The organism is Corynebacterium sp. HMSC08C04, from assembly GCF_001807495.1.
Classification (GTDB): Bacteria; Actinomycetota; Actinomycetes; order Mycobacteriales; family Mycobacteriaceae; genus Corynebacterium; species Corynebacterium simulans.
In genome coordinates, this window is sequence record NZ_KV789205.1 from 115,038 (window position 1) to 172,708 (window position 57,671).

The 57,671-nt window shown below is 59.2% G+C and carries 50 protein-coding genes and 1 pseudogene (2 of these 51 cut by a window edge); 40 read left to right on the forward strand and 11 right to left on the reverse strand.

From position 1 onward, the window contains the following. Nucleotides 1–632, reverse strand: partial view of a metal-dependent transcriptional regulator gene (locus HMPREF3169_RS05490; RefSeq protein WP_070455895.1) — the 5' portion only. It extends 49 nt beyond the left edge of the window; the window shows 632 of its 681 coding nt (coding positions 1–632); its start codon is at nucleotides 630–632; its stop codon lies beyond the left edge, outside the window. Nucleotides 633–769: 137 nt separating this feature from the next. Here HMPREF3169_RS05490 and HMPREF3169_RS05495 point away from each other — a divergent pair, with 137 nt between their 5' ends. Both HMPREF3169_RS05495 and HMPREF3169_RS05500 read left to right on the forward strand, forming a co-directional pair. Then, entirely contained in the window at nucleotides 770–1,369 is a 600-nt protein-coding gene (locus HMPREF3169_RS05495) for an ATP-dependent Clp protease proteolytic subunit (protein WP_070455896.1), read from the forward strand. 21 nt (nucleotides 1,370–1,390) lie between these two features. Further along, nucleotides 1,391–2,014, forward strand: a complete 624-nt coding sequence (locus HMPREF3169_RS05500) for an ATP-dependent Clp protease proteolytic subunit (RefSeq protein ID WP_070455897.1) — start codon at nucleotides 1,391–1,393, stop codon at nucleotides 2,012–2,014. Between the two features lie 106 nt (nucleotides 2,015–2,120). Here HMPREF3169_RS05500 and HMPREF3169_RS05505 read toward each other — a convergent pair whose 3' ends face one another. Genes HMPREF3169_RS05505 through HMPREF3169_RS05515 form a run of 3 tightly spaced genes read right to left on the reverse strand, consistent with a single transcriptional unit; the run spans nucleotide 2,121 to nucleotide 3,985 of the window. Then, nucleotides 2,121–2,798: a hypothetical protein gene (locus tag HMPREF3169_RS05505; protein WP_061924156.1), complete on the reverse strand. Its 678-nt coding sequence runs from the start codon at nucleotides 2,796–2,798 to the stop codon at nucleotides 2,121–2,123. A 12-nt stretch (nucleotides 2,799–2,810) separates the two neighbouring features. Then, entirely contained in the window at nucleotides 2,811–3,629 is an 819-nt protein-coding gene (locus tag HMPREF3169_RS05510; RefSeq protein WP_061924153.1) for an ATP-binding cassette domain-containing protein, read from the reverse strand. Between the two features lie 2 nt (nucleotides 3,630–3,631). After that, nucleotides 3,632–3,985 (reverse strand): GntR family transcriptional regulator, encoded by a 354-nt coding sequence (locus HMPREF3169_RS05515; RefSeq protein ID WP_061924149.1) that lies wholly within the window; start codon nucleotides 3,983–3,985, stop codon nucleotides 3,632–3,634. A gap of 285 nt (nucleotides 3,986–4,270) precedes the next feature. On the opposite strand from HMPREF3169_RS05515, the gene HMPREF3169_RS05520 reads away from it, so the two are divergent. Beyond that, entirely contained in the window at nucleotides 4,271–5,770 is a 1,500-nt protein-coding gene (locus HMPREF3169_RS05520) for a peptide MFS transporter (RefSeq protein ID WP_070455898.1), read from the forward strand. A 304-nt stretch (nucleotides 5,771–6,074) separates the two neighbouring features. Then, entirely contained in the window at nucleotides 6,075–7,370 is a 1,296-nt protein-coding gene (gene clpX, locus HMPREF3169_RS05525) for an ATP-dependent Clp protease ATP-binding subunit ClpX (protein WP_061924143.1), read from the forward strand. Between the two features lie 67 nt (nucleotides 7,371–7,437). Here the strand turns inward: clpX and HMPREF3169_RS05530 are convergent, their stop codons facing one another. Beyond that, nucleotides 7,438–8,208, reverse strand: coding sequence for a TetR/AcrR family transcriptional regulator (locus HMPREF3169_RS05530; RefSeq protein WP_082787679.1), 771 nt, complete (start codon nucleotides 8,206–8,208; stop codon nucleotides 7,438–7,440). 271 nt (nucleotides 8,209–8,479) lie between these two features. On the opposite strand from HMPREF3169_RS05530, the gene HMPREF3169_RS05535 reads away from it, so the two are divergent. The 6 genes from HMPREF3169_RS05535 to ndk all read left to right on the forward strand — a co-directional run bounded on the left by HMPREF3169_RS05535 (nucleotide 8,480) and on the right by ndk (nucleotide 15,280). Then, entirely contained in the window at nucleotides 8,480–9,442 is a 963-nt protein-coding gene (locus tag HMPREF3169_RS05535) for a malate dehydrogenase (RefSeq protein WP_062037813.1), read from the forward strand. Between the two features lie 153 nt (nucleotides 9,443–9,595). Beyond that, the gene (locus HMPREF3169_RS05540) at nucleotides 9,596–12,376 is read left to right on the forward strand and encodes a valine--tRNA ligase (RefSeq protein ID WP_070455899.1); all 2,781 of its coding nucleotides are present in this window, start codon (nucleotides 9,596–9,598) and stop codon (nucleotides 12,374–12,376) included. Next, a complete protein-coding gene (locus HMPREF3169_RS05545; protein WP_061924129.1) occupies nucleotides 12,376–13,911 on the forward strand; it encodes a bifunctional tetrahydrofolate synthase/dihydrofolate synthase in 1,536 nt (511 codons plus the stop codon). The genes HMPREF3169_RS05540 and HMPREF3169_RS05545 overlap by 1 nt, the downstream gene beginning before the upstream one ends. After that, nucleotides 13,908–14,372: a DUF4233 domain-containing protein gene (locus HMPREF3169_RS05550; protein ID WP_061924127.1), complete on the forward strand. Its 465-nt coding sequence runs from the start codon at nucleotides 13,908–13,910 to the stop codon at nucleotides 14,370–14,372. Before HMPREF3169_RS05545 ends, HMPREF3169_RS05550 begins: the two co-directional genes overlap by 4 nt. A 131-nt stretch (nucleotides 14,373–14,503) precedes the next feature. After that, entirely contained in the window at nucleotides 14,504–14,830 is a 327-nt protein-coding gene (locus HMPREF3169_RS05555) for a hypothetical protein (RefSeq protein WP_070455900.1), read from the forward strand. A 39-nt stretch (nucleotides 14,831–14,869) separates the two neighbouring features. Continuing rightward, nucleotides 14,870–15,280 (forward strand): nucleoside-diphosphate kinase, encoded by a 411-nt coding sequence (ndk, locus tag HMPREF3169_RS05560; protein WP_070455949.1) that lies wholly within the window; start codon nucleotides 14,870–14,872, stop codon nucleotides 15,278–15,280. Nucleotides 15,281–15,490: 210 nt separating this feature from the next. Here the strand turns inward: ndk and HMPREF3169_RS05565 are convergent, their stop codons facing one another. Further along, a complete protein-coding gene (locus tag HMPREF3169_RS05565) occupies nucleotides 15,491–16,288 on the reverse strand; it encodes a hypothetical protein (RefSeq protein WP_083286072.1) in 798 nt (265 codons plus the stop codon). A 226-nt stretch (nucleotides 16,289–16,514) separates the two neighbouring features. On the opposite strand from HMPREF3169_RS05565, the gene HMPREF3169_RS05570 reads away from it, so the two are divergent. The 26 genes from HMPREF3169_RS05570 (at nucleotide 16,515) to HMPREF3169_RS05695 (ending at nucleotide 48,123) form a co-directional block, all read left to right on the forward strand. After that, nucleotides 16,515–19,688 carry a translation initiation factor IF-2 N-terminal domain-containing protein gene (locus HMPREF3169_RS05570; RefSeq protein WP_070455901.1) on the forward strand — a complete coding sequence of 1,058 codons (3,174 nt, stop codon included), beginning with the start codon at nucleotides 16,515–16,517 and terminating at the stop codon, nucleotides 19,686–19,688. A 225-nt stretch (nucleotides 19,689–19,913) separates the two neighbouring features. Beyond that, on the forward strand, nucleotides 19,914–20,219 hold the full coding sequence (gene rplU / locus HMPREF3169_RS05575) for a 50S ribosomal protein L21 (protein ID WP_061924117.1): 306 nt from the start codon (nucleotides 19,914–19,916) through the stop codon (nucleotides 20,217–20,219). A 42-nt stretch (nucleotides 20,220–20,261) separates the two neighbouring features. After that, a complete protein-coding gene (gene rpmA / locus HMPREF3169_RS05580; protein ID WP_005531747.1) occupies nucleotides 20,262–20,540 on the forward strand; it encodes a 50S ribosomal protein L27 in 279 nt (92 codons plus the stop codon). Between the two features lie 373 nt (nucleotides 20,541–20,913). Next, nucleotides 20,914–22,431: a SpaH/EbpB family LPXTG-anchored major pilin gene (locus tag HMPREF3169_RS05585; protein WP_062037833.1), complete on the forward strand. Its 1,518-nt coding sequence runs from the start codon at nucleotides 20,914–20,916 to the stop codon at nucleotides 22,429–22,431. 9 nt (nucleotides 22,432–22,440) lie between these two features. Then, on the forward strand, nucleotides 22,441–23,277 hold the full coding sequence (locus HMPREF3169_RS05590) for a class C sortase (protein ID WP_070455902.1): 837 nt from the start codon (nucleotides 22,441–22,443) through the stop codon (nucleotides 23,275–23,277). A gap of 12 nt (nucleotides 23,278–23,289) precedes the next feature. Beyond that, nucleotides 23,290–24,630, forward strand: a complete 1,341-nt coding sequence (locus tag HMPREF3169_RS05595) for an isopeptide-forming domain-containing fimbrial protein (protein WP_148132104.1) — start codon at nucleotides 23,290–23,292, stop codon at nucleotides 24,628–24,630. Between the two features lie 59 nt (nucleotides 24,631–24,689). Then, a complete protein-coding gene (locus HMPREF3169_RS05600; RefSeq protein ID WP_070455904.1) occupies nucleotides 24,690–30,638 on the forward strand; it encodes a DUF5979 domain-containing protein in 5,949 nt (1,982 codons plus the stop codon). Further along, entirely contained in the window at nucleotides 30,625–31,536 is a 912-nt protein-coding gene (locus HMPREF3169_RS05605; protein ID WP_070455905.1) for a class C sortase, read from the forward strand. The genes HMPREF3169_RS05600 and HMPREF3169_RS05605 overlap by 14 nt, the downstream gene beginning before the upstream one ends. Nucleotides 31,537–31,577: 41 nt before the next feature. Next, nucleotides 31,578–33,101, forward strand: coding sequence for a GTPase ObgE (gene obgE / locus HMPREF3169_RS05610; RefSeq protein ID WP_061924098.1), 1,524 nt, complete (start codon nucleotides 31,578–31,580; stop codon nucleotides 33,099–33,101). Between the two features lie 14 nt (nucleotides 33,102–33,115). Beyond that, entirely contained in the window at nucleotides 33,116–34,336 is a 1,221-nt protein-coding gene (gene proB / locus HMPREF3169_RS05615; RefSeq protein WP_062037845.1) for a glutamate 5-kinase, read from the forward strand. Between the two features lie 33 nt (nucleotides 34,337–34,369). Then, complete coding sequence (locus tag HMPREF3169_RS05620; RefSeq protein WP_070455906.1) at nucleotides 34,370–35,275, forward strand: D-isomer specific 2-hydroxyacid dehydrogenase family protein; 906 nt, start codon at nucleotides 34,370–34,372, stop codon at nucleotides 35,273–35,275. Nucleotides 35,276–35,286: 11 nt separating this feature from the next. Then, the gene (locus HMPREF3169_RS05625; RefSeq protein ID WP_062037851.1) at nucleotides 35,287–35,793 is read left to right on the forward strand and encodes a DUF1707 SHOCT-like domain-containing protein; all 507 of its coding nucleotides are present in this window, start codon (nucleotides 35,287–35,289) and stop codon (nucleotides 35,791–35,793) included. Nucleotides 35,794–36,039: 246 nt separating this feature from the next. Further along, complete coding sequence (locus HMPREF3169_RS05630) at nucleotides 36,040–37,251, forward strand: ABC transporter substrate-binding protein (protein WP_070455907.1); 1,212 nt, start codon at nucleotides 36,040–36,042, stop codon at nucleotides 37,249–37,251. Between the two features lie 3 nt (nucleotides 37,252–37,254). Beyond that, the gene (locus HMPREF3169_RS05635) at nucleotides 37,255–38,355 is read left to right on the forward strand and encodes a FecCD family ABC transporter permease (protein ID WP_083286075.1); all 1,101 of its coding nucleotides are present in this window, start codon (nucleotides 37,255–37,257) and stop codon (nucleotides 38,353–38,355) included. Next, the gene (locus HMPREF3169_RS05640) at nucleotides 38,349–39,101 is read left to right on the forward strand and encodes an ABC transporter ATP-binding protein (protein WP_070455908.1); all 753 of its coding nucleotides are present in this window, start codon (nucleotides 38,349–38,351) and stop codon (nucleotides 39,099–39,101) included. Before HMPREF3169_RS05635 ends, HMPREF3169_RS05640 begins: the two co-directional genes overlap by 7 nt. After that, nucleotides 39,079–40,359: a glutamate-5-semialdehyde dehydrogenase gene (locus HMPREF3169_RS05645; protein ID WP_070455909.1), complete on the forward strand. Its 1,281-nt coding sequence runs from the start codon at nucleotides 39,079–39,081 to the stop codon at nucleotides 40,357–40,359. Before HMPREF3169_RS05640 ends, HMPREF3169_RS05645 begins: the two co-directional genes overlap by 23 nt. A gap of 3 nt (nucleotides 40,360–40,362) precedes the next feature. Continuing rightward, a complete protein-coding gene (locus tag HMPREF3169_RS05650) occupies nucleotides 40,363–41,325 on the forward strand; it encodes a hypothetical protein (protein ID WP_070433012.1) in 963 nt (320 codons plus the stop codon). Next, the gene (gene nadD / locus HMPREF3169_RS05655; RefSeq protein ID WP_070433013.1) at nucleotides 41,318–41,935 is read left to right on the forward strand and encodes a nicotinate-nucleotide adenylyltransferase; all 618 of its coding nucleotides are present in this window, start codon (nucleotides 41,318–41,320) and stop codon (nucleotides 41,933–41,935) included. Before HMPREF3169_RS05650 ends, nadD begins: the two co-directional genes overlap by 8 nt. 109 nt (nucleotides 41,936–42,044) lie before the next feature. Continuing rightward, complete coding sequence (rsfS, locus tag HMPREF3169_RS05660) at nucleotides 42,045–42,515, forward strand: ribosome silencing factor (RefSeq protein ID WP_061924072.1); 471 nt, start codon at nucleotides 42,045–42,047, stop codon at nucleotides 42,513–42,515. A 3-nt stretch (nucleotides 42,516–42,518) separates the two neighbouring features. Further along, on the forward strand, nucleotides 42,519–43,193 hold the full coding sequence (locus tag HMPREF3169_RS05665) for a histidine phosphatase family protein (protein ID WP_070433014.1): 675 nt from the start codon (nucleotides 42,519–42,521) through the stop codon (nucleotides 43,191–43,193). Beyond that, a complete protein-coding gene (locus HMPREF3169_RS05670; RefSeq protein ID WP_070455910.1) occupies nucleotides 43,193–44,044 on the forward strand; it encodes a DegV family protein in 852 nt (283 codons plus the stop codon). Before HMPREF3169_RS05665 ends, HMPREF3169_RS05670 begins: the two co-directional genes overlap by 1 nt. A 26-nt stretch (nucleotides 44,045–44,070) precedes the next feature. Continuing rightward, on the forward strand, nucleotides 44,071–44,703 hold the full coding sequence (locus HMPREF3169_RS05675) for a ComEA family DNA-binding protein (protein ID WP_070433016.1): 633 nt from the start codon (nucleotides 44,071–44,073) through the stop codon (nucleotides 44,701–44,703). Continuing rightward, nucleotides 44,700–46,151 (forward strand): ComEC/Rec2 family competence protein, encoded by a 1,452-nt coding sequence (locus HMPREF3169_RS05680; RefSeq protein ID WP_070455911.1) that lies wholly within the window; start codon nucleotides 44,700–44,702, stop codon nucleotides 46,149–46,151. The genes HMPREF3169_RS05675 and HMPREF3169_RS05680 overlap by 4 nt, the downstream gene beginning before the upstream one ends. A 10-nt stretch (nucleotides 46,152–46,161) precedes the next feature. Beyond that, nucleotides 46,162–47,109, forward strand: coding sequence for a DNA polymerase III subunit delta (holA, locus tag HMPREF3169_RS05685; protein ID WP_179294328.1), 948 nt, complete (start codon nucleotides 46,162–46,164; stop codon nucleotides 47,107–47,109). Between the two features lie 10 nt (nucleotides 47,110–47,119). Further along, the gene (locus tag HMPREF3169_RS05690; RefSeq protein WP_061924057.1) at nucleotides 47,120–47,488 is read left to right on the forward strand and encodes an ankyrin repeat domain-containing protein; all 369 of its coding nucleotides are present in this window, start codon (nucleotides 47,120–47,122) and stop codon (nucleotides 47,486–47,488) included. Then, nucleotides 47,485–48,123: a LysE family translocator gene (locus HMPREF3169_RS05695; protein WP_061924054.1), complete on the forward strand. Its 639-nt coding sequence runs from the start codon at nucleotides 47,485–47,487 to the stop codon at nucleotides 48,121–48,123. The genes HMPREF3169_RS05690 and HMPREF3169_RS05695 overlap by 4 nt, the downstream gene beginning before the upstream one ends. Here HMPREF3169_RS05695 and HMPREF3169_RS05700 read toward each other — a convergent pair. The 4 genes from HMPREF3169_RS05700 to HMPREF3169_RS05715 form a co-directional block, all read right to left on the reverse strand. Next, the gene (locus HMPREF3169_RS05700; RefSeq protein ID WP_070455912.1) at nucleotides 48,110–49,348 is read right to left on the reverse strand and encodes a type II restriction enzyme; all 1,239 of its coding nucleotides are present in this window, start codon (nucleotides 49,346–49,348) and stop codon (nucleotides 48,110–48,112) included. The genes HMPREF3169_RS05695 and HMPREF3169_RS05700 overlap by 14 nt on opposite strands. Next, nucleotides 49,335–50,177 (reverse strand): DNA adenine methylase, encoded by an 843-nt coding sequence (locus HMPREF3169_RS05705; protein WP_201040739.1) that lies wholly within the window; start codon nucleotides 50,175–50,177, stop codon nucleotides 49,335–49,337. The genes HMPREF3169_RS05700 and HMPREF3169_RS05705 overlap by 14 nt, the downstream gene beginning before the upstream one ends. Before the next feature lie 123 nt (nucleotides 50,178–50,300). Then, the gene (rpsT, locus tag HMPREF3169_RS05710) at nucleotides 50,301–50,564 is read right to left on the reverse strand and encodes a 30S ribosomal protein S20 (RefSeq protein ID WP_070455913.1); all 264 of its coding nucleotides are present in this window, start codon (nucleotides 50,562–50,564) and stop codon (nucleotides 50,301–50,303) included. A gap of 185 nt (nucleotides 50,565–50,749) precedes the next feature. Then, nucleotides 50,750–51,289, reverse strand: coding sequence for a type II toxin-antitoxin system PemK/MazF family toxin (locus tag HMPREF3169_RS05715; RefSeq protein ID WP_062037877.1), 540 nt, complete (start codon nucleotides 51,287–51,289; stop codon nucleotides 50,750–50,752). 18 nt (nucleotides 51,290–51,307) lie between these two features. Here HMPREF3169_RS05715 and lepA point away from each other — a divergent pair, with 18 nt between their 5' ends. The 3 genes from lepA to HMPREF3169_RS05730 all read left to right on the forward strand — a co-directional run bounded on the left by lepA (nucleotide 51,308) and on the right by HMPREF3169_RS05730 (nucleotide 55,830). Continuing rightward, entirely contained in the window at nucleotides 51,308–53,158 is a 1,851-nt protein-coding gene (gene lepA / locus HMPREF3169_RS05720) for a translation elongation factor 4 (RefSeq protein WP_070455914.1), read from the forward strand. 156 nt (nucleotides 53,159–53,314) lie between these two features. Continuing rightward, the gene (locus HMPREF3169_RS05725; protein WP_061924035.1) at nucleotides 53,315–54,430 is read left to right on the forward strand and encodes an HNH endonuclease signature motif containing protein; all 1,116 of its coding nucleotides are present in this window, start codon (nucleotides 53,315–53,317) and stop codon (nucleotides 54,428–54,430) included. A gap of 53 nt (nucleotides 54,431–54,483) precedes the next feature. Beyond that, nucleotides 54,484–55,830, forward strand: a complete 1,347-nt coding sequence (locus HMPREF3169_RS05730; protein WP_061924032.1) for a M20 metallopeptidase family protein — start codon at nucleotides 54,484–54,486, stop codon at nucleotides 55,828–55,830. Between the two features lie 122 nt (nucleotides 55,831–55,952). Here HMPREF3169_RS05730 and HMPREF3169_RS13585 read toward each other — a convergent pair. Beyond that, nucleotides 55,953–56,558 (reverse strand): annotated as a pseudogene (locus HMPREF3169_RS13585) (lysostaphin resistance A-like protein); the annotation flags it as partial. Nucleotides 56,559–56,623: 65 nt separating this feature from the next. On the opposite strand from HMPREF3169_RS13585, the gene HMPREF3169_RS05735 reads away from it, so the two are divergent. Further along, on the forward strand, nucleotides 56,624–57,671 hold the 5' portion of the coding sequence (locus tag HMPREF3169_RS05735; RefSeq protein ID WP_070455915.1) for a sensor histidine kinase. 56 nt of this gene lie beyond the right edge of the window; 1,048 of the gene's 1,104 nt are visible here — the first part of the coding sequence; it begins with the start codon at nucleotides 56,624–56,626; its stop codon lies beyond the right edge, outside the window.

Consider the following 57,671-nt stretch of genomic DNA (forward strand, 5'->3'; position numbering starts at 1 on the left):
AGCAGTACCCACGGAGCGCTACCAAATACTCGCACTTCGAGTGATTCTGAAAAGGGGGCTCCTTCGCGCGTGTCTAGAACGGCACCCGTGACGATGCCGTGTTCTTTCAGGAAAGCTAGTAGTTGTGGGTCGGAATCGGAGATTCGTTCAACGATCACCTGAGTTTGTGCTCCGCTGTCAGAGAGCCGGTGTGCACGAGGAATCGTGATGTTCCCATCAACTGTGGGAATAGGATCGCCGTGTGGATCCCTACTGGGAAAATTGAGGAACTTGTCCACGCGCTCTATCAGCATGTCCGACACTGCGTGTTCGAGGTTTTCTGCTTCGTCATGGACTTCGTCCCATGTATAGTCCAATGCCTGTACCAAGAAAGATTCAAGCAATCGGTGACGGCGCACCATATCCAATGCATACTGTCTACCCCGATCGGTGAGCTCCACTGCTCCGTAAGGTGTGTGTGATACCAACCCTTGCTTGGTCATTTTGCGCACTGCATCGGAGACTGAGGAGAGTTTGAGCCCTAAATGTGCTGAAATAAGCGTGGCGGTTACGGGCTCAGATGACCATTCCTTTAGCCCCCAGATGGCTTTCAAATAATTCTGTGTGCTAGTCGAAAGCTCGGAAACAGACATGGGGAAATCTTAACCCAGCACCTTAGTGTGTGCTGACGTAGCGCTCCCAACGCTCATAGCGAACAGAGGCCAAATTTGAGAAGAATGTCGGTAAGGTGGGGCCAGTTAAAAATTCTTCAATTGAAGGAGCATCATTAATGTCTGAGAAGATTTCAATGAACTCATCCACTACTGGTATGAGCCTGGGTGATAGCGTCTATGAGCGCCTCTTGCGCGAGCGCATTATCTTCCTGGGAACCCAGGTGGATGATGAGATTGCGAACAAGCTGTGCGCCCAGATTCTCCTGCTGTCCGCAGAGGATCCCACGCGCGATATTTCGCTTTATATCAATTCGCCGGGTGGCTCCGTTACCGCGGGCATGGCCATCTACGACACGATGAAGTACTCGCCGTGCGATATTGCTACCTATGGCATGGGTCTGGCAGCTTCCATGGGCCAGTTCTTGCTCTCCGGCGGCACCAAGGGCAAGCGCTACGCTCTGCCACACGCTCGCATCATGATGCACCAGCCTTCCGCTGGCGTGGGTGGCACCGCTGCTGACATCGCCATCCAGGCTGAGCAGTTTGCTCAGACCAAACGCGAAATGGCGCAGCTGATCGCTGAGCACACCGGCCAGAGCTTTGAGCAAATCACCAAGGATTCTGACCGTGACCGTTGGTTCACCGCACAGCAGGCCAAGGAATACGGCATCGTTGACCACGTCATCGAGTCCGTAAACGGCCCGATCAATAACTAGGGAATAAGGAGAATTATCACTATGTCTAACCTTCAAATGCCTAATTCCCGCTACGTTCTGCCGGAGTTTGTCGAGCAGAACGCACAAGGCTCTAAGACCACCAACCCGTACTCCAAGCTCTTTGAGGAGCGCATCATCTTCCTAGGAACCCAGGTTGATGACACCTCGGCGAATGACATCATGGCGCAGCTGCTGGTCCTCGAGTCCCAGGATCCAGATCGCGACATCACCATGTACATCAACTCCCCGGGTGGCTCCTTTACCGCGCTGATGGCCATCTACGACACCATGCGCTACGTCCGCCCAGACGTGCAGACCGTCTGCCTGGGTCAGGCTGCATCTGCTGCAGCCGTCCTGCTGGCTGCCGGTGCACCGGGCAAGCGTGCGGCACTGCCGAACTCCCGCGTGCTGATTCACCAGCCACGCACCCAGGGCACCCAGGGCCAGGTTTCTGACCTAGAGATCGAGGCTAACGAGATCGAGCGCATGCGCCGCCTCATGGAGAACACCTTGGCTGAGCACACCGGCCGTACTGCGGAGCAGGTTCGCATCGATACCGATCGTGACAAGATCCTGACCGCCCAGGAAGCCGTTGAGTACGGCATCATCGATACCGTCTTTGATTACCGCAAGCTCAACGCCTAAAACGCAGTCGTTAAGCTAAAGCCCTTGCACCGTATTTGTGGTGCAAGGGCTTTGGTTTTAGTTCTTTAGGGTTTCTATAGGGCTTGGTGCGTCACCCAAACCCGTTCTACGGATGGATGTGTCTAGGCAGCCGCCACATCAGCACAACGCTGACGATGATAGCGATACCGCTGAAAATGAATAGGCCTGGGTACGGTGCCTCGATTGGGATACTGAAGGTGTATGCGGCCCAGTTTATCGCGATTGCTAGGAAATAGACTAGGAGAATGCCTCCAGCGGCGGTGATGGTTCGCATAGCGATACTTCTATTATCAAGCGCTTTGAAGAGCATCCCTATCGCCGTGCCAGCATAGCCCGCAACGAGGTAAGTGGTCAGGAATGCCAGGACAGAAAGCAAATGAGCTAACCAAGTTGGAAGGGTGCCGGTATCGCCGTTGACAGCAACCTCAAAAGAGCTATCGACATCAACGCCTGCGGATACCGCGATGTAATGTGCTGCGGCGGCGACGAGTCCAAAGATGACGGAACCCACGATGGCAAACCCGTGAGCTGCGATCTGCCACCGCTTCTGCGGCATATCGAGGCTGCGCAAAACCTTGAACTGCGAGGTTGCGCTTGCGCAAAGTATCGCCCAAAAGATAGCCGAGAAGATGATCCAGAAAGTGGGATTAACGCTAACTTGGCTGGAGTCATGCGGAACTAGGTAAGCGCCCACGGCGAGCACAATGATGAGGGGTGCAAATACTGCGATTGTCTTTCGGTGTGCCGAAACGAGTGCGGTCATGGTGTTGCTCCTTTAAAGCTGTGCGGATACAAGTGAGTCGATGAGTTGGACGTCGTCTGGGAAATCGGTGTCTATGCCGTGGAGAGGAGTATTCAGCGGCTCCGCTAGTTGGACACGTACGCGAGAGGTTCGCCCGAGCTTTTGCTGGCTGACGACGCTCCCCGTGAGTGCGGCAACTGCGTCATCAACGGCACTGCTCTCGCCCGTGAACAGTGGATATAGTTCCCGCTGTTCGTCGAGCAGAAGTGGACCAATCGCGCGGCCTTTCTGCACGACGATGAGCCCCTCAACGAGGCCAGCGAGATCCTCGGCGCGATGTGAGGATAGAAGTAACGTCCAATCGTCGTTGTGGGATGCGTGTTCGATGATGACTTGGCGCAGTACCTCACGCGTCGGTACGTCTAGCCCAGTGAAAGGCTCATCCATCAGCGTGACAGGCGTGCGTGCAGCAAGAACGGTGATGTTGGCAATCAATTGGCGCTTGCCGGTGGAAAGCCTCGAGCAGACCTCTGAGGGGTGAAGCTCAAAGCGGGCTAAGAGACGGTTCGCATAGGCGATGTCGAGTTCACCTCGCGCTTTCTGGGCGATGTGAAGGTGATCTTTTACTGTGTACCCCGCCAGCAAAATGTCAGCGCCGGTGCGTGCAAGGGCAGTTGGGGCAGTCTCGATAGAGCCGGATGTCATTGGAAGGTGACCCGCAATCGCTCTCATAAGCGTCGTCTTGCCCGCACCGTTGGTACCGATAATGCCGTAGATTCCGGGCTTCAATCGGATCGAGTGAGCGTGGAGAAAGTCCTTTACTCGGAGGTCTTTTGCCTCGATAGTGTGCATGGTTATTCTCCTTCGCTTTTGATGAGTTCGATGAGCTCAGCCGTTGTGATTCCGAGGGCTCGTGCTTCGGCTAGAAGCGGTGCGACGAAATCCTCGTGTAATGCGGCACGACGCTTTTCTGCAATGCGGGTGCGCGCTTCGGGAGTGACGAACATTCCAAGTCCGCGACGCTTTTCGAGCAGGCCTTCGTCGAAGAGCGCGGTTAAGGCCTTGGACGCTGTCGTGGGGTTGACTGAGTGGAATGCGGAAAGCTCGTTTGTGCTGGGGGCGCGGTCGCCGGGGGCGAGCTGGCTGGACATGATCATGTCGCGGATGCCGCTGGCGAGTTGTTGGTAGAGGGGGAGGGGATTGCCCATGAGACCTCTTTTCGGATGCGTGACTGATAACAAAGCGGTTTGTGGGTTTGTGGGTTTACCACCCATGTGGGTAACCCTAAATGAGCTTTGATGTGTCGTCAAGAGCAAGCGGCAGAAGCGGAGATTGATGCTCCGGCCCTTGGTCGATTCGGCTGCAAATATAAGTGTGAAAGTTTTCGCAGTGCGGGGCCATGACGTGGAACTTTCTGCAGCCGCGTGCTTTAACAAATATTTCGGGCAACCAACCGATTTGTTGTTACCGAGAATTAGTGGTCAACTATTTATATGTCAGATCACAATACGCAGCTGTCTGGCGCGACAGCACACAAAACGGAGCCTGAAGAAAGACTGTTCTTCGGGCATCCGTGGGGCCTAGCCAACCTATTTGGCATCGAGATGTGGGAGCGTTTCAGCTTCTACGGCATGCAGTCGATCGTTTTGCTCTATATGTACTACTCCGTCACCGATGGCGGACTAGGCATGGACAAGACCGCTGCAACGTCCGTGGTTGGTGCCTACGGCGGTCTGGTCTATATGGCCTGCCTTTTGGCCTCTTTGGTTGCAGACCGAATTTTGGGCCCGGAGCGCACCCTGTTCTACTCCGCGAACCTGGTGATGCTCGGTCATATCGCTCTGGCGTTTATTCCGGACGTTATTGGTCTGGCGATTGGTTTGGTTCTCATTGCCATCGGCTCTGGCGGCGTGAAGACCACCGCCCAGGTGGTGCTTGGCTCGCTATATAGCCGTGATGACACCCGCCGTGACGGTGGTTTCTCCATCTTCTACATGGGTGTCAACATCGGCGCTCTATTCGGCCCGTTGATCACAACGGTCATGTGGGGCTGGAAGGGATTCCACTGGGGCTTTGGCCTCGCGGCAATCGGCATGTTCGCGGGCCTGATTCAGTACACCCTGATGCGCAAGTCCACCATCAAGGATGCAGGCCACGAGGTCCCGAACCCTGCTAGCAGCAAGCAGATGCTGCTCGGCCTAGCTGCCGTCCTTGGCATCGTGGCAATTGCGGTAAGTTCCATCGCAACCGGCGTTATCAAGGTCGATTGGCTATCCAACATCGTCACCGTCGTTGCGCTGTTGGCGGCAATCGTATTGTGGTGCCAGATGTACTTCTCCGAGCTGGTTGATGCGGAAGAAAAGAAGCGTCTGCTGGGATTTATCCCACTGTTTGTCTCTGGTGTTTTGTTCTTCGGTATCTTCCAGCAGCAGTTCACCGTCATGACCATCTACGCGGACGTGCGCTTGAACCGTAACTTCTTCGGCATCGAGATTCCGCCGTCACTGGTGCAGTCCTTCAACCCGATCTTCATCGTGATCTTCTCTGCGATTTTCGCAACGATGTGGACCAAGCTCGGTAACCGTCAGTGGTCCACGCCAGTGAAGTTCGGCGCCGCGAACATCATCATCGGTATTTCCTTGTTCTTCTTCCTGCCGTACTCCGGTACCGGTGCAAATTCCACGCCGATGTTTGCCATCATTGGCATCCTCTTCCTGTTCACCATGGGTGAGCTTTTGCTGTCCCCGGTTGGTAACGCGCTTGCTACGAAGGTCGCGCCACGTGCCTTCCCCTCCCGCATGATGGCGGTGTGGATGATGGCCGTTGCCATGGGTACCTCCCTGGCTGGCTCCCTGGCTGGTTTCTACAACCCAGAGGACGCTGGCGCGGAGAATACCTTCTTTATCTCCCTGGGCATCGCTTCCATCGTTCTGGGTCTGCTGGTCCTGGCAGTCAGCCGCTGGGTGGTTAAGAACTTCGCCACCTTCCGCTAAAAAGGAGCCGATGCTTTCCGACGCCGTTGGTCTTAAGGCCCGCGGCGTCGTCGCCGTTTTCTTGGTCCCTGCGTTGCCTGCTGAAAGCAGACGCATAGTGTATGTGAACTGCGAAAAGGGAAGTCTCAAGGAGGGGTTGAGGCTGCGCCACGCGGAGGAATGAATGAGGGCGGTGTCGCGTTGATTTACTAAGGTGGAGGTATCTGTGGGACGCGCCCCTTTTTAAGGGCGCCGGATGCAAAGGATTGGCATCCTAGAATCTTCCCACCACAATCAATAATCAAAAGCGAGTGGAAAGACCTTAATGGCACGTATGCAAGAAAGCGCTGACCTGCTCAAGTGCTCCTTTTGTGGCAAGAGCCAGAAACAGGTGAAAAAGCTCATCGCCGGCGGCGGTGTCTACATCTGTGATGAGTGCATCGAGCTGTGTAATGAGATCATCGAAGAAGAACTCGGCGCAGCCGCCGCGGCTGACAATGCCGAGAAGGAAGTAAAGCTTCCGCGCCCTTCGGAGATTTCCTCCTTCCTTGATAAGTACGTCATCGGCCAGGACCAGGCCAAGCGCGTGCTTTCTGTGGCGGTTTATAACCACTACAAGCGCATCAAGGCAGAAGAAGCAGCGGGCCTGGAAAGCCGCCGCAAGAAGGTCGAGGATGAGGACGTCGAGATCGCTAAGTCCAACATCCTGCTGCTCGGTCCTACCGGTTCCGGCAAGACCTACCTAGCGCAGACGCTGGCTCGCATGCTGGATGTTCCTTTTGCTATCGCCGACGCCACCAGCCTTACCGAGGCCGGCTACGTGGGCGAGGACGTAGAAAACATTCTGCTTAAGCTCCTGCAGGCCGCAGACTTTGACGTAGAGCGCGCGCAGCGCGGCATCATCTACGTCGATGAGGTGGACAAGATTTCCCGCAAGTCCGAAAACCCATCCATTACTCGTGACGTTTCCGGTGAGGGCGTGCAGCAAGCCCTGCTGAAGATCTTGGAGGGAACCGTAGCCGCCATCCCGCCGCAGGGTGGCCGTAAGCACCCCAACCAAGAGTTCATCCAGCTCGATACCTCGAACATTCTGTTCATCGTTGCTGGTGCCTTTGCTGGCCTCGATAAAGTCATCGCAGAGCGCGTGGGCAAGAAGGGCGTGGGCTTTGGCGCGAAGCTCGAGACCGCCAGCGAGCGCGAGAAGCTCGACCTCTTCTCTGAGGTACGCCCTGAGGATCTCGTAAAGTTCGGACTAATCCCGGAGTTCATTGGCCGCTTGCCGGTTGTGGCCACCGTGGACAACCTCGATCGTGAGTCCTTGGTCAAGGTCTTGGTGGAGCCGAAGAACTCGCTCATCAAGCAATATCAGCGCCTCTTCGAGATGGATGGCGCGGAACTGGTCTTCGCAGACGAGGCCTTGGGCTCCATTGCCGAGCTCGCGCTCGAGCGCAAGACCGGCGCTCGTGGCTTGCGTGCCATCATGGAGGAGCTGCTCGTTCCCATCATGTATGACCTGCCAGACCGCGAGGACATCACGGCCGTGCACATTACCGAGGCCTGCGTTAAAGGCGAGGGCGAGCCGGAGTTTGTCTATTCTGACGCCGAAAAGGAATCTGCCTAGCTAACGCGTTTCCGTCTAACCCCACATGCTCAAAGAGCCGCCTTCTATAAGGCGGCTCTTTTAGGCTTTATTCGTAAATGTCCGATGTGGCCTGCTCCTCGTCGCTGGAGTAGATATCCTGCGGGCTAGCGTCGTTGTCTTCGTCGGCGGCGCTGGTGGTGAGGTAGGAGCCGTGCCCGGAATCCGGGATGTTGGCGGTAAGGAATGCCAGGACTGCGTCGACAGCCATGCGGTGCATGCCGTCGGTGTTTTCGGGGCTGCGCATGTCGATATCCAACAAATTCTGCATCATCGAGCGATTGGTCACGCGGTACATCGTGAGGGAGGCAATGAGGGTGAAGATATCGTTGGCCGAAATGCCCGGGCGGAAGGCGCCGGAGTCCTGGCCCAGCATCAAAAGTTTGTCCAAGTGAAGGGAAACTTCGGAGACGTCGATTAGCGCGTGGCCGCCATCAAGCGCGCCGGTGGAGGTCTCCATCGTCATCATGCGGATGGCCTCTGGGTGCTCAACGTGCTGCTTGAAAAGCCAGTCTACGAGCGTGCGTACCCCTTCCACTGGGACTGCAGAGTCCAGCTCAAGGCTGCCTGCCGGTGGGTTGAGGCGGCGTGCCGCAACCGCGAGGGCCTGCTGGTACAGGCCCTTTTTGTCTCCAAAGTGGTAATGGATCATGCGCTTGGACATGCCGGCGAGGCGGGAAATGTTGTCCAACTTGGTGTCAGCGAATCCCAACTTGGAGAACTGCTCGATGGCGACGTCGATTACTTTGTCGACGGAGCCCGTAAGCTCGGCGGTGCCGACGGAATCGGGCGAAGCCGAATCAGTGGCGTCCATGGTCATTGTTTCCGTCCTTGTAAGTCCTGTGCGAGATGAATCTGTTCCTTTAAGACTCTTTCTTTCTCCTTCCTATAGTGCCCAAAAACCAACTTTTCCGAGTTTCAAGTGAAAATAAAGTCATGAACTGCGGGATATTCGGGGGTAATTTTCGCAATTTGGTGATCTCGATTGACTCCAAAAGAGGGGAGTAACCTGCTGCATAAGTTCTGCGCGCAAGGCTAAGGTGGGCTTTAAGAACACGTTTGTTTCACCACATCCCGCAGGAGGATTGCACATGACTGAGTCAGCATTGAAGCCCGTCAAAGTAACCGTTACTGGAGCAGCCGGCAACATCGCTTATTCGCTGCTGTGGCGCATCGCTGCTGGCGACGTCTACGGAAAAGACACCCCGGTTGAGCTCGCGCTGCTGGAAATCCCTGACGCTGTAGGCGCCGCAGAAGGCGTGGCCATGGAGTTGGCTGACTCCGCTTTCCCGCTGCTGCGCGGCATCACCGTCACCGATGACCCAGCAGTGGCCTTCAAGGACACCAAGGCCGCCTTCCTCGTGGGCGCGCGCCCGCGTTCCAAGGGCATGGAGCGCGCGGACCTCCTCGAGGCCAATGGCGCCATCTTCACTGTCCAGGGCAAGGCCATCAACGATCACGCAGCGCGCGATGTCCGCGTGCTCGTCGTCGGTAACCCAGCCAACACCAATGCCTACATAGCCGCCCAGAGCGCACCAGACCTGGACGCCAGCCAGTTCAACGCACTCATGCGCCTAGACCACAACCGCACGCTCAGCCAGCTTTCGCTCAAGACCGGCGCGCCAACCGCAGAGTTCACCAAGGTGGCCGTTTGGGGCAACCACTCCGCCACCCAGTTCCCAGACCTTAGCTACTCCAACGCGGAGGTAGATGAGAAGTGGTACACCGAGGAGATGATTCCGAAGGTGGCCAAGCGCGGCGCGGAAATCATCGAGGTCCGCGGGCATTCCTCCGCTGCTTCTGCTGCCTCTGCTGCAGTCGATCACATGCACGATTGGATCCACGGCACCGAGGATTGGCGCACCGCCGCGGTGGTCTCCGATGGTTCCTATGGCGTGGACGAGGGCCTTATTTTTGGTTTCCCCACCGTGGCTAAGAACGGCACCTGGGAAATCGTGCAGGGCCTAGAGCTTGGTAAGTTCCAGACCGAACGCATCCAGGCCAACGTGGAGGAGCTGCGCGCTGAGCGCGAAGCCGTCCAGCACCTGCTTTAATCGAGCAGCAGGTTATCGATAAGCCGCACCGGACCCACGAATGCGGCAACCAACGCTAGGGCAGGGCGCGCTGCAGCAGCCACCGGCGCCCGCGGTGCCGATTTCGCCCAATGGGGTGAAAAGCCAGTTGACCGACAGGGTAGACTTGTCCGGGTGACTGAGCAGAACAACGCTGTAGATAAAGAGCAACTAGTAGGCGCTAACCGTGCTGACGCGCTTCCGAAGTCCTGGGAGCCGCAGACGGTAGAAAAGGACCTCTACGAGTCCTGGGTGGAAGCCGGCTACTTCACCCCGGATGCCGCCAGCGAGGCAGAGCCTTATTCCATCGTGCTGCCGCCACCCAACGTGACCGGCCAGCTGCACATGGGCCACGCCCTAGACCACACCCTCATCGACTCCATCATTCGCCGCAAGCGCATGCAGGGTTATGCCACCCTGTGGCTGCCGGGCGCCGACCACGCGGGCATCGCCACCCAGACCAAGGTCGAGGCCAAGCTGAAGGAGACCGAGGGCAAAAAGCGCTGGGATTATGAGCGCGAGGAGTTCATCTCCAAGGTCTGGGAGTGGAAGGAAGAATATGGCGGCACCATCCAGAACCAGATGCGTGCCATTGGTGACTCCGTGGACTGGTCCCGCGAGCGCTTCACCCTGGACGAGGGCCTGTCCCGCGCGGTCCAGACCATCTTTAAGCAGCTTTTCGACGCCGGCATGATCTACCAGGCCCACCGCCTGGTCAACTGGTCCCCGGTTCTGGAGACCGCGGTCTCTGACATCGAGGTTGTTTACAAGGACGTCGAGGGCGAGCTCGTGTCCATCCGCTACGGCTCGCTAAACGACGACGAGCCACACCTCATCGTGGCCACCACCCGCGTGGAGACCATGCTTGGCGACGTCGCGATTGCCGTCCACCCCGACGACGAGCGCTACAAGGACCTGGTGGGGCAGGAGTTTGCCCACCCCTTCCGCTCCGACCTGAAGCTCAAGGTCATCGCTGATGATTACGTGGACATGGAATTCGGCACCGGCGCCGTGAAGATCACCCCGGCCCACGACCCGAACGACTACCAGATGGGCCTGCGCCACAACCTGGACATGCCGACCATCATGGACTCCACCGGTCACATCGCGAACACCGGCACCAAGTTCGATGGCCTGACTCGCGAGGAAGCACGCGTGGAGATCCGAGAGGCGCTGCGCGAACAGGGTCGCATCGTCAAGGAAATCCGCCCTTATGTCCACTCCGTGGGCCACTCGGAGCGCTCCGGCGAGCCGGTCGAGCCGCGCCTTTCCCTGCAGTGGTTCGTGGCGGTAGAAAAGCTGGCCAAGTACTCCGGCGACGCCGTGCGCGAGGGCGATACCACGATTCACCCGACCTCCCTCGAGCCGCGTTACTTCGAGTGGGTCGACGACATGCACGACTGGTGCATCTCCCGCCAGCTGTGGTGGGGCCACCGCATCCCGATCTGGTACGGTCCGGAGACCACCGACGCCGAGGGCAACACCACCCGCGATATCGTCTGCGTCGGCCCAGACGAGGAGCCGCCGGCAGGCTACGAGCAGGATCCAGACGTTCTGGATACCTGGTTCTCCTCTGCGCTGTGGCCATTTTCCACGCTGGGCTGGCCGGAAAAGACTCCGGACCTGGAGAAGTTCTACCCAACCAACGTGCTGGTCACTGCCTACGACATCCTGTTCTTCTGGGTCGCCCGCATGATGATGTTCGGCACCTTCGCTGGCGGCCAGACCCCGGAGTTGCTCAACGCTGGTGATGGCTCCGCGCGTGATGGCCGCCCACAGATTCCTTTCCACGACATTTACCTGCACGGCTTGGTTCGCGATGAGCAGGGACGCAAGATGTCGAAGTCCCTGGGCAACGGCATCGACCCGATGGACTGGGTCCGCGACTACGGCGCGGATGCCCTGCGCTTTACCCTGGCGCGTGGCGCAAACCCGGGCGTCGACCTGCCGCTGGGCTCCGACGCTGCTGCGGCTTCCCGTAACTTCGCCACCAAGCTTTTCAACGCCACCAAGTTCGCGCTCATGAACGGCGCTGGCGTGGCGGAGCTGCCGGCACGCGAGGAGCTAACCGACGCCGACCGCTGGATCCTGGACCGTGCCGAAGAGGTCCGCGTCAAGTTCGACGCTTACCTGGATGACTACCAGTTCTCCAAGGCTAACGAGCTGCTCTACCACTACATCTGGGATGAGCTGTGTGACTGGTACCTGGAGATCGCCAAGTCCCAGATTCCGCGCGACGTCGATTCGGCAGATACGTCAGACGCGGAGCGGCTGACCGGACGCAACACTCAGATCGTCCTGGGCCGCGTCCTCGACGTCGTCCTGCGCCTTTTGCACCCAACCATGCCTTTTGTCACCGAGGTCCTGTGGAAGGCACTAACGGGCGGCGAGTCAATCGTGATTGCCCCGTGGCCAACCGCGGCCGATACCAACGGCGGCGTGGCCACCGACGAGGTTGCCGCTCGCCGCATCGCGGACGCCGACAAGCTCATCACCGAGCTGCGCCGCTTCCGCTCTGACCAGGGCGTTAAGCCTTCGCAGAAGGTTCCAGGCCGCCTGGACTTCGCCTCGGTGGACCTTGCAGGTCAGGAGAACCTGGTGCGCAACCTGGCTAATACCACCGTGCCGGAAGAGGGCTTTACCGCCTCTGCTTCCATCGAGGTTCGCCTTTCCCAGGGCACCGTCGAGGTCGCTCTCGATACCTCCGGCGCAGTCGACGTCGAGGCAGAGCGCAAGCGCCTGGAAAAGGATCTGGCCAAGGCCAACAAGGAGCTCGAGCAGACCGGCAAGAAGCTGGCTAATGAGTCCTTCCTAGCCAAGGCTCCGGAGGAGGTCGTGGAGAAGATCCGCACCCGCCAGCAGGTGGCACAGGAAGAAGTCGACCGCATCACTGCACGCTTGGAGGCACTTAAGTAGTGAGCAAGCGAGAAGATCGCGAGGAATACGAACTCGTCGACGCCCTGCAGGAGGGCACTGAGGGCGGACCCGTGGAGATCACGGAGTCCGGCCTGCAGCTCAACCTCGGCATGGGCGCGGAAGACGAGTACGAGGAAGCCGCTCCCATCGAGGTCAGCCCGGAGGAACTGGAAGCGCTAGCGCTTGTCGACGCCGAGCTCAACGCCCGCGCGCCCGAAACCCAGATCGCTCCGAGCCTGGAACGTATCCAGGCGTTGATGGATTTGCTGGGTAACCCGGAGAAGTCCTTCCAGGTCATCCACGTCGCGGGCACGAATGGCAAGTCTTCGACTTCCCGCATGATCGACTCCTTGCTGCGCGCCTTCCACCGCCGCGTCGGATTGGTGACGAGCCCGCACCTGCAGCTGGTCACCGAGCGCATCGGCATCGATGGCCGCCCGATTCACCCGCGTGACTTCGTGCGTATTTGGGGCGAAATCAAGCCTTATGTCGAGATGGTCGACGCGCGCTCGGACATTCCGATGTCCAAGTTCGAGGTGCTGGTGGCCATCTCTTATGCGGCCTTCGCCGACGCGCCAGTCGACGTCGCCGTGGTCGAGGTCGGCCTCGGCGGCACCTGGGATGCCACCAACGTGGTCAACGCCGAGGTCTCCGTCATCATGCCGGTGGGCCTCGACCACACCGACTACCTGGGCGATACCCTCGCCGAGATCGCGGGGGAGAAGGCCGGCATCATCAAGGCGCGCGAGCACGACGATGATGACGTCCTTGCCCCGCGCGAGAACATCGCCATTATCGCGGAGCAAGAGCCGGAGGCGATGTCCGTCATCCTGCAGCGCACCGTCGAGGTCGGCGCGGGCGTGGCGCGCTCCGGCAGCGAGTTCGCGGTGCTGGAGTCCCGCATCGCGGTCGGCGGCCAGCAGCTGAACATTCAGGGCTTGGGCGGCCTCTACGAGGACGTCTTCCTGCCGCTGCACGGCGAGCACCAGGCTAAAAACGCCGGCGTGGCGCTGGCTGCGGTCGAGGCCTTCTTCGGGGCGTCGGCAGGCAAGCCGCTCGATGCGGCCACCGTGCGCAACGGCTTTGCACAGGCCATCTCTCCCGGCCGTCTGGAACGCGTGCGCACCAGCCCCACGACCTTCGTCGATGCCTGCCATAACCCGCACGGCGCGAAGGCCCTAGGCGCGGCCCTTGACCGCGACTTCGACTTCGCGCGCCTCGTTGGCGTCATCAGCATCTTCGAAGACAAAGATGCCCTTGGCATATTGGAGGCCCTCGAGCCTTATCTCACTGAGGTCGTCATCACGCAAAACTCTTCTCCGCGCGCCCGCGACGCCTACGAGCTGGCAGAGCTCGCCCGCGACATCTTCGGCGAAGAGCGCGTCTACGTGGAGCCTGATCTGCCCGGCGCTTATGCCCAAGCAGTCGAGCTGGCTGAGGATGCGGAAGTTCAGTCCGGCTCGGGTATCGTCATCACGGGTTCCGTCGTCACTGCCGGCGACGCCCGCGCGATGTTTGGAAAGGATCCCGCATGAGTCAGTCCCGCCGCACCAACCGCAACGAGGTGCCGGAATCTGAAATCAGTCCGCTCGGTCTCGGCAAGGCACCGGTCAAAGACCCACTCAAGCAGTTTGGCGGGATGGTGGTGGCCAGCTCTCTGACCATGGAGCTGCTCACCCTCGTGCTGGCGCTGCCACTTTTGTACAAGCTTTACGACGGCACGCTGTGGACCCCGTTTAACTACTCCGTAGTGATTGGCCTGGCTGTGCTGCTGCTCGTTAGCTTCGCGTTCATGAACAAGCCGTGGATTGTCAACGCCATGATTGCGCTGCACGTGCTCGCTATCATCTTGGGCTTTATGATCCACTGGTCCATCGCGGCCATCTTCATCATCTTTGGCCTGCTGTGGCTTATGGCTTCTTATATGCGCGGCATCATCGTCGAGCGTATGAAGCGCGGATACCTCACCACCCAGCACCTAAACGCCTCGAAGTAGCCCAATGAAGCTGTCGTTCCTCGACCGTTTTCTGATTTTGTGGATTCTGCTCGCAATGCAGCCAGGAACTCGGCGGTTTCGTCGGGCCGACGCCTCGCTGCCGCGCTAAAAGCCACGTAGACTTTGCAGGCATGCGCTATCTCTACTTTTTCCTCGCGGCACTGGGCTGCATTGCGGCCTTGCTGCTGCGCGCAATGACCGGGCAGCCTTGGATGCCGCTGGTTGCGCTGCTTGCTGCCGCCGCGTTCCTGGCGCTCGGCCTGTGGCAATCGGCGCGCCCCGCAACTCCCGTTAGCGAGACAGATCTTTCAGAAGAGCAGCGAGCCGAACTTAACCGACTGCTGGAAAACGGCCAGTTCGGCACCGCCGTGAAACAGGTGCAGCTGTGGTTTAAGGGGACCGATTACAACCACGCAGAGAAAATCGTGCGCGGGCTGAACCAAATAACTCGCCCCTAGCGCGAGACGCGGCGGAATAGCTTTAGTACTATGGCAGCCATGACTGAACGTACACTCATTCTCATCAAGCCAGACGGCGTTAAGAACGGCCACGTCGGTGAAATCATCACCCGCATTGAGCGCAAGGGCCTGAAGCTGGTTGCTATGGATCTGCGCGTTGCAGACGAGGCTACCGCTAAGAAGCACTACGCAGAGCACGAGGACAAGCCATTCTTCGGTGACCTCGTTGAGTTCATCACCTCCGCACCGCTGGTTGCTGGCGTTGTTGAGGGCGAGCGCGCTATCGAGGCATGGCGCCAGCTGGCCGGCGGCACCGACCCAGTTTCCAAGGCCACCCCGGGCACCATCCGCGGCGACTTCGCCCTGACCGTCGGCGAGAACATTGTTCACGGCTCTGACTCCCCAGAGTCCGCTGAGCGCGAGATCTCCATCTGGTTCCCGAACCTGTAAAAGCATCTAGCTTTTTAGCCCGCATTCGCTTGGCGAGTGCGGGCTTTCTTCATGCTTGGTGCCCCTTCTCCTTCGCTGGCGCCGTATCTGCACCGCTTTGGCGCCGTATCTGCACCGCGCCTGCGCAATTTGCCAAATATGCCGCCAAAACCACCCCGTTTCAGCGCACTATTTGGCAAAATGTGCGGCCCAAGCCCCAGCAGCCCTCAGCTAACGCCTCCGCGCCTCATGCATGCTCCGCACACCCAACTCGGTCAGCGTGACATCCCAGGTGCGAGTGTTATCGGAATGGCGCACACCGCGCAGCTTCACCACGCCGGTCTTTTCCAGCTCCAGCACGCGCTTTTCGAGGCCTTCCTCCTGCCCGGTGATGTGACCCAACTGCTTGACGCTCACGATATTGCCTTCCACAGCACCGGCTGCCACCAGCGCGGAGACAATATCGGCGTAGTCGGTTACAGCCTGCAAGGTCGTCTCGGTGATTCCCTCGATCGAAGAATGCTCCAGCGTCTTACGAATGCGCCGCCGCCCAGTGCGGTATGGGCCAGTAAACGAGGCCCAACCGCCAAGCGTGAACGCTGGCACCATGTAGATAGCCTTGCAGACAGTTAGCACGATGGGTGAGATAGTGGCATCTGGGACGAGGCCGAAGTCATCGGCCAGCCACAGAATTGGCGCACCCACCACCGGCAGGAAGGGGCCGATATAGGCCAAGGAGGAGTAGTCGCCCGACTTATACTCCTCGCGCACGGCCTGAATCATCTTGGGCTTTTTGCGCAGAATGTTGATGCCCGCCAGCACACTAAGCACGATGCAAATGCCCACCACCACGTACTGGCCTGAATAGTGCCCCAGATCTGGATTGGATAAAGCAAACGCGAGGGAAAGCGGAATCGAGCCGATAAGAATATCGCGCATCGAAATCTCGTTACGGGCCCGAGCCTGTGCCACCGTGCGCGGTGCGTGCTCAGGAATTGCGAGTTCTTCTTTCTCCTCAGGCGCTTCCATGTCTGACATCTTGCCACAGGTGGTCTATATCTCGTGGGGCTTGGTTTGGCTAAAGCACAGCTTGCCGACGTCCTGTGCCACAATGGGAAGCAGAAAACTTCATACCGCACCATACATTCCGGCCCCCTCGTGTGGCTGCAGAAAGCCTGTGTCAGTCAAAAGGTGCTGATTATGTTGCCTGCGCCCGGGGATTGTGCCGCTGATTTTGTCAGGAGAAGGTCACCAGATGGCGACTAAGAAGACTACGAAGACTGCAAAGAATACGAAAACTGAAAACTCATATGCTGCTGCAGCAGCTTTCGCCGCAAAGATTGACCGCGAAGCTTTTGCAGAAAAGACCCGCCTGTATACGGTGGCAAAGCAGCTGGGGCTTAGCTCCAAAGAGCTCGTTGCTGAATACGCCGAGCTGGGCCTGAAAAAGGCCGCGCAATCCTCCCTCACGCGGGAAGAGGTAGGCCAAGTCCTCGATGCCATCATCGCCAAGGCGGGCGATGGCGAGGCCCAAGAAAACAAGCAAGAAAACAAGAAGGCTAAAAAGAAGAAGGCCGTCGCCCAGCCCGCTGAGATCAAAGACGAGCAGGACGATGCCAAGCTGCGCGACCGCGTGCGCAAGAACGTCGCCAACGAGATTTCCCAGATCGAGGAAAAGATCGAGGCCGAGCTCGCCGAAACCGCTGAGACCGTCGAAGACACTGCGCAGCCAGAAGAAGCTGAGCATGCGGACACGGGCACCGTCGACGTCGAGAAGCTGCATGAGGCGCTAGTAGAAGCCGGCGATGAATTCGACGAAGACGAGTATGCACCCGTCGTTACGCCGATGCCGCAGGACGAGCCAGAGGTCTACGACTTCGCTCCCATCTTCATAGCGCCGAAGTTGGAAAAGCCGCAGCCGCGTGAGACGGAGGAGACCTCCGAGGAAGCTCGCAGCGGTGGTCGCCGACGCGGTAGCCGTGGTACGTCCCGTGGCCGTGGGGCACAGGGGCATGAGCACGAGACCGAGACGATCGAAGAGCCTAAAGCAATCAAGGGTTCCACTCGCATCGAAGCGCAGCGCCGTCGTCGTGCCGAGCTGCGTGAGAAGGGCCGAGAGCGTCAGCACATCGTCTCCCAGGCGGAGTTCCTGGCGCGTCGGGAATCCGTCGAGCGCACCATGGTCGTGCGCGACAAGGAGCGCGCCGATGGCGCTGGCATCATCACGCAGGTTGGCGTCCTCGAAGACGATCTCCTTGTAGAGCACTTCGTCACCACTGAGGCCCAGGCCTCGCTCATCGGCAATATCTACTTGGGCCGCGTGCAAAACGTCCTGCCTTCGATGGAGGCTGCCTTCATCGACATCGGACAGGGCCGCAATGGCGTGCTTTATGCCGGTGAAGTGGATTGGCGTTCTGCTGGTCTGGGCGGCCGCGGACGCAAGATTGAAAATGCGCTCAAGTCTGGTGACCAGGTTCTGGTCCAGGTGGCTAAGGACCCAATCGGTCACAAGGGCGCGCGTCTGACCACCCAGATTTCCCTGGCCGGCCGTTACCTGGTCTATGTCCCAGGTGGCCGCAGCGCGGGTATTTCCCGCAAGCTGCCTGTTCCGGAGCGCAAGCGCTTGAAATCCATTTTGGAGCGCGTTGTGCCTGGCGACGGCGGCGCAATCATCCGCACCGCAGCCGAGAACGTCTCCGAAGAGGCCATTTCCACCGACGTCAATCGCCTCCATGACCTGTGGGAGGACATCACTCGCCGCGCTGAGCACGAGAAGTCCACCAAGGGTGCCAAGCCGGTGACCATGTATGAAGAGCCAGATCTTCTGGTTAAGGTCGTCCGAGACCTTTTCAACGAGGACTTCACCAAGCTCATCGTTGACGGCAAGCGTTCCTTCAACACCGTCAGCGCCTATGTAGAGTCCATGGCGCCCGATCTCGCTGACCGCGTGGAGAAGTACGACGCACGCAGCAACGGCGGGGAAGACGCCTTTGTTACCTACCGCATCGATGAGCAGCTGCATAAGGCGCTCAGCCGTAAGGTATGGCTGCCTTCCGGCGGCACCTTGGTCATTGACCGCACTGAGGCCATGACCGTGATTGACGTCAACACCGGCAAGTTCACCGGTTCCGGCGGCAACCTGGAGGAGACGGTCACCCGTAACAATCTTGAGGCTGCCGAGGAAATCGTGCGCCAGATGCGTCTGCGTGATTTGGGCGGCATGATTGTCGTGGACTTCATCGACATGGTTCTGCCGGAGAACCAGGAGCTGGTTCTGCGCCGCCTCAAGGAGGCCTTGGGTCGTGACCGCACGCGCCACCAGGTTTCTGAGGTCACGTCGTTGGGTCTGGTACAGATGACCCGTAAGCGCCTGGGCACCGGCTTGGTGGAGACTTTCTCCACCGAGTGCGAGACCTGCCATGGCCGCGGCATCATCATCCACGAGTACCCAGTGGAAGAAGAGCAGGATACTCACGGCAGTCACGAGCACAAGGGACGCCGCCAGCGTCGCGAACGCCGTCACCCCGAACATGATCCGCAGCAGCATCCGGCTGCCGTTGCCATGCACCGCCACGAGGATGAGCAGGACCAAGAGCAACAGGGGGAAAAGAAGACCTCCATCGAGGAACTCGTAGCTGGCATCGTCGTGGGCGAGGAGGAGCAGGACGAGCAGAAGGGCAATAAGAAGCGCCGTAACCGTCGTAGTCGCCGCGTCCAGCGTGAGGAAAGGAAGCCTCAGGACGCTGGTACTTCTGCAGAAGACATCGCAAGCATCGGTTATGCTGCTGCGGAAAACGCCGCAGAGCTTGACGACGTCGCAGAGTTCAGCTCGTACGTTGCCGACGAAGAAGAGCAGCCACGCCATGATAAACGCAAGAGCGGACGCGGCCGTCGTCGTAGCGTGCGTTCGAATGCTCCGAAGCAGCAGGAAAGCGATAAGCAGCAGACCTACGAGGAAGCCGTTGCAGAGTTCGAGGCTTCGCCGCGTCGTAAGCGCCGCACCCGTGGCAACTCGCGTTCCGACCACCGCCCGCAGCCGCAGGACTTCCTGGCTCCGGCTGAAAAGGAAGCGCCCGCCGAGGAAAAGGTGGAGCGCAAGCCGAAGGCTGCGCTAAAGCGAGTGCGTGGTCGTCGCCGCGTTGTTCGCCAGAGTGCTGCCAAACCAAAGGATGCCCCCGTGGTAGAGCCCGAGGCAGAAGAAGCAGGAGAGCCTGCAGCTACCGAAACCAAGGTCATTCGCCGTGGCCGCAAGCGGGCCGTCCGCAAGGCGGTGGCTCGTAAGTCCGCGCAGCCAGCAGCAGAAAACACTCAGGAAAATCCGGCTAAGCAGAGCGAAAATCGCCAGGCTGAGTGGGAAAAGGGGCGTGCTTCTGGCAAGGGCGGCAGTGGGCGCGGACGGCGTCGCGTAGCACGGCGCAGCGCAAAGTAGGCCTTCGCCACGCGGGAGAGAAAATACGCAGTTTGTATTTTCTGCCCGTGACGGGGTAGTCTTTGACAGTCGCTGTTTAGACCATGAATGCGCTGCATCGGCCGAGTCGTTGTTTTGCGCGGGCGCCACACATAGCGCCAGGGATAAACGCAATAAGTAATTGTCCATTCAGAAGTGGCTCACCCTGCCGCTTCTGAGCCGAGTTTAGATAAGGGGTAACCCTCTATGTACGCGATCGTCAAGACCGGCGGAAAGCAGTACAAGGTTGCTGAAGGTGACCTCGTCAAGGTCGAGAAGATCGAGGGTGAGCCGGGTACGTCCGTAGCTCTCACCCCGGTTCTGCTCGTCGATGGCGCAACCGTTAAGGCTAAGGCTGCTGACCTGGAGAAGGTCTCCGTCTCTGCTGAGATCGTCGAGCAGGGCAAGGGCCCGAAGATCGACATCTTGAAGTACAAGAACAAGACTGGCTACAAGAAGCGTCAGGGCCACCGTCAGCCGCTGACCGTTCTGAAGGTAACCGGTATCAAGTAAGCCTTAACCGGCTCGAGAAATCCCTGAAGGAGGGAAAACCACATGGCACACAAGAAGGGTGCTTCCAGCTCCAGCAACGGTCGCGACTCTGAGTCCAAGCGTCTCGGCGTCAAGCGCTTCGGTGGTCAGCAGGTTAAGGCCGGCGAGATCATCGTGCGTCAGCGCGGCACCAAGTTCCACCCAGGTGAGAACGTTGGTCGCGGCGGCGACGATACCCTGTTCGCGCTCGAGGCAGGCGCTGTTGAGTTCGCTATCAAGCGTAACCGCCGCATCGTGAACATCGTTCCGGCTGAGCAGGCTGCAGTTGAGGCTTCTGCCTAGTTAATAACGTAAAAAGGTCTGATTCCGATTTTCGGAGTCAGACCTTTTTCGTTTTTGTATTTACGCCCTCTTTTTCAGGAAATTGTCTGACTTTACAGAAAATATTAACTAAATAAGAAAAGATTCGATGTATTAATTCTCCTCTTATGTTCATCATATGGGTGGGAAAGGGTGAAAACGGGGGTAAAAGAGCTGGGTTTTGCTGCGTTATGGGTGGCGATTGTGTGGTTTTGTGGCCGAATAGTGCGGGTAAAGATGATTTCATAGTTTGCGGGGCTACGAACGATTTACTAGGATTGAACTGCTAAATATTCAGCGGGCGCTAATGTTAACGCCCTCGATGCCCCAGTTTGATGGGGGAATAGGATTCCCTATGTCTAAGTTCTCTATGCGCTTGGCAGCGGTTATTGCTGCAAGCACCGTTTCCGTCGCGGGCGCTGGATTTGCCGCTCCCGCACTTGCACAGACCACCTCCGAGGCCGGCGCTGAGGCGACCCCGGGGGCTGCGGCCGATGCCGATCTCGTTGATGCAAACCACGATATCGAGCTCATCATCAACAAGCGTCTGGGTGACCCTGGCTCACTCGATAACACCACCGCCCTCGGCGGCATCACTTTCAAGGTGGAAAAGGTCAATAACGTAGACCTGACCACCCAGGAAGGTTGGGCAGCCGCTGCTGATCTCACCGCTGCGACTGCCAACGATGTCACTGAAGTGGGCACCATTGAGACCAACGATCAGGGCACCGCTTCAATGACCACTGCTAAAACTCCGGCGTTCAAGGTTGGCCTCTACAAGATCACAGAGGTGCAGAGCGGTAACTACACCGCTGCAGCTCCGTTCCTGGTAGCGCTGCCGCACTCGGAGGATGGTAAGTGGTCTTATACCCAGACGGTGAGCCCGAAGAACCAGCAGGTTAACCCTTCCAAGCAGGTCGATGATACCAACGCCACCATCGGTTCTGATCTGCACTACACCATCAATGCGCCGGTTCCGGCTGGTGAGTTGACCCGTTTCAACATCGTTGACCCGCTGAATCAAAGCCTCAAACTCAAGGCTGACGGCATCACCGTCGAGGCACAGGGTGCAAATGCTCCAACTTTGACGAAGGACGCTGATTACAAGGTCGATACCGCTAATAACACCCTGCGTATCGAATTCACCCAGGATGGCCGCGGCAAGCTGCAGGAAGCTCGTAAGTCCGACCCGACCCTAAAGGTTGTGGCCGGCTTTGATGCCACCATCGTTTCCATTCCGGCTGATACTGGCCAGATCACCAACAAGGCAACCATCGAGCTGCCGAACAACGCCACCGTTGATACCAACGGCGATGACCCGAGCACTCCGGATAAGACCGAAGATAACCCCACCTCGACGACCTTCGGTAACCTGACCATCACCAAGACCTCCACCAACGGCACTGACCCGCTAGCAGGTGCGGAGTTCGAGCTGTACCAGTGCAAGGTCTCCGACCAGGACTCCACCAAGTACGAGCTGCTGGGTAAAGCATTGAACGTTGCTACCACCGAGACCGGTAGCCCATCCACCAAGCTCACCACCTCCGGCGGTGACAACCGTTCCTCCACGGCACAGGGCTACGGCGTTCCAATCAACTCCTTCGCTGCAAACACCGGCACCACCAACAATGACTACTGCGTGCTGGAGACCAAGGCACCGGAAGGCTACGTCCGCAACCCAGAGCCGCAGCACGTGACCATCGACGTCAATGCACGCACCCTGGCAGTCAGCGTTGAGAACCAGAAGAACAACATCATCAACCAGCTGCCGGCAACCGGTGCATGGGGAATCCTGTTGGTATTCCTCGTCGGCCTGCTCCTGCTGGCTCGTGGTCTGTACACCTCTTATAAGGACAACCGCGCCCAGGCCTAAGGAGGCCATGTGAAGGGAAAGCGCAGGCGTAATCCACGCGGGGTTATCTACCTCGTCTTGGCGATGCTCGTGTTTCTCAGCCCCGTGGTGCTGACCCACTACAAAAATGTGGAGCAGCACCGCATCGCGGAGAACTATTCGCGCGGCGTCGACAAGCTGCCCGAGCGAGAGCGCGAGGCAGCTTTCGCCGAGGCGCAGGCTTATAACGCCCAGCTGCCAGAGGTGGGCGCTCCCGACCCATGGGTCAATGGAGTTGATACCTCCTCACCGGATTACCAGCGCTACCTCGACACGCTGCACCAGATTGGTGCAATGGCGCGTGTTCGCGTTCCATCAGTGGGCATCGACTTGCCCGTCTATCACGGAACGTCGACTGATGTTCTCGCGCATGGCGTGGGCCACCTCTACGGCACGGCGCTTCCCGTTGGTGGGGAAGGAAACCATGCGGTCCTCACGGGCCATACAGGTCTCGCCACGCTGACCATGTTCGACAACCTCACCCACATCAAAGTGGGAGATGCTTTCACGGTTGAGGTCATGGGCAAGACCATGGCCTACAAGGTGGACCAGATTGAGACGGTTCTTCCCGATCAAGTGGAGGCCTTACGTGCCGAAGAAGGCCGCGATTTATTGACCTTGGTGACGTGTACTCCATACGGCATCAACAGTCACCGCCTTCTGGTTCGCGGTGAGCGTACCGAGCTACCCGCTGAGCTTGACCAGAGCTATCACTCGCTATGGCAGCCGTGGATGATTGCAGCGATCATCATCGTGTTGTTCGTTCTGCTTTACCTGCTGTGGTGGTTCCTGGCAGGGCGTAAGCGAAAGAAAAAGAAGAAGAATTAGAGGAATCCTAACGTGACTACCAGAGGGCGATGTGAGGCATGGATGCGCTTGGCCGTTGGCCTGTTCTTTGCGTGTGCCTTGATCGTCGCTGTCTCGCCGGCGCCAGCGCATTCGGCAAGCACTGGTAGTTTGTCAGTTCACAAGAGTGCTGACCCCAAAGGAATCAACTCCAACGTTGGTGCTGTATTCGTCGTCCGTCAGCTTCTTGGGCTGCCCTTGGCAAGCCCAGAAGAACTCGGGCAGATGGTTCAGGATAATTCTGCCTTGTTGACTTCGAAGCCTGGCATGGAGCTCGGGCCTGAGATTGTTGCAACTACTGATGAGACCGGTACTGCAAAGTTTACAGGCCTGTCAGAAGGCGTGTACCAAGTAACCGAGCGGCCCCAACGTACCGACAATTCCTACGAGGATGTGGCAAGCCCTTTCCTCGTCCCCGTAAAGAATGACGTGCAGGCTGAAATCAGTGCCAAAGCGCAGCCGGTGATTGTCGATAAATCAGTGGACGCCCGATCAGTCAAGGTCGGAGCTGTGTTGGACTATCGCATCAGGACGTCGCTGCCGCCTTGCGACGCCCAAGGAAAGCTCCACCAGTTCGTGGTTCTCGATGAGCTGGATCCGCGTCTTGCGTTTCGGCGTCTAAAGTCCATTACCGTGAGCAACCTCAATGGCTCGCGAACTTTGGAGGACGGGCGTGATTTTCGCACAACCCTTGACGGTAACTCAGTTGAGATCGTGATGGAACAGTCTGGTCTAGACATTCTGGCGAAGGCACGGCTCGGCAATCCGGAGACCCGTGTGGAAATTCACTTGGAAGCAGAAGTGCGCTCTTCTGCAGCTGTTGGCGATGTCATCACCAACATTGCGCGCTTTAGCCCCGACGGCTACTGCCTACCACACCTAAGTCCTAGTGTTTCGACCTTGGCGTATTCCGATGCTAACGGCCGTCGAGTAACTGAGCGCGTTGTTCTTGCTGCGGCTGAACAGTGCCGTGGCGATCAGCCTGCCACTATCCAGTCCACTCCAGCGGAAGTCGTCGTTGTAGGCAAAGATCATCCGGTTGATGACAACGATGACGATAGCGATGGAAAAATCCGGCCGGGTTCCGAGTCTCATGGGCATCCCGATTCTCCGAGCAGTGGGGTAGTCGACGATGCTGGCAATGACAGCAAGGGTAACGGCGTCGGCGAGCAAGCAAAGCGTATTGCCGGCAAGATTGCCGACAACCTCGCAAGCACCGGCGCCAGCGTGATCGGCATCGTGCTCGCTGCGATTACCGCATTGGTGCTGGGCTTTATTCTCGTTCGCAGGCGCGACGAGGATGACGATGACGATGAAGGAGATGGTCGCGTATGAGGGTACGCCCGGCCAACCTATTTCATTCCTCACACACAATCTTTTCCGCAGGAGCATTTATGACGGTTAACACCAAGACTCGGCGCCTTTTCGCCGCATTATTGGTGGCGTTCGTGACGCTAATGCTAGTCGTCGCGCCCTCTTCGCCGCTGAATAACTTGGTGACGCCCGAAGCCGAGGCACAGACCAGCAAGGGCTGGGCCACGAACGAGGCGACGTACAAGCAGTGCGGTTTCCGCAGTGGCACCGGTGAGGCCGCCAACTATGCGGACCAGCTGTGCTGGATCGACATGTCGGATCTCAATAACTCGGTCACCACCTACCCGAAGCCCGTGAAGAAGGATCTCGGCCGCTACGAGCTGACTTTCGACGTCATGTACGAGACAAAAGACGAACGCGGCTACGACCTAAACACTGATCCTTCCAAGCTGCAGACGTATTCCGGTCCGGTGGGTGACGGCGTCTTTGGCCGCAATGTAAACGACACCGACTACTTTGTCCCGCGTTCTGGTCAGGAGGCCATCCAGCCGAGCGTGGTGTGGGGTATAGGCACCGGAATTACGGCCGCATCGCAGCAGGCCACCCTGCGCTTTCGCAACATCAAGGTCAAGGATAAGTTCACCGGCCAATACGTGAGCAATTACCGCACCTCAATCGTCGATGCACAGGACACTCGTGGTTGGTCATTATTTACGGAAAACTTGACCATCGATGCCCCCGAGACGGGGCAGACCATTTTTCCGTACAAGCGTTTCACTCCGAGCGGTTATCGCTCCGCGTGCGATCCCAATAACAATTCCAGCAACGTCTTCGGCCCCGGCATCGAGGATTACTACAATCGCGGCGATAACACGCCGAAAGACTTCGTGTGCAAGGAATTCTCCATCAACACCGGCAAGGCCGGCTCTTACATCGTGGGCGGCGATGGCCTGACGAGCCTCGACGTCGGCTTCTTTACTCGCAACAACTTCCAAGGCGTTGCACTAGCCCTCAACATGGGCCGCATGACCGGCGACGTCGTCCAGCCGGATACCACGATGGAAAAGACCATCACGGGTCAAGAGACCAAGTTCGATTTCTCCATGGCCACCCGCTATGGCAGCACCGACACCAAGGTTCCGTGGCAAGGCGCGAACACCTACACCCAGGCGCTGCGCCGCATGTCCCCCGATGTGAACGGCAACGTCGCTGCCGATTCCATGGTGTTCAAGTCTGCTGCCACCGGCACGGAAAAGAGCAAGGCGCTGGCCCGCTATACGCCGACGTGGCGTTGCACCCTCGGTACCACGGATTACACCATCAAAGAAGGCTCCGTGCCCTCGGGATTCCAGCTCAACAACAATGCCGCGGCAGGTACCTCCGAGGTGGTCTACCAAAACAAGTACTCGGTTCCCATGTCCTGTACCGTCACGTGGAAGCCAAAGTACCAATTCTCCTCGCTGACCCTACGAAAGACGGTCACCGGTACCGCGGCCGGCTTCGACGAGGTGCAGTCGCGCAAGTTCAACTTGGGCTACCGCTGCGCCGCCCCGGCCGGCTACTCCGATGCTTACCCCACGATGAAGCTGGAGGATTCTCGTGATCTCGCCGCTGGTGATGATTACACCGTTGAAGGTCTGCCAGCCGGCGCGACTTGTACCTTGACGGAGAAGTTTGCTGATGGTGCTCCGCCTGCCCGTCCAGGTAAGGAACTGACCCTGACCTGGAAGGGCAACGGCACCTCCCAGAACACCGACGCCGTGCCCGTTGGTACTGTCACCCTGAAATCCGGTGTCAACGCCGCCGATCACTCGAATGACATCGAGGCAAACAACAACTATGACTACCGTCCCGGCACCGTCAACATCTCAAAGACCATCACCGGCGAACCCGTCAACGAGCTCGGCAGCCCGCGCGATTATTCTTTCTCGCTACGTTGTTTGACCACCAATTACAGTCAGCAATCCACGATCCAGGCCACGGGCACTGGGGATGAAATCGCCGGCGATACGAGCTTTAACAATGTCCCAGTCGAGCGCGATTGCGTGCTCAAGCCACTGTCTGGCCTTTCCGATTCCGAGGCCGAGCGCATTAGCTTCGACGGCCGCGATGTCTGGGTTGATGGCCAGCAAATTCAAGCCAACTCCGATGGCACCTACACCATCCGCCTGAAGGATTATCCGCAAGGTGGAACCCCGACTGTGTCCGATATTCGTATCGAGGCGCACTACTCTTACAAGACCCGCGACGTCCGTGTGATCAAGCAGTTGCGTGGACCAGGCAGCAGCTTGTTGGACGCGGGTACCACCTTCCCGGTGCACTATCGCTGCACCGACCCAAACGATGCCGCCTACAACCTCGAAGGCGACATGAACATCACCACTGACACCGCCAATCCGGTCAAGATCGAGGGCGTGCGCGTCGGTGCAGACTGCTACGTCTACGAATCCGGTAGCCCCTCGCAGCAGAACGTCACGCTTGACCGCACCACGGTCTCCGCGTCCAATTCTTCTGACGTGGTGACCACCCTCAACAATGAGGAAGCAAAGACCACCCCGGTTTTGACCGTGAACAAATCCAGGGATACCAACCAGAACCGCGTTTCTGTGTCGAACCACTACTTCAATAAAACGGGCACGGTCGATTTGACCAAGCTCGTTAACAATTCCGTCAACGGCGCTAACCTGCCTGCTGACTACGAGCTTTCCTTCCGCTGTGGTACCCGCACGGTAGAGACGACGAGCGATAGCTATGTTCCTGTCGACCTCACTGGTACTGTCCGTTTAGCCGATGGGCAGACCGAACGTCTCGTCGCCGAGGTCTCCGATCCCACGATTGCGGGGCTGGTTAATGACCGCGACGGTGCGATGGGCGTGCCCTATGGCAATGAATGTACGTTCTCTGAAACCACTCCTTCGACTGGCAACGGCGTTCTGTGGTCAACCGACGCCAAGGAGCAGACTTTTACAGTCGATTCTGACTCTGAATCCGTTAGCCTGACCAATACCTTCGAACCCGCCGGTAAGGGCATCACCATTACCCAGTCTGAGGCAGGCGTCGACGAGTTCTTCCGCGACGTCGACTACGAATTGACCTGTACCGCCGACGACGGCAGCCCCTTGGACCTAGGCCAGTACGCCACTATCACCCTGGGGCCCGATAACCCGAAGGAGACCGTGCCAGCCACCGTCGTGACGTCGGGAAGCACGTGCCAATTGGTCGAATCCGACAGCAACCGTGAAGACGGCAAACGCAATGGCTACGCCATCGACCGTGATTCCAACATTTCAGTCGATGGCGAGTCTCAGACCTTCAACGACGAAGCTCGCATCGTTTCTGGTGAGTTCATCGTCGGCGATTCCACCATTGCACAGGTAACCCACACCTACGACTACCAAGATGTCACCGTGGCTGTGACCAAGCAGGTCGACTTTGCCAATGAGGCTTACTTCTCCCAGGCCCGCAAGGACGTCAAGTACAACCGTCAATTCGATTTCACGATGAAGTGCACGCCACCCGGTGGCGGCAGCGTCATCACTGTCTCCGGTAAGGTCAGCTCCCCGCAATCTGATGATGCGGCTAGCCAGTCCTTGAGCTTTGATAACATTCCGGACGGTTCCGAGTGCGTTGCGGCACAAGGTGAGACCACTGCTGCCGAGGGCATCACTTTCACCCAGGAAGTAAAAGTCGGGGACGCTTCAGGCGATCGCTCCCTGAACTTCGACGTCAGAGGCAACCAAGACGTGAAGTTGGTCAATACCTATACCCGTCAGCTGGCAGAGGTGAACCTGGACAAGGTTGCTAACACGCCAGTCGACGTCCAGGCAGCCTATGGCGCAAACTGGAAAGACCAGTTCTATACCCACAACTTTGCATTGGTCTGCCGTGACCCAGAAGGGCCTATCGATGGTTCGGGCAAGCTGGGAACTTTCCCGGTCAACAGCACCATTCAGGGACCTGGCTCTACCAGTTTTGCTGATATCCCGGTCGGCGCGGAATGCGAACTGACCGGTGACAAGTTCGGTCAGCTCAACTTGACTCAGACCGCGCCGGATGGCACGGAACTGGAAACGCACATGCGTCCAAGCAAGGTGGAGTGGCGTCTGCAGCGCGACGAGGGCATGACCTACACGGATACCGATCTCGCAGATGGTGAGACCACCTCGCAGAAGTTCATGATTGAGGACGACATCTCCGATGGAGGCCTGGGCAACAAGGTCGAACTGGTCAACTTCTATGAATTCGTGAAGTCGCCCATCAAGATGAGTAAGAAGATCGTCGCCAATGCGGACGACCTTCAGGTGCTGCGCGAGGCCAACCCAGAGTTCCGCTTCGACTACCAGTGCCAGGGCGTGGGTTATTCCATCTCTAACGTGGGGCTGCCTACCAGTTTGAATGCGGGCGATACCAATGCCTTCCCGGATGACACGTTGACCTTCACCTCGGACGAGGTTGAGGTTCCTTCCGGTGCGTGGTGTACCTTCACGGAGCTCGCTCCTTCTGCCACACCAGAAGCTTTGGAGTGGAAGCAGGACCCACGTGAGGTCGACAAGCGCGTCGGTGAAGAGGGCCAACCGGCGGTTTCCTATGACTTCACCAACACCTACACGCGCCGCACCGTCCCCGTGTCCTTCGCGGCGCTGCAGGATGGCTACCTCGGTGGTCTGAGCAACAATAGCTATGACTATAAGGTCAGCTGTACTGCTCCGGGCTTTGATAGCCAAACGTTGAGCTTCGACGTCAATAGAGCTAACTCGAGTGCGACGGTGGCTGACGCCAGTGCACCTTCGGGTGGCAAGGTTGTGAACCTGCCGGTGGGCTATGACTGCACCTTGGATGCAAGTGGTTCCTCGGCCCTGCGCGAGCGCGTGCAGCTAGAAGTGACCGCGGGCACGCGTTCTCCGTACATGACTTTCGCGACGTGGACGAAGGAGGGCGCCGCAGCCGATAACCCGGATGTAAAGCCTGCAGATATTCCACTCGACAAAGTCACCAGTGACATGAAGAAGTACACCTACGATTTTAGGCTGGATAGCGCGCTGCGCTCTGAGACGGGTGCTCCGGTGTTGACCATCGCCGGTGAGGCGATGCATCCGCGCGATAGCGTTGAGGTCACCTTCACTAAGCAATCTGTCGGCGCGGCAGGAGAGGGGCGGACCTTCGAGTTCTCCTCGAGCTGTGGTGAGACATTCACTTTGAAGTCTGGCCAGTCGCATACGTTGAGTGACATCGAAGTTGATCAGAACTGCACCATCGGCGAGGTCATGAATGAAGGTTCTGCGTCTCCGGTTGTCTCTGTGGGTGAGACCGGACCGCGCCTGGGTAATGTGAAGGCGAATAACTCCATCGATCCGACTACCCACACGGTGACTTCTGGCGAGTGGTCCTTCGATATCCTGCCGGTAGCGAAGGCCAGCGATATGTCCACTTCGGGCAGCAAGTGGGAACTGACCGGTATCAATACCTTCCCTGGGGTCAACATCACCAAGAAGATTGATGGCGCACCTATCAGTGCGGTGACTGGCAAGGTGGCCGATACCGCGGTGCTTCCCGACGACGCGACCACCATGCGTTTCAACTACACGGTAGAAAACAACGGCGCCTTGCCGCTGACTGACCTTAAGCTCACCGAGCCGGAGTTGGCTGGCCGCACTGTGGTAGCCGCTGATGGATCCGAGTACGTGGTTCCGGAAGGCGGCGCGATTCCTACTGAGGTTTGTGCCCCAGGCGATCTCGCCGTAGGGGCATCCACCACCTGCAGCTTCGACGTGAAGATCACGGAGTCGACGAAGGATAACTTCTACTACCGCGGCAAGGTTACTGTGACAGCGCTGGGCAATAACATCCTCGTCTCCGACGACGATAGCTACGGTGCTCTGCGTCTGAAGGAAGGCCTCGGCTTCCTGCTGCCGGATACCGGCCGTCAGACCCTGGTGTGGGCGCTGCTGATCGGCCTCATTCTGCTGGCAATTGGTATGGCTTTGTACCTGCGTAATCGCAACGACGAAGAAACCGATGGCGAAGACTAAGTCGAAGAAGAACCAGTCACGCAAGAAGAAAAGCTCGCTGTGGCTGGTTATCCTGGGCATCCTCGTGCTGCTGTACCCAATCGTGGCGACGCAGTACAACGATTGGCAGCTGCAGCGCCAGGCGGAGGATTATCGGCGTGCTATCGAACGCATCGACCCGCCGGCCCAGCGAGAGGCCTACGTGCAGCAGGCACATGAGTACAACGATTGGTTGGCGGAGCAAGGTCATCATGCTTTCCCACCGAATCCTTCTTCACCGGGCTTTGAGCGTTACATGAAAACGCTCAATGCCCCAGAGGCCGGGGGCGCGATTGCGCGACTTCGCATTCCCGCAATTAACGTCGATCTTCCCGTGCGGCATACGACTGCCCCTGCTGTGCTTTACGACGGCGCGGGACACATGTTTGGTTCCTCACTGCCGGTGGGAGGTAAGGGAACCAATGCCGTTATTTCTGCACACACCGGCATGGTGGACGCGTCGATGTTTGATAACTTGCCGCGACTCAAGGACGGCGAAATCGTCACCATCGAGGTGATGGGCGAGTTGCTGCATTACAAGGTCGTGGGCCGCGAGGTGGTCAAACCTGATAAGTACGATGCGGTGACTTATGAGCCTGACAAGGATCAGATCACGCTGATCACCTGCACCCCGTACGGCATCAACACGGATCGCCTGCTCGTGCATGCAGAACGCGTGTACATGGAGGCAAATGATGAGGAGACAGGTTGGCGCCCGAAGTTGTCGTGGTGGATGATTGCCGCGCTTAGCATCATCGCCATCTCTTTGCTTATCATCATCTATCTGGAATGGCGTCGCCGCCGACGTAAGCAAGCCCGTGAGGAACGTCAGGCTAGGAAGCGGGCGGCCGCCGATGGTAGTATGAGCAGCTCAGATTAAGAAAAACAGCTACTTAGCGTTAGTGCGAGGAAACCAACTTCATGGCACGTTTTATTGACCGCGTCGTACTTCACCTGCAGGCCGGCGACGGAGGCCACGGATGCTCTTCGGTGCACCGTGAAAAGTTTAAGCCGCTGGGCGGTCCAGACGGCGGCAATGGCGGCCACGGAGGAGACATCCTGCTGGAGGTTTCCACGCAGGTTCACACCCTGATGGACTTCCACTACCGTCCGCACCTGAAATCCGGCCGAGGTAACAACGGTGCTGGTGACTGGCGCAATGGCGCCCGCGGCGAGGATCTCATCCTCGAAGTGCCGGCCGGCACCGTGGTCTACTCCGAAGACGGCGAGATGCTGGCGGATCTCACGATTCCTGGCACCCGTTTTGTAGCCGCTGAAGGCGGCTTTGGCGGCCTTGGTAATGCTGCGCTAGCTTCTGCTGCCCGCAAGGCACCAGGCTTTGCGCTTCAAGGCGAGCCGGGCGAGGCCCGTGATCTGGTGTTGGAGCTTAAATCCATGGCGGATGTCGGCCTCGTCGGTTTCCCATCGGCCGGCAAGTCTTCCCTAATTTCCGTGCTTTCTGCGGCCAAGCCAAAGATTGGTGATTATCCGTTTACCACCCTGCAGCCGAATCTCGGCGTGGTGGACATGGGCTTTGAATCTTTCACCATGGCCGATGTTCCGGGCCTTATCCCGGGCGCTGCTGACGGCAAGGGCCTCGGATTGGACTTCCTGCGCCACATCGAACGCACTGCGGTGCTCGCTCACGTCGTTGACGTTGCCTCCTTGGAGCCGGGCCGCGACCCGCTTTCCGATATTGAGGCGCTCGAGGAGGAGCTCGCAAAGTACCAAGAACTGCTGGACCAGGACACTGGCTTGGGCGATCTGCGGCAGCGCCCACGCATCATTATCTTGAACAAGGCGGATATTCGGGAGGCGGAAGAACTGGCCGAGTTCGTCAAACCCGAGCTGGAGGAGAAGTACGGTTGGCCCGTCTTCATTATTTCTGCGGTGGCACGCAAGGGCCTCGATCCGCTCAAGTACAAGCTGCTTGAGATGGTCAAGGAGCACCGTCGCACACAGCCGAAGGTCAAGGCGGATAAGAACCACACCATCATCCGCCCACGTGGCGAGCGTAAGTCCGGCTCCCACGCTGACTTCACCGTGCGCCCTGATCCCGAGCTTGCCGGTGCCTTCGTGGTGGAGGGCGACAAGATCGAGCGCTGGATTGTGCAAACCGACTTCGAAAATGATGAAGCCATCGGCTACCTCGCTGACCGCTTGGCCAAGGCCGGTGTGGAAGATGAGCTGTTCAAGCAGGGCGCTGTTGAGGGCTGTCCGGTGACCATCGGCGGCATCACCTTCGAGTGGGAGCCGATGACTGGCGGCCGTGCCACGGATGCCGGCCGCGGCTTCGACGGTCGCCTCGGCGGCACCGAGCGTGTTTCCGCCGCTGAGCGTAAGCGCGCTTCGCAGGCTCGCCGTGGCCTCATCGACGAGTATGACTTTGGCGATGACGAGAAGGTCACCCGCGAGCAGGCGAACCGGGACCGCTGGCAGGGCTAGTACAATGGGCGGCCATGTCTTCGCAACAAGATTTTCCGCTAACCCAAAAACCTTATTCCGGGCCCACGGTTGACACCCCCTTTCCGGACCCGTTGCATGAAAATCCCACGGCGTCCGGCTTTGATTCGCCGCTGCGCCAGCGCATCGCGCACGCCAAGCGCGTAGTCATCAAGATTGGTTCTTCGTCGCTGACGGATGAGGACTTCCTGGTCTCCCAGGAGCGCATCGACCACATTGTGGACGCGGTGCACGCCCGCATGGGCATCTCCGATGTCATCCTGGTCTCCTCCGGTGCGGTGGCCGCTGGCATGGGCCCGCTGGGGCTTAATCGCCGGCCGACTGATCTGGCCACCAAGCAGGCCGCGGCGTCTGTGGGCCAGGTGCATCTGGCGTACGAGTGGGGCCGGTCTTTCGCCCGCTATGACCGCACGGTGGGCCAGGTGCTGCTCACCGCCTCGGATACGGGGCACCGGGACCGCGCCCGCAACGCGCAGCGCACCATCGACCGGCTGCGCCAGCTGCGCACCATTCCCATCGTCAATGAGAATGACACGGTGGCGACCTCGGAGATGCACTTCGGGGATAATGACCGGCTCTCCGCCTTGGTGGCCAACCTGATGGGCGCGGACGCGCTGTTCCTGTTCTCTGATGTCGATGGCCTCTATGACAAAAACCCGGCGGAGCCGGACGCCCGCTTCATCGATGAGGTGCGCACGGGCAAAGACCTGAAAGGGGTCGAGGCCGGTGAGTCCGGCAACGTCGGCACCGGTGGTATGGCCACGAAGGTCTCGGCCGCGCGCCTGGCCACCCGCGGCGGAATCCCGGTGCTGCTGACGTCGACGGATAACATTGGCCCTGCTCTTGCCGATGCCTCCGTGGGCACCGTCTTCCACACCCGCGAGGAGCGCAAACTGTCTGCCTGGAAGTTCTGGGCGCTCTACTGCGCCGATACCGGTGGGGCGGTGCGCCTGGACGCTGGCGCCATGCAGGCGGTCACCAAGGGAGGCAATTCGCTCCTGGCGGTTGGCATCACGGAGGCCATCGGTGAATTCTCCCGCGGGGAAATCATCGACATCATGGGCCCGGAAGGTGAGGTCATCGGCCGCGGCGAAGTACGTTTTGATTCCGCGGAGCTGCGGGGCATCCTGGGCAAGCAGATGGAGGAGCTGCCGGAATACCAGCGCCGCAGCGTTGTCCACGCCGACTATCTGTCGAACTACGCCTCCCGAATCTAGAGTCTAGAAGCCAGAGAACCCCAGGAGAAGACCATGAAATACGCCATGTTGCCGGAACAATGGGAAGAATCCGTCGAGACCTTGCGGGGATCTGGCCATGAGCTCGCGGAGCTTTCCGATGCCGACTTCCTCATCTACAACGGCGACGGCTCGGACTTCCCGTTGCCACTGCCGGAGAACATCAAGTTCGTGCAGATTCCGTCTGCAGGCGTAGACCATCTGCTCGACGTCATGAAGGAGACCGACGTAATCTGGTCCAACGCCGCTGGCGTATTCGATAACACCGTGGCGGAATCTACCATCGCGCTGCTGCTTGCGCAGCTGCATGCCCATCGCTATGTCAACGACACCTTCTCCAACTACGAGGAGGTGCAGGATCACAAGTCCTACCTACACGAGGACAAGACTGTGGCGATCATCGGCGCCGGCGGCATCGGCAAGCGGCTCATCACGATGCTCTCTGGCTTTGGCCCGCGCATCATCGCCGTAAACCGGTCCGGCAACGCGGTTCCAGGCGCGGATGAGACCTATCCCATCTCCGAGGTGGACAAGGTCTGGTCTGAGGCCGACTACTTTGTGCTCATCGCGCCGCTTACCCCGCAGACCCACCACATGGTCAACAAAGACGTGTTTGCCCAAATGCCGAATCATGCGGTGGTGGTCAACGTGGGCCGTGGCCCACTCATCAGTACCGAGGATCTTTTGGCAGCGCTGGACTCTGGCGAGATTGCCGGCGCAGCGCTCGACGTCACTGATCCGGAGCCGCTCCCGGATGATCACCCGCTGTGGAAGGACCAACGTGTGGTCATTACACCGCACATTGCTAATACCCGTAACTCGGTGCGCCGCCACTTGGGAGCACACACCGCAAAGGTGGCCGCAGCCTTTGAGGCTGGCGAGGAAATTCCTACCCGTGTGGATCCGAACGCTGGATATTAAAGTGTAAAAGCATGAACAAAGACATTCGCGTGGGAGACGCGGAACGCCACAATGCGCTAGATCTCCTCAGCACCCACTTCGCTAACGGTCTCATCGACATCAACGAGTTCGAAGACCGCACAGGAAAGGCGGCTGTTGCGCGTACCCGCGGCGAGATCGCTTCCCTCTTTGAGGACCTTCCTGACAATCCAATTGCAGAGGTCGTCCCGTTCAAGGAATCGGAAGCGCAGGCCGAGCTCGACCGGCTGCAGCGCCGCGGAGGGTTAGTCCACCGAATCGATGCCGTCATTTGGTCAGCGACGATGATCCTCTTCTTCCTGGGGCTTTTCGTCTTCGACTGGGACTATTTCTGGCTTGTCTTCCCGATTGCAGGTATCGCCTCGTGGGGTGTCAGGGAGGCGGTCAAGCTCTCCGACGACGACGAAAAACTTTATGAGGAATTGAAAAAGAAGGATGACAAAGACCGGGCCGAGCGCCTACGTCTGGCAGCCGAGCGCCGCAAGGAGCTGGGGCAGTAGTCCGCGGGGTCTGCGGGGGGAGTGGCTGCGCGCTTGAGCTATACCCACGCGTGACATCCAGCGCGGATAACCATGCTGTTGGGGATGAGTTTCTTTAAAAGGATGTTATTCAGCTTTGAAGTGACCTAAATAAAACCCGGGGGGATCACTTTCGCGGGCACGTTTCGGATTGTAAGCTCATCCTAGTTCAATTTAGTCAAGCCTAAGTTAACTTGGCTATTGTTCGTGAGCAAAGGACTTTCTTTCATGACCCATTTCAACGTGCCCAAGTACTCCGTCCGCATTGCGGCAGCTACCCTGGCCATGCTCGCATCCGCGACTGCGTTGAGCGCGTGCAGCAGCAACGAAGACACCTCCGCGTCCACCGGTTCTACCGGCGCCGCGGGGGACACTGCTGTGACCATCACTGACGTCGCCGGCCGCGAGGTCACCTTCGACAAGCAGCCTGAGCGTATCCTTCTGGGCGAGGGTCGCGGGCTCTTCGCCACCTCGATTCTCAACCGCGAGGATCCGCTCGAGCATGTCGTGGCTCTGGGTAAGGACCTACATGAGGCGGCTCCGAGCTTCGAGACCAAGTTCGCCGAAACCAATGCGGCGTACAAGGATCTGCCGACCATCGGCAACATCGCCAAGGGTGACGTCACCGTGGAAAACCTGCTCGCGCAAAAGCCGGACGTCGTGGTCATGACGCTGGACCACAAGGAGGGTGCGGAAAAGACCGGCTTTCTGGACAAGATGGACCAGGCCGGCCTGAAGTATGTCTTCACCGATTTCCGCCAGAAGCCGCTGGAAAACACCCCGAAGTCCATGGAGGTCTTCGGCCAGCTCTTCGGTCACGAGGACAAGGCCGCAGAGTTCAACAAGTTCTATACCGGCAAGGTTGATGACATTAAGTCCCGCGCGGAAAAGGCAGGCAACAAGCCGCGCACCCTGGTCTGGCGCGCGGCGGGCCTGAAGGATTGCTGCTCCACGGTCAAGGACTCTAACCTAGGTGACCTGGTTAATGCCGCCGGCGGCGAGAACTTGGGCGATAGCCTGCTGGACACCGAGTCTGGAGATCTTACCGCAGAAAAGGTGCTTGCTGAGCAGCCGGAGCACATCATCGCCACCGGCGGCGCATGGGCCAAGGACCCGGAAAAGCCGGAGGTCCTGCCGCACGTGGAGATGGGTTACGCGGCCAAGGAAGAAAAGGCGCAGGAGACCCTCGAGGGCCTGCTGAAGACCCCGGGCTTCGAGCAGCTTAAGGCCCCAAAGGAAGGCAACTTCCACGCTGTCTACCACCAGTTCTACGATTCGCCTTTTAACATCTTCGCCTTGGAGCAGTTTGCCGTGTGGATGCACCCAGAAACCTTCAAGGACTTAGACCCAGAAAAGGACTTCGCCGAATTCCACAACAAGTGGCTGCCCATCGACTACAGCGGCGTTTTCTTCACGACCAAGAACACACACAAGCACTAGAAAATGGCACTTTTGACCTCTTCTGAGAGTTTGCAGACTGACCAGAAAACCGAAACCAAAACCGACACCCACCAGGTAATCGCCGAGTACCGCAGCAATAACTTCCGCAAGGTGCTCATCATTGGCGCGCTGGTGCTGGCTGCCTTCGTGGCCTTCGTCATCGCCACGGTGGTCGGCCCGATTCACCTTTCCCCGATGGAGATGCTGCGTGGCATTTTCTCACCGGGCCAGGTGGATGAGACTACCCGCACGGTCCTGTGGAACCTGCGCCTGCCGGCGTCGGTTATGGCCGTTCTCATCGGCGCCGCACTGGCGCTATCGGGCGCGCATATGCAGACCATTCTGGATAATCCGCTGGCGGAGCCTTTCACCTTGGGCATTTCGGCAGCAGCCGCTTTCGGTGGCGCGGCCTCAATCGTGTTGGGCTGGACCGTGCTGGGAAATCCGCAGTTCAATCTCGCGGCCGTCGCTTGGCTGTCGGCTCTTGTGGCCGTGGCCATCGTCGCGGGTGCGGCGGTGTGGCGCGGTGCTAGTGCGGAGTCAATGATTCTGCTGGGTATCGCCCTCGTTTTCTTGTTCCAGGCACTGCTTTCGCTGATGCAATACAGCGCCTCGACTGAAGCCCTGCAGCAGATCGTCTTTTGGACCATGGGCTCCCTGCAGCGTGCGAATTGGATGTCCAACCTGATCATCGCAGTCACCTTGCTGGTTGCCATTCCTTTCACCATGCTTAACGCGTGGAAGCTCACGGCGCTGCGCCTGGGCGACGAGCGTGCGGCGGCCCTCGGCATCAACGTGCAAAAACTGCGCGTTCTAACCCTCGTCGTGGCCTCCTTGCTGGCCGCTAGCGCTGTGGCCTTCGCCGGCATCATCGGCTTCATTGGCTTGGTTGGCCCACACGTGGCCCGCTTATTGGTGGGCGAGGATCAGCGTTTCTTTGCGCCGGCCTCCATGGCGGCGGGCGCGATGCTGCTGGCGGGTGCCCACGCGGTATCGATCACCATCATCCCCGGCGTTGCCGTACCCATCGGCATCATCACGGCGCTCGTTGGTGTTCCTTTCTTCGTGCTGCTCATCTTCACCAAGAGGAGGATCAAGTGCTGAAAGTAGAACAGGCATGCGTGAACTTTGGCAAGCGGGAGGTGCTCAAAGGAGTTGACTTGCCCGAGCCTGAACCCGGCACCATCGTCGGACTCATCGGCCCCAACGCGGCCGGCAAGTCCACCTTGGTCAAGGCCATCGCCGGCATTCAGAAGCTGACTTCGGGCACCTGCGATACTGGTGGCGCCAACGTGGGCTACGTGCCGCAGGATCTTCTGACCAGCGCCTCGCTGACCGCCTTTGAATCGGTGGTCATCTCCGCTAAGCGCGGCTCCGTTAACGCCTTGGAATCGGCAGTGCAGGCACTCGAAAAGCTCGGCATCGTTCACCTCGCACACCGCTACGTTCACCAGCTTTCCGGCGGACAGCGCCAGCTCGTGGCCGTGGCGCAGATGCTGGCCCGCGAGCCAGACCTGATGCTGCTGGATGAGCCGACCTCCGCGCTCGACCTGCGCCATCAAGTGCACCTGCTGGATACCTTGCGCAAGGAGGTCTCCCGCGGGGCAGTGGCGTTGGTAGCTATCCACGATCTCAACCTGGCCGCGCGCTATTGCGATGAGCTCGTGGTTCTCCACGGCGGCCGCGTGCATGCCCACGGCACCCCGGCAGAGGTGCTGAACACCGAGCTGCTGGGTGAGGTCTATGGCATCCATGCCCGCGTCATCGATGATGAAGGCGTGCCCATGGTCTGTCCTGTCGAGGCTAGCTTCGGTAAGCTTGAGCCTCATGAGCCAACTCACTCGAGATGAAGAACGAGACCAAGTACTAAAGCTGGCGCGTCAGGCGAAGAAAGTTGCGCCGCAGTTCGCGCAGCTTTCCACCCCACGCAAGAATGAGATTCTTGTGCGCGCTGCTGAAAACCTGGTGGCCCGCACCCCTGAGATCCTCGAGGCCAATGAGCGCGACGTCGCCGCTGGCCGCGCGGCCGGGATGAATGATTCTTTAATCGACAGGCTCTCGCTCGACGCCGCGCGCGTCGAAGGCATCGCCGACGGCCTGCGCCAGGTCGCCGCCCTGCAGGACCCGGTAGGGGAGGTACTGCGGGGCCACAACATGGACAACGGCATCCAGATGAAGCAGGTGCGCGTGCCGCTCGGCGTCATGGGCATGGTCTATGAGGCCCGTCCGAACGTCACGGTGGATGCCTTTGGCCTTGCGCTCAAGTCCGGCAACGTGCCGCTGTTGCGCGGATCTAAGTCCGCACGCAACTCCAACGAGCAGCTCGTGGAGATCCTCCAGGACACCCTGGCGCACTTCGACCTTCCGCGCGAGGGCGTGCAGCTCCTGCCGTGCGAAAGCCACGATTCGGTGCAGGATCTCATCACGGCGCGCGGGCTTGTCGACGTCGTGATTCCCCGCGGTTCTGCTCGCCTCATCAATGCGGTGGTGGAGGGCGCTACCGTCCCCGCCATTGAGACCGGCACCGGCAACTGCCACTTCTACATCGATGCCAGCGCCGACCTCGACAAGGCCATCGCCATGGTCATCAACGGCAAGACCCGCCGCCCTTCGGTTTGTAACTCCACCGAGTGCGTGCTGCTCGACGCCGCGCTTGCCGACGCCGCGAAACTTCGCGTCATCACCTCCCTTCAGGAGGCAGGCGTGGTCATCCATGGCGAGGTCGCCGAGCTCGAGCAATTCGGCGTGGCCAATGCTGTGGAAGCAACCGACGAGGAATGGCGTGAGGAGTTCCTGAGCAACGACATCTGCGCCAAGGTGGTTGACGGCGTCGCTGGCGCCATCGCGCACATCGCCGAGTACACCACCGGCCACACTGAGGGCATCGCCGCTCAGGACGCCGATGTTCTGCTTAAGTTCGCCAACGAGGTCGATGCCGCCGCCGTCATGCTCAATGCCTCCACCGCCTTTACCGACGGCGAGGTTTATGGCATGGGCGCGGAGATCGGTATCTCTACCCAGAAGCTGCATGCCCGCGGCCCGATGGCTTTGCCGGAGCTGACCTCCACAAAGTGGATCCTGCAGGGCAGCGGTCAAACTCGACCTTAAAACATGCATCTATCTTTTTCTCGTTTCCTCTCTTCCCGAGGCCTGCCTTCCCAATCGCTGTCCTTCTTGGCTGCCTCCACAGTTGCTCTGGGCAGCGCCTTCGCAGTTGCCCCACATGCAGCAGCTGAGGAGAGCGCCTGCCCCGACGTCGTGGTGCTCGCCGCACGAGGCTCTGACCAGGACAAGGACCACGGCGAGTACTTCGGCCCGCAGCAATACTCGGAGCACTCCGCGCCCTCAAACGGCTACGAGGGCCCGAACCTCGCAGGCCTTTTCCACTTAGTAGAAAAGCGTCATCCGGGAACCATGGACCGCGTCTTCGTGCTGGCCATGGATGACAAGGCCTATCCGGCAGAAATGGACCTGCCGGCGCTGGCAGAAGACGGCGAGAACCTCAACCCGATTCAGACCGTGCAGCGCCTAGCGCTCATCGTGGGGCAGCACCCGCTCTACGAGCTCATTCCTTCTGTCTTGTTCGGCTTTATCAACAGCGTGCAAACCGGCATGGCCAATGCGCCCAAGGTGGTCCAAGACTACGAGGCGAGCACCGGCTGCGCACCGAAGTACATAACGGCTGGGTACTCGCAGGGCGCCATCATCACCACGAGTGCGGAAAAGTCCCTCCCGCGGCTGCATGCAGCCATTACGTTGGGAAATCCACTTTCCCTGCCGGGCGATCCCAACGTCATCGGCAGCCCAGCCCGCGGTGGCGGACTACTGGAATTGGCCCCAGCGCACATGCGTCCAGAAAGCGCGGTGTTGCCCGAGGGGCAGCGCTTGAACTACTGCCTGCGGGACGATTTCGCCTGCGACCTCTCGGTGGCGTCGGCAAGCGCGGCTCTATCCACCAAGGCCTCGCGGCATGCTTCCTATTTCACCCAGGCGCCCACGCCCGCCGATGAAAAAGTAGCCGATACCTTTGCAAGCTGGGTAGAAAGCGCACGTATAATCTCCACTCATGACTAGTCCACAGCGCATTGGAATCATGGGCGGCACTTTCGACCCCATCCACAATGGCCACCTCGTGGCCGCCAGTGAGGTGGCCTACCGCTTCCAACTGGACCAAGTGGTCTTCGTGCCCACCGGCCAGCCGTGGCAGAAGGAGGGGCGCGACGTCACCGCAGCCGAGCATCGCTACCTGATGACCATGGTGGCAACCGCCTCGAATCCGCGCTTTACCGTCTCCCGCGTCGACATCGACCGCGAGGGCCCCACCTACACCATCGATACCCTGCGTGACCTGCGCGAGCTTTTCCCCGATGCCGAGCTCTACTTCATCACCGGCGCCGATTCCTTGGCCTCGATCATGAGCTGGCACGATTGGGAGGTCATGCTAGAGATGGCCAACTTCGTCGGCGTCACCCGCCCCGGCTACGAACTCAGCAAGGATATGCTGCCGCTGGAATCCCAAACCGGGATCGAACTCATCGAAATTCCCGCCATGGCCATTTCTTCCACCGATTGCCGCAAGCGCGCCGGGGAAGGCGAGCCGGTGTGGTATCTCGTGCCGGATGGGGTTGTCCAATACATCGCTAAGAACAATCTTTATGGGCCTAATCCTGATAAGCCTTTATAGAATTTGGGAAAAAGAATTCACGGAAATAGCCAAACGCACCTCTTACGTGCGAAACTGGCAGAACTAAAAAGTATTCGAAGATATTTGGAAGATATTTGAAGGAAAGCACATGTCCGTTACTGATGTAGCCCGCAAGATGGCTGAAACCGCGGCGCACGCTGCTGACGAGAAGCTGGCCACGAACATCGTGGCTATCGACGTCTCTGACGTGCTTGCTATCACCGAGATCTTCGTGCTGGCATCCGCCGAGACCGAGCGCCAGGTGGCCTCCATCGTGGAGGAAATCGAAGACGAGCTGACCAAGCTTGGCCACGAGCCAAAGCGCCGCGAAGGCAACCGCGAAAACCGCTGGGTACTGCTGGATTACGGTCACATCGTTATCCACGTCCAGCGCAACGATCAGCGCGAGTTCTATGGCCTCGATCGCCTCTACCACGATTGCCCGATCCTGGAGATCGAGGGCATCGAGACCCCGGAGCGTCCGGGCGAGTGGTCCGACGAGGTTAACCTGCGCGAAGTTGAGTCCATCGATGAGATCCCACTGGCTCAGCCGGAGCCGGAAGAGGACGAGGAGTACTAAACCTTGTCGCGCCGCCTGCTTCTGATCCGCCACGGTCAGACCACTTATAACGCCACTGGCCGCATGCAGGGCCACCTGGACACGGAGCTGTCCGAGCTGGGGCTTGCACAGGCCAAGCAGGCAGCAGATCTGCTTGCGGAGCAAGGGATTTCCGCGATCGTGTGCTCGGATCTTTCCCGTGCCCGCGCCACCGCCGGCGTCATTGGTGAACGTTTGGGCCTGGAGCCTACTGTCGACGCCCGCCTGCGCGAGACGCACCTGGGCAAGTGGCAGGGGATGTCCTCGGCGGAAGTAGATCGCGACTACCCCGGCGCCCGCGCCATCTGGCGTCACGATCCCACCTGGGCGCCGCCGGAGGGCGAGTCGCGGGTGGACGTCGCCAAGCGTGCGCGTCCCGTCATCGACGAGCTGATGCGTGACCCGGAACCGTGGGCCGAGGGCACCGTGTTGGTGGTGGGGCACGGCGGTGCGATTGCAGCGTTGACCTGCCACCTTTTGGGCCTGCGCCACGAGCAGTACTCCATCCTTTCGGGCCTGAAGAACACCCACTGGTCCCAGCTGACCGCCCGTCCGGACTTTGATCCAGCGAATCCGCAGGCCTCCCTCGAGTTCACTGCGGGAAACGTGGACGGCGCCAAGTGGTACTTCGACGGCTGGAACATGGGGGCAGGTGACTAGTGGCCGTCCGCATCGTCACTGATTCCGCCGCGGGGCTGCCGCCAGACATCGTGAAAAACCTGCAGATTCGAGTAATCGATTTGCACGTCATGGACGCAGACGGCGAGCAATCTACCTCGGGTCTTACTGCGCTGGAGCTCGCGGCCGCATACGGTCGCGAAATGGAACGCTCCACCGACGACGGCATTGTGGCCATCCATCTGTCCAAGGAACTTTCTTCCACCTGGTCTGCCGCGGTGACGGCTTCGGGCGTGTTCCCCGATACCGTCAAGGTGGTCGAGTCCGGCTCGGCGGGCATGGTGATTGGTGCCGCGGCGATGTCTGCGGCGACCTTGGCGCGTGATGGCGCCTCGCTTGAGGAGTGCTACGAGGCGGCGCTGGATACGATCAAGCGCGGCCGCACCTGGGTTTACCTCAACTCCACGGAGGAACTGCGCCGCTCCGGTCGCCTTTCTACCACCACCGCGATGCTCTCCACTGCACTTCTGGCCACCAAGCCCATCATGTCCATCGTGGGCGGCAAACTGGAGCTCGTGGGCAAGACCCGCACCCAGACTAAGGCTTTTACCAAGCTGGTCGATCTCATCGCCTCCCGCGCCGATGGCGAGCCCGTCTTCGTGGCATTGCAGCACAACGACGCCGAGGAGTCCGCCGAGCGCCTGCTCGAACTGCTCGAGATAGCCCTGCCGAAGGGCTCTTCCTTCATGGTCGAAGAACTCACCGAGGTGCTCGCCGTGCATGCCGGCCCCGGCGCCATCGGCGTATCGGTGGTCTTTAGCAAGGAACCTCCTGAATCGTTGACACGAACAACAAGTTATCCACAGGTTTTTAAATTGCCTCTAGCGCATTAACTGCGCCGCCTTTTAGCGTCGAGGGCATGCCGCATATTAGCGATCGCCTTCGGGAACTAACGCGCCCCACCGGGGAAGAGGACCTGCTCAACGTCACCTATCCGCGCCCGCGCGTGCGCATTCCGCCGTGGCTTGCCTGCGCCATCGCGGTGTTGGTTGCTGCGGGTGTCTTGGCGTGGCTGGGTATTACGAGCCGGAACGATCCTTATGCGGTTTCCGTTTCCGAGGCTACGAGCAGCGCCGCTGCACCGAGCTCCCTGGTGGTCTCCGTGGTGGGGGAGGTCGAAAACCCCGGCCTTGTCACGGTGGCGCCGGACGCCCGCATTGCCGACGCCCTCGATCATGCCCACCCGCGCCCCAGCGTGGACCTCCTCAACCTCAACCTGGCCAAACGGCTTAGCGACGGCGAGCAAATCGTCGTCGGCCTGCCCGCACCCGCCCCAGCCCCGGGCGAGCCGCAGGAAGGCGGTCTGCTCAGCCTGAACTCAGCCACCAAGGAGCAGCTGATGGAGCTGAAAGGGGTGGGGGAGGTCACGGCGGAGTCCATTTTGAGCTTTCGCGAGGAATCCGGCGGTTTTACCTCGATTGAGCAGCTGATGGAGATAAGCGGCATTGGGCCTGCAAAGTTCGAGGCGCTCAAAGACCAGGTGCAATTATGAGGCAGCTGCGCCTGCTGCCGGCCGCGTGTGCGGTGTGGCTGGCCACGCTCTTAAGCTTTAACGGCGCGTGGTGCTCCTTAGTGCCGCTAGTCTGTCTAGTCCTGTGGTTCTGGCAGCGCGGCCAGGCGGTGCTCACCACGGGCCTTAGCGCCTTGGCCATCGCCGTGACTAAGGTGCGCATTTCCCGCGCGGGCCCGCTTGGCGACGTCCTGACCGGCACCGTCATAACTGAGCCCACCGAGGTGCGCTTTGGCTGGCTGCTGCGCCTGCGCGTGCCTGGCTATCCCTTTCAGGTACCTGTGTTTAGCGACGAACCCGCTCCAGCCGGGGCCCAAGTGACCGTGGACCATGGCACCATCACTTCGCTTACCCCGCCGGATTCTTTGGCCGCGCACGTGGCAGAGAACTTCCGCGAGCTGGTCAGCATAAGCGTTGGCCCTTCCTCACAAGGCCTGCTGCCGGGCATGGTGCTGGGGGATACCACCTTGCAGACTGCGGCAGAAAAGCAGCTTTATATCGACACCGGGTTGTCACATTTGAGCGCGGTATCCGGCTCGAACGTGGCCATCGTGTGCAGCGCTGCCGCCTTGTTGGTGAAGGGACCACGGCTGCGGGTCGCGGCGTCGCTTAGCGCATTGTGCATCTTCGTGGCTTTGGTGGGGTTTGAGCCTTCCGTCCAGCGCGCGGCCGTGATGGGCCTGGTGGGACTACTCGCGGTTTTAAACTCCGCGCGCATGGAGCCGATGCATGGGCTCAGCCTGGCTATCATCGTGCTGCTTTTTATCGACAGCGAGTTGGCCAAGAACTTCGGGTTTGCGTTGTCGGTGGCGGCGACCGCCGGAATCGTGGCGCTCTCGCCGTTGCTTTATCGCCACCTGGCGGTGATTGGATGGCCGGATATCTTCGTCCGCGCGCTCGCCGTGGCAATTGCGGCCGACCTCGTGACGATGCCGATCATTGCTTTGATGTCCGGGAAGGTATCGGTGGTCTCGGTACTTGCAAACGTGCTGGTTGCTCCCGCGACTGCTCCCGTGACCATCCTGGGATTGCTGGCAGCCCTCTTCGCGCAGCTGGGCCCGCTTTCCGTGTTGGGCGCCGGGGTACTGTGCCTAGCCGAGCCTTTTACCTGGTGGATCAACACCATCGCCCGCGGCTGCGCGGCCTTGCCGGTCAGCACCGTTGACGCTAGCCCTTTCCTGGTGTTGCTGGGCTACGGCTGGATAGTGGCGGGCATCCTCTACAAACGCCCATTGCTCACACTTGCCTGCGTGGTTGCATTCCTGTGGCCGAGGCACTTTGATACCCCGCAGGAACCGATACATGTGGTGGCCACTGAGGAAGACATCGAGCCCATTCCGCCGGGCACACGGAGCATCATTGTTACGCAAGATTCGCCGCCCGATTACCCCACGCGCACAGCAGATGGAATCGCAGTTTTCTACCGCTAGAATTGCTCCTATGAATCAGGTCCATCTCATCCTTGGCGACGACGAATTCCTCACCGAACGTGCCCGCCTTTCCATCCAGAAGGCGGCCGGGGAGGGAGTCGAGGTGGTCCGCCTCAAGGCTTCTGAGGTCTCGGAGGGGGAAATCGCCATGGCGACCAGCCCTTCCCTGTTTGGTGATAACCGCGTCATCGTCATCAGCGACGTCGAAAAGGTGGGCAAGGAACTCACCCAAATCCTCCTTAAGGCCGTCGCCGATCCAGGCCCCGGCATGACCTTGGTGCTCATCTACAGCGTGACGGCCAAAACTCTCAAAGGCAAGAAGAGGCCACCAGAGCTCGTTGCCAAGCTGCGCAAAGTAGGCGAGGTGCACGAGGTGTTCTCGCTCTATCCCAACGAGCTGGGTACCTGGGCCACCCGCGAGTTCGCCTCGCACGGGGTACGGCCAACCCCCGACGTCGTCCAGGCCGTGCTCGATGGCGTGGGCTCCGATCTGCGTGAGCTGGCCTCGGCGATTTCCCAGCTGGTCTTCGATACCAACGGCAACGTCACCCGCGAGGCCGTGCACAACTACTACGTCGGCGTGGCTGAGGTGGCGAATTGGGACATCGCCGACGCCGCCGTAGCCGGGCGCGTGGAAGCCGCCGTCTCCACGTGCCGGCGCGCTCTCCAATTAGGTGCCTCGCCCGTTGCCATCTCGGCGGCGCTGGCGAATAAGGTAGGCGCAATCGCCAGGCTCTATTCCGCCCGCGGCGACCAATACTCTTTGGCCAAGGCAACCGGCCTTGCTCCTTACGTGGTGAAGCTGACTCACCCGGTGGCGCGCCGCTGGTCGGAGGATTCCGTGAACAAGGCAGTGGTGCTCATGGCCGAGCTCGATGCCGCAGTCAAAGGCCAAGGCGGCGACGAAGAGTTTGCGGTAGAGGCCGCTGTGCGTAGAGTAGCCGAGCTTGCGCGATAAACTACTTCGCATGGAAGACATCCAAGAGTTTGCCTCGAAGCTTTTTGATTTCGCACGCAATGGCGACGGCACGTTGCTGGAGTACATCGCCCAAGGCGTGAACCCGAACATGGTCAACCAGGACGGCCAGTCCTTCGTCATGTTGGCGGCATACAACGGCCATGCGGAGCTCGTGACCAAGTTAGCTGCCGCAGGCGGAAACGTGAACCTGCTCAATGACCGCAATCAATCCCCGCTGGCAGGCGCAATTTTTAAGAAGGAAGATGCGGTGATCGAAGCCCTCTTAGCAGCCGGTGCCGATCCGCAGGCCGGCCAGCCTAATGCCTTGGATTCTGCCCGCATGTTCGGCCGCGAAGATTTGATCGAGCGCCTTTCATGAGCTGGTCCGCGTTTGCGTTCCTCATCGCCATGAACATGGTGGGCGCCCTCGCGCCGGGACCAGACATCGTACTGGTGACCCGTTACGCCACCCGCTCGCGCAAGCATGCGGTTGCGGCCGTCACGGGCACTCAGGTCGGCGTGCTTTTCTGGTGCACGCTCACGGTGTTCGGCGCGGCGGCGTTGCTGACCGCATTCCCGGGGCTGCTCCGCTTCATTCAGGGCATCGGCGGCTGCTTCCTCATCTGGATGGGCCTGCAGAATGTTCGCACGGGCCTGGCGCAGCGCAAACAGCCGGCGTTGAACTTAGACGAGGCGGTATCGCGGTTGGGTAGTGTCAAGCAAGTCTTCCGCACAGGGCTTTTCACCAACCTTTCGAACCCGAAAATCGTGCTCTACTTGGCGGCGATGATCGCGCCTTTGCTGCCGCCGCACCCGCCGCTGTGGCTGGCCGCGGGGCTCGTGCTGAGCATGGGCATTTCCAGCTACTTGGTCTTCGTGACCGTTGCAACGGTGATTTCCACCAACGCTATCCGACGCCGCCTTCTTGCCGCCGGACCCATCATCGACATCGCTTCGGGTTGTTTCTTCGCCGTGGCCGGTGTGGGCCTAATTATTGCCGCTATAACAGGCTAAGTTGCTGCGGCGCGAAAAGCTCTGCCACCCACTGCGACCACGCCACCACGGTTTGGGCGCGGCGGGGAAGCGTAGAACCAGAGATACTTAGGTCGGCCGCCTCCATGATGGCCACGGCTTCTTCCTTGCTCAGCATGCGCTGCTTCTCAGCCACGGCGGCCACCATCTCGTGGAAGACAGGCCGGCTAGCTAGCGCCTCGATGAGCTGTAGGTTGCGCCCGTCGCGGGTATCGGCCAGCTCGATTCCCTCGACCAGCTCATCCTCAATGCGCATTAGGCCCAAGTAACGGCCAGCATTCAAGTAATAGTCAGCCTGGCGGTGGCTAAACCCAAAGCGCTCGGGAATCTCCGCCTTGGGCAGTGGCAGCATCTCCCAGAGGCTGACCACGCGCGCAAAGGAATCGGCCTGGGGAAAGGGAATGTCCGCCTCGCGTGTGCTGCTACGCCGTAGGACCGCCTTGACGGATTCGGTGTTGAGCTCGGATTCGCCGAGCATATAACGTGCGGCGGCCTCGAGCTGGATGCTGCGGAAATCCTCCGCATCGCTGAAACGATAGCGATACAGGTGGAAGATGCCGTTGGAATAGACCAGGTATACCGGCACAACTTCCTTTCCCAGCTGTTGGCTAAAGCGCCGGAAAGGCAGATAAAGCTGGCGAATGTTGAAATCGGGTGAGATGTGATTCTTGCACTCGATGAGCACCAGGCACTCGGGCGCCTCAAACCCGCCGTCTATTTCCATCTGCGCACGGTCCACCACGAGCTCCTCGCCGCGCAGGCGCATGCTGACGGTGCCGGTGGACATGCGCCCGGCCACGGTGGCATGCAGCTTATCGACGCCCAGGAAATCCTGCAGCACTCCCGCAATCACCGCGGCATTGAGCACGAGGGTCTCGGAGCTTAAATTGTCGAAGTCAAGCGATTCAACCCCTTGCGGAACGGGCAGCGTCTTAAGCGGCGTCACGGTCTCCGGAAAAGGCTCGTAGACGTCGAAGTTGCCCACGACGTATCCATCGCGCCGGATGGGGAAGATGCTTAAGTTGTGCTCCTGGAAAATCTCCGGGCGGGAAGCAGAAAAGTCATGTTTGGCCAGAAGGCGCGGCTCTCGGCCACCCTTTTCTTTGAGCTGTTTGGCGCTAAATTCCACGAAGCCTTCGCGTTCGATGCGTGCCAAGGTCTCGGCGTCGAGGATGCGCTGCCATGCGACGTCGTTAAGCCGTGCCATAGTTACGCACCAATACTTCGTCGACTTTGCCGCGCTTGGATGCCACGGAATTGATGGCGCGGGTGGCCCCTACGATGTCTATCTCGTAGGCGGAGTAGATCTCTTGGATGAAATCCGTGGCGGAGTTCGATAGCAGGAACTTCACGCCGGCTGCGTCGAGTTTGTCGCAGACTTCCTTAAGGCGGAGCTGATCCTCGCGGCCGAAGCCGCCGGACTGATACCCGGTGAAGTTGCTTGTGGGATTGACTGGGTCATAGGGAGGATCGAGATAGACAAAGTCCCCCTCTTTGGCGTCTTGCAAGATGGCGGCATAGTCACCGGTGTGGAAGGAAACCTCGTTGTCATTGAGGTACCCCGATACCCCGCGCAGGGTCTCTTCGTCACAGATGGCGGGGTTGGCGTAGCGGCCGAAGGGGGAGTTGAACTGCCCGGCATTATTGACGCGGTAGAGACCGTTGTAGCAGGTCTTGTTCAGGTAGATGGTGCGCGCGGCGCGTTCGGTGCGCGTCATGTGTGCGAAGGAAGAATCGCGGTCTTTGCCGCGCATCTCGTAGAAGAAGTCTTCCTCGTTGGGATAGGTGCTTAGCAATGAGATGAGTCCGTCAACATCGTCGCGCACGGTCTCGTAGACGTTGATGAGCTCAGAGTTGAGATCGTTGACCGTGGCCTTTTCCGGGGTCAAAGAAAACAGCACCGCGCCGCCGCCCAAGAAGGGCTCGTAGTAATGGTTAAACTCCGGCAGGGCAGCGTGGATTGCGGGCAGGAGCTGGCGCTTTCCGCCGACCCACTTGAGGAGCGGCTTGATGGTGTGCTGCTTGGCAAGACTCATAGCTCAAAATCCTAGCGTGCTCGCCGGACACGTTCGAAAATCAGTGCGGATCTTTCGGAGTGGAGATTAAAAAATGCCCTCCCTCTTGCGAGGAAAGGCATTAAAAGTCAGGCTTTAAAAAGCTTAGGCCATCTTGTTGAAGGCGTTAGCCATACCGGACTTCTTGTTGGCAGCCGTGTTGCGGTGGAAGACTCCCTTGGACACGGACTTGTCCAGTGCGCGGGAAGCAACGCGGAGCTGCTTCTCAGCACCTTCCTTGTCACCAGCGGTGACAAGATCGCGGAACTTGCGGATCTCGGTGCGGACTGCGGAACGGACAGCCTTGTTGCGCTGACGTGCCTTCTCGTTGGTGAGAATGCGCTTCTTCTTGGACTTGATGTTTGCCATTTGAATTACCTCTTGGAATCGAAAGTGATTGAACTGCAACCAACCTGCCGGACATGTCCTGCATCTGAATTAATGCGCGGCGTTGATGTTCGATGAGCGGACCCAAGGTCCTGACCGCCCCGACCAACGCGCCCGGAAAGTAAGTAACCTACAAAAAGTTAGCAGGAGCTGGGATAAAACCCAAATCACGCCCAGTGATAGCGGGAACGCAAACGGTTGGCGATGCGCTCAAAGCGGCGCTCCGGGAAAAGAGTGCCTTGGCGGCGGCATTCTTCCTCAGAGATTTCGAGGATGCGATCTAGGCGTACCCAGCACTGCCTGCCGCTTTCGTCCCACTCGCCGGTGCCGATGTCGAGCCATTCTTCCTCGTGCGCGTGGTTTGGATTTGGGGAGATCAAAAGCCCCAAAACAGTGGTGCGCGTGCGGGAGATGATGAGCACGGCGCGTTCGTGCGGCGGTGATTGCTTGCCGTCGGAAGGCGCCCAGACCCACACCACCTCGCCGGAATCGGCTTGGCCATCCATGTCGGGGGAGAAGCAAACGGTGCGCGGATGCGAGGAGGTGGTTTCGATGCGAATCTTTGCTGCTTTGCGGGGTTCGCGGTGCTCAGCAGCATTATTCATGCCTAGCCTGTTGGATATGTGAGCAAGGCCGACGTCGACTGGCTCGCGTTCTGCGATGCCAAGCGCCTGCCTTAAGCGGGTAAGTGGGTTGCCGCTAGTCATGTCGACTATTGTAGACGCATGTCTAAAAACTTTGCGGCCACTACGTTTACGGATCTTTCCCAGATTCGAAACTTCTGCATTATCGCCCACATCGACCATGGCAAGTCGACGCTGGCTGACCGCATCCTGCAGTTCTCGCAGGTCGTTGACGCGCGCGATATGCGCGATCAGTACCTCGACAACATGGATATCGAGCGCGAGCGCGGCATTACCATTAAGGCGCAGAACGTGCGTCTGCCCTGGGTTCCGCGCACCGGTGAGCATGCGGGCGAGGAGTTCGTCATGCAGATGATTGATACGCCGGGCCACGTGGACTTTACTTACGAGGTCTCCCGCGCGCTCGAGGCATGTGAGGGCGCTATTTTGCTTGTCGACGCCGCCCAAGGCATCGAGGCGCAAACCCTCGCCAACCTTTATCTGGCGATGGAAAATGATCTGGAGATCATCCCGGTCCTCAATAAGATTGACCTCCCCGCTGCGGATCCGGAGAAGTACGCCCTCGAGATCGCCAACATCGTCGGCTGTGAGCCGGAGGACGTCCTGCGCGTGTCCGGCAAGACGGGCGAGGGCGTCGAGGAGCTGCTCGATAAGCTCGTGGATTTGGTGCCAGCGCCAACCACGGATGCGCCTGCCGACGCCCCCGCGCGCGCCATGATTTTCGACTCCGTCTATGACACCTACCGGGGCGTCGTCACGTATATCCGCATGATGGACGGCAAGCTGACCCCGCGTCAGAAGGTCACCATGATGTCTACGGGCGCAAACCATGAGCTGCTGGAGGTGGGCATCGTCTCGCCGACCATGCGCAAGTGCGAGGGCTTGGGTCCGGGCGAGGTTGGTTACCTGATTACGGGCGTGAAGAATGTGCGTGAGACCAAGGTCGGTGACACCGTTACCTGGGCAACCAACGGCGCTGAGGAGCCGCTGAAAGGCTATGCGGACCCGAACCCGATGGTCTATTCGGGCCTTTTCCCAATCTCCCAGGCGGACTTCCCAGACCTGCGCGATGCGCTGGAAAAGCTGCAGCTAAACGACGCCTCCTTGACCTTCGAGCCAGAGACCTCCGTTGCTCTAGGCTTTGGCTTCCGCTGCGGCTTCTTGGGCCTTTTGCACATGGAAATCACGCGCGACCGCTTGGAGCGCGAGTTTGGCTTGGACCTGATTTCCACCGCGCCTTCTGTTACCTACCGCGTGGTTGCAGAAGACGGCGCTGAGTCCCTCGTGCACAACCCTTCGGATTGGCCGAGCGGCAAGTTGCGCGAGGTCTACGAGCCAATCGTGAAGATGACCATCATTGTGCCGGAGCAGTTCGTGGGCCCAACCATGGAGCTGTGCCAGTCCAAGCGCGGCCAGATGGGCGGCATGGACTACCTCTCTGAAGACCGCGTAGAGCTGCGCTACACCATGCCTTTGGGTGAGATTATCTTCGACTTCTTCGACATGCTGAAGTCTCGCACCAAGGGTTATGCTTCGCTGAACTATGAAGAGGCTGGGGAACAGCTGTCTGATCTGGTCAAGGTGGATATCCTGCTCAACGGTGATCCGGTCGACGCCTTCTCTGCCATCGTTCACCGCGATTCGGCGCAGTGGTACGGCAACAAGATGACGAAGAAGCTTAAAGAGCTCATTCCGCGCCAGCAGTTCGAGGTTCCGGTCCAGGCCGCCATTGGCTCCAAGATCATTGCGCGTGAGAATATCCGCGCTATGCGCAAGGACGTCCTGGCGAAGTGCTACGGCGGCGATATCTCTCGTAAGCGTAAGCTGCTGGAGAAGCAGAAGGCTGGTAAGAAGCGCATGAAGTCCATCGGCTCGGTATCTGTTCCGCAGGAAGCGTTCGTGGCGGCGCTTTCTACCGACGGTGAGGGTTAATACTGCGCTTATCGACGTCCCCGGGGAGTAGCCGGGGGCTAATTTTTCGAACACTCTTGCGGATGTCTGGGGTGTTTTGTATCTTGGGTTTGTACAGCTTGGAGGGGAAGCTGACCGGCATCGCCGGATAACAGAAAATAAACCTAGGAGACTTCGATGGACGGACCCTACTTCGCTCCACTGAATCCAAAGAACCAGGCCGGGCGGGCTTTTACGGAAAGCAATCGCCTCAACTGGCTCGCACTGCAATCGATCATTCCGCAACCCGGTGACGACGCTGACCTAGCCTTCAACGACGTCTCACGCAACCTCGGCATCACTTCCTATAAAGCCGAACATCTTTACTACGGCATCCGCAAACTTTCTTTTCTACCGAAACTTACTCGTCTCAATAAGCTCGATTGGTTCCTTGATTTTGACCGAATCCTCGCCGTCGGCAGGGCTCTACAAGGCGTCGAGGAGCGCGTCCTGCCCCATGTCGACGATGCCTTGGAGGAATTGTTTACGCCCAGCCGTGCCAACCAGCGCCTGCCGGAGGCTTCGCGCATCCGCAGCGTAATTTCTGATGTCCTCTCTTTGCACAATTGTTTGAAGGGCGAAGACGAAGAAGAACGTGACCGCTATAAACTCGAGCGTCATGCAGGCCGCGGGGAGTTTACAGCCAACCTTGACGCCGTGACCGCCGAAAAAATCGACCGCGTCGTCCGCAAACGCGCCGAGGACGAAGGAATTTCCTTCGCTCGCGCACTTGCTTCCTGCGTGCTCGAGCCAGTTGAACAAAAGGTCGTGATTAACCTTTTCCAGCAGGCAGAAACCACCCTCGCGTTCGCTCCGGGCTATGGCTACGTCACCCCGCCTGCAGATGCCTCCTATCGCAACATCGCGCCAGCACAGACCGAGACTTATCGTCCCACCGCCGGCATTCGCGCCTTCGTGGAGGCCCGCGATGGAACCTGCCGCGGCCCGGGATGCAGTAAGCCAGCCCACCGCAACCAGCTCGATCACCGCGTTCCCTATGGCGAAAATGGCCCAACTTCCACCGATAACTTGGTCAGCCTCTGCCAGCACTGTCACAACATCAAGACTGATGGCCGTGCCTTCTACATCATGGACCCAATTACCGGGGAGATTTATTGGCTCTTCGAAGACGGCCGCTGGGAATCCAATTCTCCAGAGGGTGTGCTCGTGCCAGACACCGCGAACTGGCGCCAAACCGTTGCCCAAAGGATGGAAGCCTGGGAAGCGAGAGGAGGGGTACTCTCCTTTGCTTGATACGGGGTAGGTCCCATGTAGGCTCGATGGTCAAACCCGGGAAGGATTGATTCATGGAACCCATCAAGAAGAAGGCACCTCGCCACGGCCAGCAGCTTCCACCGCTGCCAGTTACCGCTGCCAAGATTGGTGAGCGCATTGCCAGTGAGGTGTTCTTGGAGGAAGGCCAAAAGCTCTTACCGCAGCTGCAGGAATTCCGGCGGGATATGCACCAGAACCCAGAAATCGGGCTCGAGCTTCCGCGGACGCAAAAGAAGGTCCTCGAGGCGCTCAAAGGCCTGCCGTTGGAGATTCAGGTCGGCCAGGATTTAAGCTCCGTGGTCGCGGTCCTTCGCGGCGGCAAGCGCGGCCCACGGCCGGTTTCGGTGCTGCTGCGCGCAGACATGGACGCCTTGCCGGTCCGTGAGCAGACGGGCGATCCTTTCGCTTCCACCAACGGCATGATGCACGCGTGCGGCCACGACCTTCACACCGCCGGGCTCATCGGAGCGGTGAAGTTGCTGTGCGCGCAGAAGGAGCACTTGCTTGGCGACGTCACTTTCATGTTCCAGCCCGGCGAAGAAGGCCCCGGTGGTGCGCTCCCGATGATCGAAGAGGGCGTCCTCGATGCGGCGGGGCGCCGTCCGATTGCTGCTTATGGCCTGCATGTCGGCCCGCAGGATCGCGGCACTTTCCACCATATTTCCGGGCCCATGATGGCATCATCGTCGAATCTGAAGATCACTGTCTATGGCAAGGGCGGCCACGGTTCGCGGCCGCATGACGCCATCGATCCCGTCGCAGCGCTGGGGGAAATTCAGATGGCCTTGCAGGTTGCACTGACTCGCCGCTTCGACGCCAACGAGCCGATCGTCATCACGGTGACTAATCTGCGCGCTGGCGACGGCGCCATCAACGTCATCCCTGATCACGCCATGCTCGGCGCCACAGTGCGTGTGCTGCGCGATGAAAAGATTGAGCAAGTGCGCCAGATGGTTGTGGAAGTGGCCAGTTCTGTCGCGGCGTCGCATAGATGCACCGCGAAGGTGGATTTCGAGGTTCTGTATTCCGCAACCAAAACCAACCCGCGCGAGAATCAATTCGCCGCGACGCTGTGGGGTGGCATGTTCGGAGCAGAAAATGTCATTCCGATGGAAACGCCCATGATGGCTTCGGAGGACTTCGGCGGCGTACTAGCGCAGGTACCTGGCACCTTTATGTGGTTCGGCACCGTCAATCCGGATACCCCGGAGCACCTGCGCGAGTGGAATCATTCGCCGCTGGCGAGGTTCGATGATTCGGTGCTCGGTGACCAAGCCGCAGCACTCGCCGCCGTAGCCTTTGAGCGCTTGGCTGCCGAAGACGCGCATCCTTCGCCGGCAACAAGAGTGATGCGCTCTGCGGTGGAGGGCGTTGAGTAGTACAAGATCGCCGAGATAACAATGCAGGTCAATGCGCTGAGCAGGGTTTGGCCCCACCCCACATTCTCAGCGTTAACGTCCACAAAGCCCAAGATGCCAGCAGCAAAAAAGACGAAGTTATTGCACGCATGAATCACGCATCCGTACTCGATCCCGTTCGTCTTCACCGTGAGCACGCTTAGGCAGACGGCGAAGACAAAGATATCAACAAGCCCGATCCAGTTATAAGTATGGCCTGCCACAAATAACGGAATCGAGGGCAAATAGGCCAACCACGGCGAGCGCAGCCACCGGCCGAATACCTGGGGAAGCAGACTGCGAAAGATAACTTCCTCCGTCACTGACTGCAGCGGCACCAAGATGACCGCCAGCCCCAGCATCAATAGAGCGTTTGGAGCAGGGGAGAATCCATTTCGGAGAATCGGAAGAAAGCTCAACAGCGTAACGGGCAACGCCACGAGAAGGGCGCGCCGGGCGTAATCCCACCGAAACCGACCATCACCTGACCACACCGTGCCGGGCCGGCGTCGGCAAAAGGCGCCTGGGAGGAACACAATGATGGAGAGCATCATGATGCTAAATGGCAGCGGCGCGTTCATGTCGTCGAGATTTGAGTCTGGCGCGAAAATTGCGTAACCGATCATGAGCGCGACGAAGAGCACGGCGCTCAGCACCGCCCAAAAGAAGAAGTAAAGGATCGGGCGTTTTAAACAGCGATGAAAAGTCATGACTAAACAGTCGCTGGTAATTAATCATCCCTAAGAATGAGTTTGCGGCCTTTAAGGTATGAATCATGACTAGGAACCGTTGGCAGGTAGCTTTCATCGTCGTGCTCTGCGTCCTAGGCGGGTGCTGCTTTGGGCTGATCGGTATCGGCATCGACTTAGAAGACATGGGGGTGCCCAACATCGATCCGCAAACCGATAGAGCCTATGCCGGCTTCGTTTGCTTGAGTTTCATCGCTGGGGTGGTTTCGTGCGGTTTGCTGCCATGGGCCATTTCTCATGATCCGCGGGAGCTGGAGAAATCTGACTTCCCAGGAACGCGGAAGACCTTCGTCTGCGGGGTTGTCGTGATTGCTTGCGGCTTTTCTTATTTTGCCGTGCTATCTCAGCTGGTGGCCATGGTGTCCATGACATCACGGAGGTCCGTGAAGTGGTCGGTGGCGGCAGTAGTGGCGTCGCTTAGCTATCTCGCTGTCTATCCTCTCAACCCTGCGAGTGAGTTCGAAGGCTGGTTGGAATTTGGCATCGTTCCAGTACTCGTAATCGTGCTTCTGATCGGCATGCAGCGCGGCAAGAACCGCGAGAAGCAACAGAATCTACAGCGCGAAATTCGGGAAGAGATAGCGCGTGACATGCACGATTCACTGTCGCATCGGTTGTCGCTGATTGCCGTGCATGCAGGGGCATTGTCTTTTCAGAACGAGCAGGTTCCCAAGGAGTATTCCGAGGCGGCGGAGACGATTCGCCAAGAAGCGAATGCTGCAGTACAGGATCTGCGCGCTGTGCTTTATGCTCTGCGGCAGGAGGCAGCAGAAGATCCACGAGCAAGCATCGAAACGCTCATTCGAGATGACAACGTTAAGCTGCGCTATTCCACTGATCCAGGCATAGTAGAAAGGCTCGATACCTTAGGCCAGCACACGTTGTATCGAGCGGTCCAGGAGGCAGCCACCAATGCCCGCAAGTACGCGCGGGGAAAGCCGGTGCTTTTCGACGTCGCCAAGCGCGGCCCCAATCTCGTGCTCACCGTAACCAACCCGCATACGGGTCCAGTGGGGCGTGGTTTTGGGCTGCGGGGTCTGGCTGAGCGCGCGGAACTTATCGGAGGAAAACTTC

Bases quoted from the DNA above. Each gene is read 5' to 3' on its own strand.
- HMPREF3169_RS05495 (WP_070455896.1), top strand. From the start codon at position 770: ATGTCTGAGAAGATTTCAATGAACTCATCCACTACTGGTATGAGCCTG.
- HMPREF3169_RS05500 (WP_070455897.1), top strand. From the start codon at position 1,391: ATGTCTAACCTTCAAATGCCTAATTCCCGCTACGTTCTGCCGGAGTTT.
- HMPREF3169_RS05505 (WP_061924156.1), bottom strand. From the start codon at position 2,798: ATGACCGCACTCGTTTCGGCACACCGAAAGACAATCGCAGTATTTGCA.
- HMPREF3169_RS05510 (WP_061924153.1), bottom strand. From the start codon at position 3,629: ATGCACACTATCGAGGCAAAAGACCTCCGAGTAAAGGACTTTCTCCAC.
- HMPREF3169_RS05515 (WP_061924149.1), bottom strand. From the start codon at position 3,985: ATGGGCAATCCCCTCCCCCTCTACCAACAACTCGCCAGCGGCATCCGC.
- HMPREF3169_RS05520 (WP_070455898.1), top strand. From the start codon at position 4,271: ATGTCAGATCACAATACGCAGCTGTCTGGCGCGACAGCACACAAAACG.
- clpX (WP_061924143.1), top strand. From the start codon at position 6,075: ATGGCACGTATGCAAGAAAGCGCTGACCTGCTCAAGTGCTCCTTTTGT.
- HMPREF3169_RS05530 (WP_082787679.1), bottom strand. From the start codon at position 8,208: ATGACCATGGACGCCACTGATTCGGCTTCGCCCGATTCCGTCGGCACC.
- HMPREF3169_RS05535 (WP_062037813.1), top strand. From the start codon at position 8,480: ATGACTGAGTCAGCATTGAAGCCCGTCAAAGTAACCGTTACTGGAGCA.
- HMPREF3169_RS05550 (WP_061924127.1), top strand. From the start codon at position 13,908: ATGAGTCAGTCCCGCCGCACCAACCGCAACGAGGTGCCGGAATCTGAA.
- HMPREF3169_RS05555 (WP_070455900.1), top strand. From the start codon at position 14,504: ATGCGCTATCTCTACTTTTTCCTCGCGGCACTGGGCTGCATTGCGGCC.
- ndk (WP_070455949.1), top strand. From the start codon at position 14,870: ATGACTGAACGTACACTCATTCTCATCAAGCCAGACGGCGTTAAGAAC.
- HMPREF3169_RS05565 (WP_083286072.1), bottom strand. From the start codon at position 16,288: ATGGAAGCGCCTGAGGAGAAAGAAGAACTCGCAATTCCTGAGCACGCA.
- HMPREF3169_RS05570 (WP_070455901.1), top strand. From the start codon at position 16,515: ATGGCGACTAAGAAGACTACGAAGACTGCAAAGAATACGAAAACTGAA.
- rplU (WP_061924117.1), top strand. From the start codon at position 19,914: ATGTACGCGATCGTCAAGACCGGCGGAAAGCAGTACAAGGTTGCTGAA.
- rpmA (WP_005531747.1), top strand. From the start codon at position 20,262: ATGGCACACAAGAAGGGTGCTTCCAGCTCCAGCAACGGTCGCGACTCT.
- HMPREF3169_RS05585 (WP_062037833.1), top strand. From the start codon at position 20,914: ATGTCTAAGTTCTCTATGCGCTTGGCAGCGGTTATTGCTGCAAGCACC.
- HMPREF3169_RS05600 (WP_070455904.1), top strand. From the start codon at position 24,690: ATGACGGTTAACACCAAGACTCGGCGCCTTTTCGCCGCATTATTGGTG.
- HMPREF3169_RS05605 (WP_070455905.1), top strand. From the start codon at position 30,625: ATGGCGAAGACTAAGTCGAAGAAGAACCAGTCACGCAAGAAGAAAAGC.
- obgE (WP_061924098.1), top strand. From the start codon at position 31,578: ATGGCACGTTTTATTGACCGCGTCGTACTTCACCTGCAGGCCGGCGAC.
- proB (WP_062037845.1), top strand. From the start codon at position 33,116: ATGTCTTCGCAACAAGATTTTCCGCTAACCCAAAAACCTTATTCCGGG.
- HMPREF3169_RS05620 (WP_070455906.1), top strand. From the start codon at position 34,370: ATGAAATACGCCATGTTGCCGGAACAATGGGAAGAATCCGTCGAGACC.
- HMPREF3169_RS05625 (WP_062037851.1), top strand. From the start codon at position 35,287: ATGAACAAAGACATTCGCGTGGGAGACGCGGAACGCCACAATGCGCTA.
- HMPREF3169_RS05630 (WP_070455907.1), top strand. From the start codon at position 36,040: ATGACCCATTTCAACGTGCCCAAGTACTCCGTCCGCATTGCGGCAGCT.
- HMPREF3169_RS05635 (WP_083286075.1), top strand. From the start codon at position 37,255: ATGGCACTTTTGACCTCTTCTGAGAGTTTGCAGACTGACCAGAAAACC.
- HMPREF3169_RS05645 (WP_070455909.1), top strand. From the start codon at position 39,079: ATGAGCCAACTCACTCGAGATGAAGAACGAGACCAAGTACTAAAGCTG.
- HMPREF3169_RS05650 (WP_070433012.1), top strand. From the start codon at position 40,363: ATGCATCTATCTTTTTCTCGTTTCCTCTCTTCCCGAGGCCTGCCTTCC.
- nadD (WP_070433013.1), top strand. From the start codon at position 41,318: ATGACTAGTCCACAGCGCATTGGAATCATGGGCGGCACTTTCGACCCC.
- rsfS (WP_061924072.1), top strand. From the start codon at position 42,045: ATGTCCGTTACTGATGTAGCCCGCAAGATGGCTGAAACCGCGGCGCAC.
- HMPREF3169_RS05675 (WP_070433016.1), top strand. From the start codon at position 44,071: ATGCCGCATATTAGCGATCGCCTTCGGGAACTAACGCGCCCCACCGGG.
- HMPREF3169_RS05680 (WP_070455911.1), top strand. From the start codon at position 44,700: ATGAGGCAGCTGCGCCTGCTGCCGGCCGCGTGTGCGGTGTGGCTGGCC.
- holA (WP_179294328.1), top strand. From the start codon at position 46,162: ATGAATCAGGTCCATCTCATCCTTGGCGACGACGAATTCCTCACCGAA.
- HMPREF3169_RS05690 (WP_061924057.1), top strand. From the start codon at position 47,120: ATGGAAGACATCCAAGAGTTTGCCTCGAAGCTTTTTGATTTCGCACGC.
- HMPREF3169_RS05695 (WP_061924054.1), top strand. From the start codon at position 47,485: ATGAGCTGGTCCGCGTTTGCGTTCCTCATCGCCATGAACATGGTGGGC.
- HMPREF3169_RS05700 (WP_070455912.1), bottom strand. From the start codon at position 49,348: ATGGCACGGCTTAACGACGTCGCATGGCAGCGCATCCTCGACGCCGAG.
- HMPREF3169_RS05705 (WP_201040739.1), bottom strand. From the start codon at position 50,177: ATGAGTCTTGCCAAGCAGCACACCATCAAGCCGCTCCTCAAGTGGGTC.
- rpsT (WP_070455913.1), bottom strand. From the start codon at position 50,564: ATGGCAAACATCAAGTCCAAGAAGAAGCGCATTCTCACCAACGAGAAG.
- HMPREF3169_RS05715 (WP_062037877.1), bottom strand. From the start codon at position 51,289: ATGACTAGCGGCAACCCACTTACCCGCTTAAGGCAGGCGCTTGGCATC.
- lepA (WP_070455914.1), top strand. From the start codon at position 51,308: ATGTCTAAAAACTTTGCGGCCACTACGTTTACGGATCTTTCCCAGATT.
- HMPREF3169_RS05725 (WP_061924035.1), top strand. From the start codon at position 53,315: ATGGACGGACCCTACTTCGCTCCACTGAATCCAAAGAACCAGGCCGGG.
- HMPREF3169_RS05730 (WP_061924032.1), top strand. From the start codon at position 54,484: ATGGAACCCATCAAGAAGAAGGCACCTCGCCACGGCCAGCAGCTTCCA.